General features: G+C 62.6%; 51 protein-coding genes and 2 pseudogenes (2 of these 53 only partly in view). 15 read left to right on the forward strand and 38 right to left on the reverse strand.

Translation table 11 applies throughout. The features are described from left to right. Window positions 1-135: the start of a phosphotransferase system, HPr-related protein gene (locus CXQ80_RS11330; protein WP_101319431.1), read on the reverse strand. Its footprint begins 348 nt before the window's first position; the window shows 135 of its 483 coding nt (coding positions 1-135); the start codon lies at window positions 133-135; its stop codon lies off the left edge, out of view. Window positions 136-322: 187 nt separating this feature from the next. Between CXQ80_RS11330 and ligD the strand changes: the two genes are divergently transcribed. Together ligD and CXQ80_RS11340 are read left to right on the forward strand one after the other, a co-directional pair. Then, the gene (ligD, locus tag CXQ80_RS11335; RefSeq protein WP_101319433.1) at window positions 323-2,836 is read left to right on the forward strand and encodes a DNA ligase D; all 2,514 of its coding nucleotides are present in this window, start codon (window positions 323-325) and stop codon (window positions 2,834-2,836) included. Beyond that, the gene (locus CXQ80_RS11340) at window positions 2,836-3,084 is read left to right on the forward strand and encodes a hypothetical protein (RefSeq protein ID WP_101319435.1); all 249 of its coding nucleotides are present in this window, start codon (window positions 2,836-2,838) and stop codon (window positions 3,082-3,084) included. Before ligD ends, CXQ80_RS11340 begins: the two co-directional genes overlap by 1 nt. Window positions 3,085-3,106: 22 nt before the next feature. On the opposite strand, the gene CXQ80_RS11345 is transcribed toward CXQ80_RS11340, so the two are convergent. Together CXQ80_RS11345 and CXQ80_RS25140 are read right to left on the reverse strand one after the other, a co-directional pair. Continuing rightward, window positions 3,107-3,979 carry a Ku protein gene (locus tag CXQ80_RS11345; RefSeq protein WP_101319437.1) on the reverse strand — a complete coding sequence of 291 codons (873 nt, stop codon included), beginning with the start codon at window positions 3,977-3,979 and terminating at the stop codon, window positions 3,107-3,109. An 18-nt stretch (window positions 3,980-3,997) separates the two neighbouring features. Continuing rightward, window positions 3,998-4,126, reverse strand: coding sequence for a PSPA7_2676 family Cys-rich small protein (locus CXQ80_RS25140; RefSeq protein WP_305886561.1), 129 nt, complete (start codon window positions 4,124-4,126; stop codon window positions 3,998-4,000). Window positions 4,127-4,285: 159 nt separating this feature from the next. Here CXQ80_RS25140 and CXQ80_RS11350 point away from each other — a divergent pair, with 159 nt between their 5' ends. Then, window positions 4,286-4,789 (forward strand): CinA family protein, encoded by a 504-nt coding sequence (locus tag CXQ80_RS11350; RefSeq protein ID WP_101319439.1) that lies wholly within the window; start codon window positions 4,286-4,288, stop codon window positions 4,787-4,789. A gap of 11 nt (window positions 4,790-4,800) precedes the next feature. On the opposite strand, the gene CXQ80_RS11355 is transcribed toward CXQ80_RS11350, so the two are convergent. The 8 genes and pseudogenes from CXQ80_RS11355 to CXQ80_RS11390 all read right to left on the reverse strand — a co-directional run bounded on the left by CXQ80_RS11355 (window position 4,801) and on the right by CXQ80_RS11390 (window position 12,011). After that, window positions 4,801-5,952 carry a carboxylate-amine ligase gene (locus CXQ80_RS11355; RefSeq protein ID WP_101319441.1) on the reverse strand — a complete coding sequence of 384 codons (1,152 nt, stop codon included), beginning with the start codon at window positions 5,950-5,952 and terminating at the stop codon, window positions 4,801-4,803. A 4-nt stretch (window positions 5,953-5,956) separates the two neighbouring features. Further along, window positions 5,957-6,910 (reverse strand): class I SAM-dependent methyltransferase, encoded by a 954-nt coding sequence (locus CXQ80_RS11360; RefSeq protein ID WP_101323022.1) that lies wholly within the window; start codon window positions 6,908-6,910, stop codon window positions 5,957-5,959. Then, the gene (locus CXQ80_RS11365; RefSeq protein ID WP_101319443.1) at window positions 6,910-8,250 is read right to left on the reverse strand and encodes an iron-containing redox enzyme family protein; all 1,341 of its coding nucleotides are present in this window, start codon (window positions 8,248-8,250) and stop codon (window positions 6,910-6,912) included. Before CXQ80_RS11365 ends, CXQ80_RS11360 begins: the two co-directional genes overlap by 1 nt. Window positions 8,251-8,268: 18 nt before the next feature. Beyond that, window positions 8,269-8,472 (reverse strand): hypothetical protein, encoded by a 204-nt coding sequence (locus tag CXQ80_RS11370; RefSeq protein ID WP_101319445.1) that lies wholly within the window; start codon window positions 8,470-8,472, stop codon window positions 8,269-8,271. A 55-nt stretch (window positions 8,473-8,527) separates the two neighbouring features. After that, window positions 8,528-8,647 (reverse strand): annotated as a pseudogene (locus tag CXQ80_RS11375) (KGG domain-containing protein); the annotation flags it as partial. A gap of 176 nt (window positions 8,648-8,823) precedes the next feature. Next, a complete protein-coding gene (locus CXQ80_RS11380; protein ID WP_101319449.1) occupies window positions 8,824-10,119 on the reverse strand; it encodes an NTP/NDP exchange transporter in 1,296 nt (431 codons plus the stop codon). Window positions 10,120-10,123: 4 nt separating this feature from the next. Further along, a complete protein-coding gene (locus CXQ80_RS11385; RefSeq protein WP_101319451.1) occupies window positions 10,124-11,032 on the reverse strand; it encodes an aldo/keto reductase in 909 nt (302 codons plus the stop codon). A 100-nt stretch (window positions 11,033-11,132) separates the two neighbouring features. Further along, window positions 11,133-12,011, reverse strand: coding sequence for a Dyp-type peroxidase (locus CXQ80_RS11390; RefSeq protein WP_101319453.1), 879 nt, complete (start codon window positions 12,009-12,011; stop codon window positions 11,133-11,135). A 193-nt stretch (window positions 12,012-12,204) separates the two neighbouring features. On the opposite strand from CXQ80_RS11390, the gene CXQ80_RS11395 reads away from it, so the two are divergent. After that, window positions 12,205-13,110: a bile acid:sodium symporter family protein gene (locus CXQ80_RS11395; protein WP_101319455.1), complete on the forward strand. Its 906-nt coding sequence runs from the start codon at window positions 12,205-12,207 to the stop codon at window positions 13,108-13,110. A 5-nt stretch (window positions 13,111-13,115) separates the two neighbouring features. Here the strand turns inward: CXQ80_RS11395 and CXQ80_RS11400 are convergent, their stop codons facing one another. Further along, window positions 13,116-13,589 (reverse strand): sterol desaturase family protein, encoded by a 474-nt coding sequence (locus CXQ80_RS11400; protein ID WP_101319457.1) that lies wholly within the window; start codon window positions 13,587-13,589, stop codon window positions 13,116-13,118. Between the two features lie 427 nt (window positions 13,590-14,016). Between CXQ80_RS11400 and CXQ80_RS11405 the strand changes: the two genes are divergently transcribed. Continuing rightward, complete coding sequence (locus CXQ80_RS11405; protein WP_101319459.1) at window positions 14,017-14,724, forward strand: MgtC/SapB family protein; 708 nt, start codon at window positions 14,017-14,019, stop codon at window positions 14,722-14,724. Window positions 14,725-14,731: 7 nt separating this feature from the next. On the opposite strand, the gene CXQ80_RS11410 is transcribed toward CXQ80_RS11405, so the two are convergent. From CXQ80_RS11410 to CXQ80_RS11420, 3 genes are read right to left on the reverse strand one after another with little or no spacing between them, the layout of a single operon-like run. Continuing rightward, window positions 14,732-16,285, reverse strand: coding sequence for a sensor domain-containing diguanylate cyclase (locus tag CXQ80_RS11410; RefSeq protein WP_101319461.1), 1,554 nt, complete (start codon window positions 16,283-16,285; stop codon window positions 14,732-14,734). Window positions 16,286-16,322: 37 nt separating this feature from the next. Next, window positions 16,323-17,117: an exodeoxyribonuclease III gene (xth, locus tag CXQ80_RS11415; RefSeq protein ID WP_101319464.1), complete on the reverse strand. Its 795-nt coding sequence runs from the start codon at window positions 17,115-17,117 to the stop codon at window positions 16,323-16,325. Next, window positions 17,114-17,356, reverse strand: coding sequence for a hypothetical protein (locus tag CXQ80_RS11420; RefSeq protein ID WP_101319466.1), 243 nt, complete (start codon window positions 17,354-17,356; stop codon window positions 17,114-17,116). Before CXQ80_RS11420 ends, xth begins: the two co-directional genes overlap by 4 nt. Before the next feature lie 166 nt (window positions 17,357-17,522). Between CXQ80_RS11420 and CXQ80_RS11425 the strand changes: the two genes are divergently transcribed. Together CXQ80_RS11425 and CXQ80_RS11430 are read left to right on the forward strand one after the other, a co-directional pair. Next, a complete protein-coding gene (locus CXQ80_RS11425) occupies window positions 17,523-18,023 on the forward strand; it encodes a DUF4142 domain-containing protein (RefSeq protein WP_101319468.1) in 501 nt (166 codons plus the stop codon). 25 nt (window positions 18,024-18,048) lie between these two features. Then, complete coding sequence (locus CXQ80_RS11430) at window positions 18,049-18,300, forward strand: hypothetical protein (RefSeq protein WP_101319470.1); 252 nt, start codon at window positions 18,049-18,051, stop codon at window positions 18,298-18,300. 79 nt (window positions 18,301-18,379) lie between these two features. Here CXQ80_RS11430 and CXQ80_RS24805 read toward each other — a convergent pair whose 3' ends face one another. Both CXQ80_RS24805 and CXQ80_RS11435 read right to left on the reverse strand, forming a co-directional pair. Continuing rightward, window positions 18,380-18,556 (reverse strand): DUF6021 family protein, encoded by a 177-nt coding sequence (locus tag CXQ80_RS24805; protein WP_178080766.1) that lies wholly within the window; start codon window positions 18,554-18,556, stop codon window positions 18,380-18,382. Between the two features lie 64 nt (window positions 18,557-18,620). Further along, the gene (locus tag CXQ80_RS11435) at window positions 18,621-19,607 is read right to left on the reverse strand and encodes a DNA-binding protein (RefSeq protein WP_101319472.1); all 987 of its coding nucleotides are present in this window, start codon (window positions 19,605-19,607) and stop codon (window positions 18,621-18,623) included. Window positions 19,608-19,900: 293 nt separating this feature from the next. Between CXQ80_RS11435 and CXQ80_RS11440 the strand changes: the two genes are divergently transcribed. After that, window positions 19,901-22,225, forward strand: a complete 2,325-nt coding sequence (locus CXQ80_RS11440; protein ID WP_101319474.1) for a bifunctional diguanylate cyclase/phosphodiesterase — start codon at window positions 19,901-19,903, stop codon at window positions 22,223-22,225. A gap of 91 nt (window positions 22,226-22,316) precedes the next feature. After that, window positions 22,317-23,267, forward strand: a complete 951-nt coding sequence (locus CXQ80_RS11445; protein WP_157831744.1) for a site-specific integrase — start codon at window positions 22,317-22,319, stop codon at window positions 23,265-23,267. Here the strand turns inward: CXQ80_RS11445 and CXQ80_RS25020 are convergent. Beyond that, complete coding sequence (locus tag CXQ80_RS25020) at window positions 23,257-24,309, reverse strand: SMP-30/gluconolactonase/LRE family protein (protein WP_256585772.1); 1,053 nt, start codon at window positions 24,307-24,309, stop codon at window positions 23,257-23,259. The two genes, CXQ80_RS11445 and CXQ80_RS25020, sit on opposite strands and share 11 nt — an antisense overlap. A gap of 57 nt (window positions 24,310-24,366) precedes the next feature. After that, window positions 24,367-24,969 (reverse strand): annotated as a pseudogene (locus CXQ80_RS25025) (SDR family NAD(P)-dependent oxidoreductase); the annotation flags it as partial. 267 nt (window positions 24,970-25,236) lie between these two features. Between CXQ80_RS25025 and CXQ80_RS11455 the strand changes: the two are divergent. Further along, complete coding sequence (locus CXQ80_RS11455) at window positions 25,237-26,208, forward strand: LysR substrate-binding domain-containing protein (protein ID WP_101319480.1); 972 nt, start codon at window positions 25,237-25,239, stop codon at window positions 26,206-26,208. Here CXQ80_RS11455 and asnB read toward each other — a convergent pair. The 7 genes from asnB to CXQ80_RS11490 are packed head-to-tail and all read right to left on the reverse strand — an operon-like array spanning window position 26,197 to window position 34,077. Beyond that, a complete protein-coding gene (gene asnB / locus CXQ80_RS11460) occupies window positions 26,197-28,032 on the reverse strand; it encodes an asparagine synthase (glutamine-hydrolyzing) (protein WP_101319482.1) in 1,836 nt (611 codons plus the stop codon). The genes CXQ80_RS11455 and asnB overlap by 12 nt on opposite strands. A gap of 12 nt (window positions 28,033-28,044) precedes the next feature. Continuing rightward, the gene (locus CXQ80_RS11465; RefSeq protein ID WP_101319484.1) at window positions 28,045-29,427 is read right to left on the reverse strand and encodes an amidase; all 1,383 of its coding nucleotides are present in this window, start codon (window positions 29,425-29,427) and stop codon (window positions 28,045-28,047) included. Further along, window positions 29,414-30,409: an AMP-binding protein gene (locus CXQ80_RS11470; protein ID WP_101319486.1), complete on the reverse strand. Its 996-nt coding sequence runs from the start codon at window positions 30,407-30,409 to the stop codon at window positions 29,414-29,416. Before CXQ80_RS11470 ends, CXQ80_RS11465 begins: the two co-directional genes overlap by 14 nt. Beyond that, entirely contained in the window at window positions 30,406-30,690 is a 285-nt protein-coding gene (locus tag CXQ80_RS11475; protein ID WP_101319488.1) for an acyl carrier protein, read from the reverse strand. Before CXQ80_RS11475 ends, CXQ80_RS11470 begins: the two co-directional genes overlap by 4 nt. Next, window positions 30,687-31,094 carry a hypothetical protein gene (locus CXQ80_RS11480; protein WP_101319490.1) on the reverse strand — a complete coding sequence of 136 codons (408 nt, stop codon included), beginning with the start codon at window positions 31,092-31,094 and terminating at the stop codon, window positions 30,687-30,689. The genes CXQ80_RS11475 and CXQ80_RS11480 overlap by 4 nt, the downstream gene beginning before the upstream one ends. An 11-nt stretch (window positions 31,095-31,105) precedes the next feature. Beyond that, window positions 31,106-32,839, reverse strand: a complete 1,734-nt coding sequence (locus CXQ80_RS11485; RefSeq protein ID WP_256585745.1) for a prenyltransferase/squalene oxidase repeat-containing protein — start codon at window positions 32,837-32,839, stop codon at window positions 31,106-31,108. Next, window positions 32,836-34,077 carry a phenylacetate--CoA ligase family protein gene (locus CXQ80_RS11490; protein WP_256585746.1) on the reverse strand — a complete coding sequence of 414 codons (1,242 nt, stop codon included), beginning with the start codon at window positions 34,075-34,077 and terminating at the stop codon, window positions 32,836-32,838. Before CXQ80_RS11490 ends, CXQ80_RS11485 begins: the two co-directional genes overlap by 4 nt. A gap of 371 nt (window positions 34,078-34,448) precedes the next feature. On the opposite strand from CXQ80_RS11490, the gene CXQ80_RS11495 reads away from it, so the two are divergent. After that, complete coding sequence (locus CXQ80_RS11495) at window positions 34,449-35,684, forward strand: 3-deoxy-7-phosphoheptulonate synthase (protein ID WP_101319494.1); 1,236 nt, start codon at window positions 34,449-34,451, stop codon at window positions 35,682-35,684. Beyond that, on the forward strand, window positions 35,675-36,859 hold the full coding sequence (locus tag CXQ80_RS11500; protein ID WP_101319496.1) for an MFS transporter: 1,185 nt from the start codon (window positions 35,675-35,677) through the stop codon (window positions 36,857-36,859). Before CXQ80_RS11495 ends, CXQ80_RS11500 begins: the two co-directional genes overlap by 10 nt. Here CXQ80_RS11500 and CXQ80_RS11505 read toward each other — a convergent pair. Both CXQ80_RS11505 and CXQ80_RS11510 read right to left on the reverse strand, forming a co-directional pair. Continuing rightward, on the reverse strand, window positions 36,850-37,992 hold the full coding sequence (locus CXQ80_RS11505) for a glycerate kinase (protein WP_101319498.1): 1,143 nt from the start codon (window positions 37,990-37,992) through the stop codon (window positions 36,850-36,852). The two genes, CXQ80_RS11500 and CXQ80_RS11505, sit on opposite strands and share 10 nt — an antisense overlap. Before the next feature lie 114 nt (window positions 37,993-38,106). Continuing rightward, window positions 38,107-39,204: a sugar diacid recognition domain-containing protein gene (locus tag CXQ80_RS11510; RefSeq protein WP_101319501.1), complete on the reverse strand. Its 1,098-nt coding sequence runs from the start codon at window positions 39,202-39,204 to the stop codon at window positions 38,107-38,109. Between the two features lie 161 nt (window positions 39,205-39,365). Here CXQ80_RS11510 and CXQ80_RS11515 point away from each other — a divergent pair, with 161 nt between their 5' ends. After that, a complete protein-coding gene (locus CXQ80_RS11515) occupies window positions 39,366-40,694 on the forward strand; it encodes an MFS transporter (RefSeq protein WP_101319503.1) in 1,329 nt (442 codons plus the stop codon). A gap of 39 nt (window positions 40,695-40,733) precedes the next feature. Here CXQ80_RS11515 and CXQ80_RS11520 read toward each other — a convergent pair whose 3' ends face one another. Beyond that, window positions 40,734-41,267: a cupin domain-containing protein gene (locus CXQ80_RS11520; protein ID WP_101323024.1), complete on the reverse strand. Its 534-nt coding sequence runs from the start codon at window positions 41,265-41,267 to the stop codon at window positions 40,734-40,736. Window positions 41,268-41,425: 158 nt separating this feature from the next. Here CXQ80_RS11520 and CXQ80_RS11525 point away from each other — a divergent pair, with 158 nt between their 5' ends. Continuing rightward, window positions 41,426-43,354: a sigma-54-dependent Fis family transcriptional regulator gene (locus CXQ80_RS11525; RefSeq protein ID WP_101319505.1), complete on the forward strand. Its 1,929-nt coding sequence runs from the start codon at window positions 41,426-41,428 to the stop codon at window positions 43,352-43,354. Between the two features lie 56 nt (window positions 43,355-43,410). Here the strand turns inward: CXQ80_RS11525 and aldA are convergent, their stop codons facing one another. The 3 genes from aldA to CXQ80_RS11540 all read right to left on the reverse strand — a co-directional run bounded on the left by aldA (window position 43,411) and on the right by CXQ80_RS11540 (window position 47,812). After that, a complete protein-coding gene (gene aldA / locus CXQ80_RS11530) occupies window positions 43,411-44,844 on the reverse strand; it encodes an aldehyde dehydrogenase (RefSeq protein WP_101323025.1) in 1,434 nt (477 codons plus the stop codon). Between the two features lie 7 nt (window positions 44,845-44,851). Further along, window positions 44,852-47,044 carry a PQQ-dependent dehydrogenase, methanol/ethanol family gene (locus CXQ80_RS11535; RefSeq protein ID WP_101319507.1) on the reverse strand — a complete coding sequence of 731 codons (2,193 nt, stop codon included), beginning with the start codon at window positions 47,042-47,044 and terminating at the stop codon, window positions 44,852-44,854. Window positions 47,045-47,239: 195 nt separating this feature from the next. Further along, the gene (locus tag CXQ80_RS11540) at window positions 47,240-47,812 is read right to left on the reverse strand and encodes an MFS transporter (RefSeq protein WP_256585749.1); all 573 of its coding nucleotides are present in this window, start codon (window positions 47,810-47,812) and stop codon (window positions 47,240-47,242) included. 222 nt (window positions 47,813-48,034) lie between these two features. On the opposite strand from CXQ80_RS11540, the gene CXQ80_RS11545 reads away from it, so the two are divergent. Then, window positions 48,035-49,042, forward strand: coding sequence for an aldo/keto reductase (locus CXQ80_RS11545; RefSeq protein ID WP_101319511.1), 1,008 nt, complete (start codon window positions 48,035-48,037; stop codon window positions 49,040-49,042). 136 nt (window positions 49,043-49,178) lie between these two features. On the opposite strand, the gene CXQ80_RS11550 is transcribed toward CXQ80_RS11545, so the two are convergent. From CXQ80_RS11550 to CXQ80_RS11575, 6 genes are all read right to left on the reverse strand, one after another. After that, window positions 49,179-51,422, reverse strand: coding sequence for a NahK/ErcS family hybrid sensor histidine kinase/response regulator (locus CXQ80_RS11550; RefSeq protein WP_101319513.1), 2,244 nt, complete (start codon window positions 51,420-51,422; stop codon window positions 49,179-49,181). Beyond that, window positions 51,352-52,506, reverse strand: a complete 1,155-nt coding sequence (gene nosP / locus CXQ80_RS11555) for a nitric oxide-sensing protein NosP (RefSeq protein WP_101319515.1) — start codon at window positions 52,504-52,506, stop codon at window positions 51,352-51,354. Before nosP ends, CXQ80_RS11550 begins: the two co-directional genes overlap by 71 nt. A gap of 115 nt (window positions 52,507-52,621) precedes the next feature. Beyond that, window positions 52,622-53,392 carry a TraX family protein gene (locus CXQ80_RS11560; RefSeq protein ID WP_256585750.1) on the reverse strand — a complete coding sequence of 257 codons (771 nt, stop codon included), beginning with the start codon at window positions 53,390-53,392 and terminating at the stop codon, window positions 52,622-52,624. Continuing rightward, the gene (locus CXQ80_RS11565) at window positions 53,341-54,432 is read right to left on the reverse strand and encodes a metal-dependent hydrolase (protein ID WP_101319519.1); all 1,092 of its coding nucleotides are present in this window, start codon (window positions 54,430-54,432) and stop codon (window positions 53,341-53,343) included. The genes CXQ80_RS11560 and CXQ80_RS11565 overlap by 52 nt, the downstream gene beginning before the upstream one ends. Window positions 54,433-54,559: 127 nt before the next feature. Continuing rightward, entirely contained in the window at window positions 54,560-55,810 is a 1,251-nt protein-coding gene (locus CXQ80_RS11570; RefSeq protein WP_101319521.1) for an OprD family porin, read from the reverse strand. Between the two features lie 64 nt (window positions 55,811-55,874). Next, window positions 55,875-56,451 carry the final stretch of a benzoate/H(+) symporter BenE family transporter gene (locus tag CXQ80_RS11575; protein ID WP_101319523.1) on the reverse strand. It continues 623 nt past the right edge of the window, so 577 of the gene's 1,200 nt are visible here — the last part of the coding sequence; the start codon falls outside the window, past its right edge; the stop codon is at window positions 55,875-55,877.

Consider the following 56,451-nt stretch of genomic DNA (forward strand, 5'->3'; position numbering starts at 1 on the left):
GCGCTCGTCGCCGGCCCTGCCCTGGCGCTCATCGTCGCGGTCGCTGAAGTCCAGCTCGTGCACACTGCCCATCCGATCCTGAATATCGTCGATCTCGGCAGGCGTGCGGGTTTTCGGGTCGTTAGGCTGAGCCATGTGCGCTCTCCATCAGGTGGGTTCATAAAGTCGACCACCCCGGTTCGCAGATGACTCAAATTTGTTTATCAGGTGCAGACCAAATCCTCGCAGCCGTTGATATCCCCCCGCCCGTCACAGATGGAACTCCCTGCGCCGCCCTCGCCTCCCAGCTTCAGAGAGCCTGGGATTTGAACAGGAGCCGGAGATGAGCGAACCCCTTCAGGAATATCAACGCAAACGTGATTTCAACGCCACCCCCGAACCCGCCGGCAAGCCACGCCGAAGCAAAAAGCCACAGGCATTGCAGTACTGCATCCAGAAACACGATGCCAGCCACCTGCACTACGATTTCCGCCTGGAACTGGACGGCACCCTGAAGAGCTGGGCAATTCCCAAAGGCCCTTCATTGGACCCCAAAGTGCGCCGGCTCGCTGTGCATGTCGAAGACCATCCGCTGGACTACGCCGAATTCGAAGGCAATATCCCCGACGGCCACTATGGCGCCGGCGACGTGATTGTCTGGGACCTTGGTGTGTGGGAGCCCGAAGGTGACGCACACGCTGCCTACGCCAAGGGCAAGCTGCGCTTCCGCCTGCAGGGCGAAAAACTCTCAGGCGTGTGGAATCTGTTTCGTACTCGTCTGGTAGGCAAGAAAGAACAATGGATGCTGGTCAAATCGCATGACGGCGATGCCCGTAGTGAAGACGAATACAGCATCGTCGAGGCTCTGCCTGACAGCGTGATCAGTGACCGCACACTGGTGCCGCGCAAAGCAGCAAAGTCTCCCGCCAAAACGGCCAGGAAAGCACCGCCTGCTGCCAAGCGCAGCGTCAGCAAAGCCAAAGCCGAGCTACCTGAAAAACTGCAGCCTCAGCTGGCCACTCTTGTCGATGCCGCGCCTGCCGGCGATTGGCGCTATGAGGTCAAGTTCGACGGCTATCGCATCCTCGCCCGGATCGACGGCGATGATGTCCGCCTGTTTACTCGCAATGGCCACGACTGGAGCGCGAAAATGCCCCACCAGGTCGAGGCGCTGCGCACGCTCAAGCTGAAGCAAGCCTGGCTCGATGGTGAAATGGTGGTGGCCAACGAACAGGGCGCTGCAGACTTTCAGGCATTGCAGAATGCCTTCGATACGCAGAACGACGAGCAGATTACCTATTACCTGTTCGACCTGCTGTTCCTGGGTGGCGAAGACCTGCGTCAGGTGCCGTTGCAAGATCGCCGTGAGGCGTTGCGCCAGCTGCTTGAGCACAATGAGCGGGACTGTCTCAAGTACTCAGCCGACTTCGACGAGCCGGTCGAATCGCTGCTGCAGAGTGCCTGCAAGCTGGAACTTGAAGGGCTGATCGGCAAGCGAGCCGACAGCGTCTACTCAGGCCGACGCAGCAATGACTGGATCAAGCTCAAGTGCCAGCTGCGCCAGGAGTTCGTGATCGTCGGCTATACCGATCCCAAAGGCAGCCGCAGCGGGTTTGGCGCCTTGCTGCTGGCCCTGCACGACAAGCCCAGCGGTGAGCTGCGCTATGCCGGCAAGGTGGGCACCGGCTTTACTGCAACGACGTTGGCCAGCATCCATGCACGCCTGAAACCTCTCGAAGTCGCCAAGCCGGCGCTCGCCAAACCTCCAACAGGCGCAGATGCGCGTGGCGTGCATTGGCTCAAACCGAAACTGCTGGCCGAAATCGCCTACGCACAGATCACCCGCGACGGCAGTGTGCGCCATGCGGTTTTCCACGGTCTGCGTGACGACAAACCGGCCAAGGCCATCGACCTGGAGCGTGCAATGCCAAAAGCCGCCGTTGCTGAGAAATCCCCTAACAAATCCAGCGATGAAGAAAACCTCGCTGAACTGCGCCTGACTCACCCCGACCGGGTGATCGACACCAGCAGCGGCGCCACCAAGCGGCAAGTCGCCGAGTACTACGCCGCCGTCGCCGACTGGCTCATGCCGCAACTCAAGGACCGCCCAGTGGCACTGGTACGCGCACCGGATGGGCTGGAAGGCGAACTGTTCTTCCAGAAAAACGCCGGCCAGTTGCACCTGCCCGGCGTGCTTGGCTATGACAAGGCCGAGGCTGGCCAGGCGGCCATGGTCATCAACAGGCCTGAGACCTTGCTTGGCGCGGTACAGATGAACACGCTCGAGCTGCACACCTGGAACGCCACCGACAAGGATTTCGACAAGCCAGACCGCTTCGTGCTCGACCTCGATCCTGATCCTGCGCTGCCTTGGAAAGCCATGTTGGAAGCCACCCAGCTGACCTTGACCCTGCTTGATGAGCTGGGTCTCAAAGTATTTCTCAAGACCAGCGGCGGCAAGGGCATCCACGTGGTGGTGCCGCTGACCCGCCGCGCCGGATGGGACGAGGTCAAAGACTTCAGCCATGCCCTGGTCAACTACCTGGCCAAGCTGTTCCCCGAGCGCCTGAGCGCCGTGTCCGGGCCAAAGAACCGCGTCGGGCGGATCTTTATCGACTACCTGCGCAATGGCAAAGGCGCCACCACTGCCTGCGCCTACAGCCTGCGCGCACGCGAAGGCCTGCCGGTGTCGGTACCGATCTGGCGTGAGGAGCTGACCGAGCTCAAAGGTGCCAACCAATGGACGATCAATAACCTGCACGAGCGTTTGGCTGAGGTTGAAGATCCATGGGCCGATATGGCCAAGACGCGCCAGTCAATTACCGCTGGCATGCGCAAAAAGATGGGGCTCGAGTGATGGTGGACTGGATCGACCTTCTGCAGTGGCCGGCCATGCTGCTTACCGTAATTGCCGCCTGGTGCATCGGTTCACGCCGACCCCATCGGCGGCGGATGGGTTTCTGCTGCTTTATCAGCAGTAATCTGTTGTGGGTGATCTGGGGCTGGTCGATCGAGGCCTGGGCGTTGATTGCACTGCAGTTCTGCCTGGGCGCGATGAACCTGCGCGGCTGGAAGAAAAACCTGCAGGCCGAAATGAGTCACTGACCGTACCCCTCGCCCATGCCCCTCAGGAGGCTTTGCGTGTGCGCTTGGCGGGTTTCTTTTCCGTAGTCTTGGCAGGCTCGGGCGCTTTCTTCTTGGCTGCACCGGGCTTGCCCCCGAGGCTGCGTTTGAGCAACTCGGTAAGGTCGATGATATCTGCGCTTTTCTCGCCCTTGCCGCCCTCGGCCTTCTCTACCACGGCGATCTTGCCCTTGCTCGCCTTCTCTTCGACCAGATCCATGATCGTCTGCCGGAACACATCATGATATTCGTCCGGCGTCCACGGCCCGCTCATGTCTTCGACCAGGCGCTTGGCCATGTCCAGTTCACGCTTGTCGACCTTGATATCGGTTACGCTCTTGTCCAGCTCCAGCGTATCGAGGCCGCGCACTTCCTCTGGCCAGCGCAGAGTGATCATCACCAGTGCATCATCCAGCGGGCGCAACAGCGCCAGGTGCTGGCGGGTATGCAAGACCACCGTGGCCAACGCCACCTTGCCGGTGCTTTCCAGGGTTTCACGCAGCAGCGCATAAACCTTGCCACCGCGCTTGTCCGGGCTCAGGTAGTACGGCGTATCAAAGTGCTGCAGGGGAATATCGCCGGCCTCGACAAACGAGAAGATATCGATGGTCTGGGTGGCCTCAGGGCGCGCCTTGCGGATCTCGTCTTCACTGATCACTACATATTGGCCTTTCTGGTACTCCACGCCTTTGACGATGTTGTCCTTGTCGATTTCCTTGCCGGTGACCTTGTTGATGCGCTTGTAGCCCACCGGCTCCATGCTGCGTTTGTCGAGCCAGTCGAAATCGACCCGCTCGGTACGCACGGCGGTATTGAGTGAAACGGGGATGTGCACGAGGCCAAAACTGATCGCGCCTTTCCAGATTGCCCGGGCCATGGTCAGCTCCTGAAATTGCTAGGGTTGCCCAGGCTGAAATGAGCGCAGCGCACCGCAGCGCCCGCAACATTGACATTCCAGCCCGGCTTGTCGGTGATTGATCAGGGGCCGCCATTGGCAACCCCGCAGCAGGCAGTAAAACTTCATCAGCCACCTCCACGGCCTGAACCACTTCAGGCCCTTAATATGAATGACTGCATGGCGAGATGAAGGTTTGATCGAGATGCCGCACGGCCTGGCCCAAGCGCGCTGAACCAATCATCAGGACCAAGCGTCAATCGCAAAAGACACTCAAGGTGCCCCGTCATGCCGCAAGCTCAAGTCCAGGCTGTACTCGATTATCTGAAGCAGCAACACCTGCTGCTGACCACTGCCGAGTCGTGCACCGCAGGGCGCATGGTTGCACTACTGGCCGAAAGCCCAGGCACCGGCGAGGTGCTCGAGAGCGGCTATGTGGTGTATTCGCCTGAAGCGAAAAAACGCCTGCTGGGGGTGAGCGATATCACCATCGAGCGCTATGGATTGACCAGTGAGGCGGTAGCTTGGGAAATGGCGATGGGCGCCCTGCGCGACAGCACCGCTACCGTTGCAATCGCCACCACCGGAGTTGCCGGGCCAGAGAGTGCCGACGGTATAGCGCCGGGAACATTGTGTTTTGCCTGGGCCTTCGCCGGCGAGCCGCTGGCGGTTTTCACCCGAACCCAGCGCTTTTTCGGAATTCGCACCGAGGTACTGCAACAGGGTGCGCTGTATGGATTGACACGCTTGAGCCATTACCACCAACGCTGGTTGCGCGGCGAACGAGCTTGATCCAGATCCGCTCAGGGCTGAGTAAGGTTGAGGTTGCTGACCGGCCAGACGCCTTGACCTTCTGCAACGACCATTTCAACCACCTCGCGCAGCCCCTGGCGTTTATCTCGCCCGGCCAATCTCGCATGTTCGAGGCATTCCAGCTGCCGATCAGCACTGGTGCCTTCAGTCAAAATGCGCTGCGCCTGCATGAATGCGCGTTCGGCATCGACCGAGTCAGGCGGGTGCTGCCCGCGTAGCTGCGCCAGCCAAACCAAGGCGGATACCGCCTGATGCTGTTCAAGCCCGATGAACTGGCCATGGCGACCATAACGCATGGCCCGCCAGTAGTTCTCTTGGGCAATCCAGTGAGTTTCGCGACTGGCCGGCGCCGGAGCGTAATGAGGCATGACGCAACACTCCACCAGATGGCGAAACAAACCCGCAATGCACAGCGCATCTTCCAGCCGCGGGCAACCATCACTGATACGCAGTTCAACGGTGGCAAAGCGCTGGGATGGCCGCAGCGCCCACCAGAATGCGCCATCGATAGCCAGCGAGCCGGTGCGCTGCAGCAACCCGCGATAGCGTTGATACGCAGTCCAGTCTGCCAGCGGCTCTGGCAGGCCCATATGTGGCCACTCGCCGCAAATCGCCCTGCGGTAGCTCATGTAGCCGGTGTTCTCCCCGCTCCATAGCGGTGAAGAACTGCTCAGCAGCAGGAACAGCGGCAACCAGTACACCACTTGGTTGATCAGCTGAATGCGATCGCAGCCAGGTGCCACCCCGACATGCACATGCAGTCCCGAGAGCACGCTACGCCGCGCCACGTGCTGGTAATCATCGAATAATTGCCAGTATCGCGGGGTGGTCCTCGGACGCTGGCGTTGCCACTGCGCGCTGGGGTGAGTGCCGGCACAATAGAGGGCAGCGCCCTCCTCGGCTAACGCCTCGTTCAGGCGCTGGCGGCTATCATCGAAAAACTGCTGGGCCTGGCGCACGTGATCGAATATCGGCGAGGCGACTTCGATCTGGCAGCGGAACATTTCTTCGGCAAAATACTGCCCCATGACTTCGCGGCAGAGATTACCCACCACTGGCGAAGGTGCAGCCAGCACTTTGCCGGTGACTGCTTCTACCAGCAGGTATTCTTCTTCGATGCCGAAGGTACAATGCTTGAACATACGTTCATCCGATTCGGGTAACACTTAACGCAACTGCTGCAATCCGCTCGACCTGCTCATAACCTGGCTCACTCAACTGTTCGCCGAACACATCCGGATCAAGCTCGCGGTAGACCCAACTCCAGCGTGGCCCGGCCAAAAGCGCGCGTGCCGCTTCAAGCAATGGGTCACGGCCCTCGATCATGGCCACTCCGGTATACAGCAGCAGCGCGCCACCGGGGCTGAGGCGCTCACAGCCTTGTTCGATGATCCGTAATGACAGCTGCGCACCGAGTGAGCCGCCGCCGTGGCGATACTGGCGCTGCTGGGTGTCGAGCATGTAAGGGGGATTGGCGACGATCAGGTCGAACGTGCCAGTGACACCGTCGAGAATATTGCTGCGCTGGACTGAAACATTGGTCAAACCTGCCAGGGCGGCATTAACCGTGGTGTAACGCAGCGCCAGCGGGTTGATGTCCACCGCACTGACCTGAGCATACTGGGCCGCCCTGGCAATCAGTAGCGCGCCAACTCCGCTGCCGCAGCCAATATCTATTGCATGCTGCACGGGCGTTGTGCAGCGCTGCAGATGCTCGTGAATGACCTGGGCAAATCGGTAACTGTCCGGGCCAAAGAATACTGCATCGCTGGCCTCGGTCGGATAGGCAGAATGCACCAGGAGCAGATCTTCCAGAGTCGACCAGCGCACCTTGCTGCGCAGCGACTCGCCGTGCTCGTCCAATACCTGGGCTTCGGCCAGCTGCTGCAGTTGGTCCGCCGACAAAAGCCCCGCAGCAAATGGCCTGCTCCAGCCAAAAATGTCGCGCAGTGTGCAAGCGCGCTGGGCCTCAGGTCGCGCATTGTTACGCGCATGAGTCGCTGGGCTGACGCAGGTAAACCGATAGCCGTCAGCACGCAGGTTCTTGCCTAATTGCAACAAGGCCTCGTCAGCCTGAGTCTGTTCTTCGCTGGCTGCAATCAATGAGCGTTCTCCTGGGTAAGACCGGTAGCGCGAATGTACGCGCGGGTAGCTTCCAACCCCGCCGGCAAGGCATGCCGGTTACCTGCCATACGGGCGATGAGCGTTTCCAACGGTGCGGTCGAAGGCTTCTGCATACTGCTTGGTGCGTCGAGCTGCAGCCCAGTCTCCCAGCTTCCGGGGGCAACGCGGCGGATTCTCGGGCCTTGCCAATCAGCGCTGATCCAGTCGTACCACAGCTGCTTTTCATAGGCACTGAACACGCCGAACATAGGTGCAGTGGGGCCGTCCATGACGCGCCAGAAGCGGCTCTCGGCCGGGTCCTGTCCGCGCACAACCCATTTTTGCGCTTGCAGCGCATCGAGGAAGCCGGCCATGCCGTCTGGTTCAGCCAGCCATTGATTGATGGTGCGGCCCTGCAGGCGACAATGGTCGGAATGCATGAACTGGCCGAACAGGCGCTTGCGTTCCAGCGAGCTGATCAGTTCCTGTTCAAGATCGAAACTGGCGATAAGCGCGGTGGCAGATTCACCGAGCTCGTTCAGCCGATAACCCTGACGAACCCGTTGGTAGTAGGCTCCGGCGTCGCTTTCCGGCAGCAATTGCAGCAGTGCCTGAATCGATTTGTGCGCGTGGCCGGTTGCAGCATTGTCGATGGTGACGTGCAGCTGGAAGTAGTGGCCGTCGATGCCCAGTTCTGCCAGTTCATAGGTGGTGATCAACAGATGCAGCGGTGGTTGCTCATAGCCCAAGTTGTAGCCAATAGCCTCGGCCTCGAAGGCATCGCCGTGCGCGCCCAGGGCCAGTTGAACGGTACCTTGCAGATAACGCTCATCGACAAGTGGCAGCAACTCCAGGCAGCCAAGGCGGCTGAGCAGGCGCTGATAGATCAGGACGTGGTTGCAACGCGGATCACCATCACCCAACTCTTCTAAAAAGGTACGGATAAGGCCGTGATAGCGTGGGTCCTGCCAGTGCTGCAAAAAGCCATGCAGCCAGGCACCATCGACCGCTTTGGTCGGAGCCACTTGCTGGATGTACCACAGTGCCTGGGCGCGGTTGGCAAAATAACGGCGTGACCCGCCTTCGCGGCGCTGGGTCAGGTATGTCGCGAACTCCGCAGCCACCTGAGCACTGTGGCGCACCGCCCAGTCGCTGAGCTGAGCCGGCGAAGCTGGCAGATCATCCTCCAGTTGCTCGGCGCGTTTGAGCTGCCGGGCAAGCCATTGCGCGCTGTCGACGCTGTGGCCGTGCAGGAGTGCCTGGTAGCGCTGTTCGAAGCTGTCTTCTGTGGTCAAGGCCGGAACCATGGGGGCGGCCTTGCGGGTCATCACCGTCATGACTCATTCCTCGTGCACTTATTGGTTTTTGTTGTCCTGCGGCATGGGCTCTGGCCCCGGCGCGGGTTGTGGAGCGGGTGTCTGGTGCTGCTGCATCTGCAGTGAGGGCTTGCTTTCATCGGCATCTTTGGCTGGGTGGCTGTCGTCGCGGTCGAAACAGCCGGTCAGGACTGCCAGGCTGCCGAGCAGGCAAACGGTAGGTGCTATAGACCGTGGGCGCATGATCTGTCTCCTTCAGCAACGCCGCGCCGGCGGGACCGGCGCTGCGTCATTTCACTTACGAACGTCCGCCCTTGCGGCCGGAATCACTGGACTCACCACCACCTGACTTCTGTCCGCCCTTACGGCCGGCTTCAGAAGCCTTTTCGCGATCATTAGCGAAGTTGCCCGGGTTTTTCGTTCCACCCTGGCTGCCGGTCTTGTTGGTGTCTTTCTTGTCCATGGTGCGTAACCTCTCGTAGCTACTGGGATGCACGGTGATGAGCCGCACATAGCTGGGAGTGCAGCGATAACAGCGGATTCGCTTTATTTCCGAAAGGTTCGGACCAATGGCATTAAAAGCCCGATGAGGCGTTATTTAGCGCGCAACGCTTGAGCAGGTTGCTCGAGCTGGCGTTGCCGACGCCCCAGCCAGCCGCCGACCCCGGCCCAGCTCAAGGCAAGAGCTGCGCCGATCAGCATCGCCAGCTGCGGATGCTCGCCGAGGAGGTCCAGGCCGCGCTTGAGCCAACCACTCAAGGCGTCGCCACCGCGATAGACCACCGTGTCAATAAAGCTCTTGGCCTTGTACTTGGCTTCGGCCGGCAGCACCGTAAAAAGCATCTCGCGACCGGGCCGCACCATTGCGTACTCGCCAGCACGGCGTACCACCATCACCCCCACAAACACGGCAAAGGTCGGCGCGAGGGCCAGCCAGACAAAGCCCAGGGCCATCAGCAGCGGTACGCCAACCAGCAGCACGCCGACACCCAACCGCCGCGCGAGCCTGCCAGTGATAAACAGCTGGGTGAGAATCGCCAGCGCCTGCACCACGCTGTCGATCAGACCGAACACCTGCGTCTGCTGAGTCCGATCAGTGAAGGTTTCACTAACAATGCGGGCCTGTTCGAAGTACAAAAAGGTGCTGACACTGGCAAGCAGCACCACGAACAGGGCAATGCCCAGCAGATAAGGCGAACGCAAGACTGCCGTCGCCCCGGCAAACGGATTGCCACCCAGCGGCTTGTGTGACGGCAGTTCAGCAGTCAGCTCCAGAGGATGCTGCGAACGCCAGTGCTGCAGGTAAGCGCTCGCGGCAATGCTGCCAAGCAGCAGCAGGCTGGCCAATAACAGCAATCCGCTGTGGCCCAAGGGTGCGACCAGCAAGGTTCCCAGCACTGGCCCAGCCAAACCCCCTGCGCTGGCTCCGGCAGCAAGCAAACCGAACAGGCGCTTGCCCTGCTCTGTGGAAAACAGGTCCGCCAGCACGCTCCAGGCCAGGGAAATCGCCAGCAGATTGAACACAGACAACCAGATGTAGAACGCACGGGCCGTCCACAGCGCCTGTTGGTCAACGGCAAACAGCCCCGCAAACAACACCAGGTTGCTGACAAAGAAGCCGTAGGTCCACGGCAGAATGCGCTTGCGTTTGACTCGCGATGCCAGCCAGCCGAACAGCGGCAGGCAGACCAGCGTGGCGATGAAGGTGCCGGTGAACAGCCACTGCAGATTGTCGATGCCGCCGGCGATGCCCATGGTTTCGCGCACCGGGCGCAGCATGAAATAGCCGGTAAACAGCAGAAAGAACATCACCAGGCCGGCGGCCACTGCCGGCCCTTCGCCAGGTTGCAGGTTCAGGCTGTTGCCCAGCCGCTCACGCCAACGGCTCATGAGCCTAGCCAAACAGTTCTATCAGCGCGCGCTGTTGCGCCTCGCTCAGCAACTGACCATGACCGGCTTTGAGCTGGTCGATCTGGCGATCGGGGCGGCCGGTGGCGGGGATCACCGCCGTCACGGCCGGGTGGCTGATGGCGAACTTCAGAAACAGCTGCGCCCAACTGCTTGCGCCTACCTGGGCCGCCCAGTCTGGCAAGGCCATGTCCTTGACCCGGGCAAACAGGCGGCCATCGTCAAAGGCACGATTGATCAGCACCGCAACGCCCTTGTCCTGGCACAACGGCAACAATGCGCGAGCGGCCTCGGGCGCATTTACCGAGTAATTGATCTGGACAAAATCCAGCGGCTCCTTGCGCACGATCTGCGCGACCTGTTCATGGCTGCTGGACAGGTAATGGGTGATGCCGACATAGCGGGTCTTGCCCTGCGCCTTCAGTTCACGGGCATAAGGCAGCTGTCGCTGCCAGTCGCGCAGGTTATGGATCTGCAGCAGGTCGACCCGATCGGTGCGCAGGCTGCGCAAGGTGCCCGCCCACTGCGCCTCGGCAGCGGCCTTGCTGTCAGCGGCAATTTTGGTGGCAAGGAAGCACTGGCGATGCCAGCCGCCCTCCTCCAGTAACTGGCCAAGAATGGCATCGGCACCGCCGTAATTAGGCGACGTATCGATGATGCGCCCGCCGCCAGCAAAGAACGCCTGCAGAACCTGCTGGAGCCGCTGATACTCGGCACTCCCTGTTTCCACTTCGAAGCTGCCAGAGGTGCCGGCGCCAATCACCGGCAGCGCCTCGCCAGTGCCGGGCACCTTGCGGGTCAGCAAGCTGTCGGCGGGAGCAGCCAGCAACCAGGGGCTGCTGGCCAGCAAGCCCAATGCTGCACCAGTGCGTAGGACATCACGACGCGCATACATGGAAAAGCCCCTGTCATAAGCCGGAAACTTTCAAGGCTAGCCGTGATGGCGCGAGCTGTCGGTGCATTCTGTATCTGGATGTTTGGCCGCATGGCCAGGGTCAGCCGAGCAGCAGACGCAGGTCCAGCCCCTGTTCAGTAATCGGCGGGCACCAGTAATAACCACCAGTCAACGGCCGGCTGAAGCGATAGAGGGCATCCACCACGCCGTCTTCCAGGCCGCTCATGCGCCGCAGCTGGACATCGAAAGCGTCGAACGAACGGCCAAGTGCGACAAACGCCAGGCCTGCACCGCGGTCGTCAGCCCACGACACCGAACGACGCACCATGAACGCTTCCGGCGCGTAGCTTTCCTGGGCGGTACGTTTGACGTGAGCCGATTCCGGCGCATCGTCGAGCTCTTCGTTGTCTTCTAGACGGCGGCCAATGATGTCGTCCTGTTCGGTCTGAGGCAGCGACTTGAAGTAGCTCAGGTCATGCTTCCACAACTGGAACGCTGCGTAGCTCGAACCCGCCAGGCCGGGCTCAGCGTCGGCGACGATGGCAGCTTCGACCGCAGCGTCGTCACTTGGATTTTCAGTGCCGTCTTCGTAACCGGTAAGGTCTCGACCGCCCTGGTGCAGGAAGCCGTCGATGCTGTCGACCAGTTGCAGCGCCGGCGCCAGCTGCGCGATCAGTGCCTGGCTACGCAGATACAGGTCACCACGTTCTTCGCCACGCAGCCACAGCCACAGCGCGTGCTGGGTGCTTGGGTTGTGTACCACCGCATCGAGCTCAGGGAACGCCTGCAAACCCGGAATTGCCCGGCCCAGCGCAGTCGCCATTGGCAGGCCGACGCCAGCAATCAGGCTGCGCCCGTCGACTTCGGCGAGCAGCGCATCCAGTACGCCAGGCAGGGCTTGTGCGCTGTGCAGGGTAAAAAACAGGTGACGGGCATGAACCGGCACCGGGGTGGCAAGCAGACCTTGCTGGAACGGCATGACGGGCGAATCCTCGGCAAAAGCGCGAATCCTACTGCGCTGATGGCTCGACCGCAACGCGGCCAGATCGCACAGCGCAGGCTGATTGCCATGGATCCGTTAACAAAACTTTACCAAGGCATGGCGTATTGCGATTACCTCTCATCAAAAGCCCACCTACACTGCTCGCAATCCATTGTTCGAGACTGCCGCCATGACCGCCTCACCCTTGCTCACCGCCATGCTGCCGATCGCCTTGGGGATCATCATGCTCGGCCTTGGCCTGTCGCTGACCCTCGCTGACTTTGCTCGGGTAGCTAAGTACCCGAAACCGGTGGTCATCGGCCTGGCGTGCCAGATCCTGCTGCTGCCTTTAGTGTGCTTCATGATTGCCAATGGCTTTGGCCTGGAGTCGGCACTGGCGGTGGGCTTGATGCTGCTGGCAGCCTCGCCGGGCGGTACTACCGCCAACCTGTTCAGCCACCTGGCACACGGTGATGTCGCGCTGAATATCACCCTCACCGCGGTCAACTCACTCATCGCAATCCTGACCATGCCGCTGCTGGTCAACTTGTCGCTGAGCTGGTTCATGGCCTCCGATCAGGTCATTCCGCTGCAATTTGCCAAGGTCATGCAGGTGTTTGCCATCGTCCTGCTGCCGGTGGCGCTGGGGATGATGATCCGGCGCTGGGCGCCAACCTTTGCCGGGCGCATGGAGAAGCCGATGAAATTGGTGGCGGCGTTGTTCCTGGCCTTCACCATCGTTCTCGCGCTGACCAAGGATTGGCAGACGGTGCTCGAGTACGCGCCGGTAGTGGGTGCGGCGGCGTTGCTGTTCAACCTGCTGAGCCTGGGTGTCGGCTACTACCTGCCGCGCTTGCTGAACATCCCCAAGCGCCAGGCGATAGCGATCGGCATGGAAATCGGCATCCACAACGGCACCCTGGCGATTGCCTTGGCGCTGAGCCCGTCACTGCTGAACAACCCCACCATGGCGGTGCCGGCGGCAATCTACAGCCTGATCATGTTCTTTACCGCCGCGGGCTTTGGCTGGTGGGTCAGCCGTGGTCACCAGGCTGAAGGGATTAGCGAAGGACGGCGCGAAACGGTCGGTGATTGAAACGGTTATTTGAGCGCAGTTTTGCTGCGCTCACGCAATTGACGCCTGAGCACGCGCAGGGGCGGCGCATAAAAGAAGCCAAACGACACGCAGCCCTCGCGCCCCTTGACTGCGTGATGCAACCGATGCGCGCGGTGCAGCCGTTTCAGGTAGCGGTTGACCGGCCGCAGCCGGCGCGGCCAGTGCCGGTGAAACAGCCCGTCATGGACCACTACATACAGCAGGCCGTAACCTGCCACACCCGCGCCAACCCACTGCAGCGGCGCATGCCCGGCCTTGCCCAGCGCTACCAGTGCTGCGGCAATCAACGCAAGGGCCGCAAGGTAGACATCATTGGTTTCCAGCACGCCCAACTGCGGCTGATGGTGCGAGCGGTGCAACCACCAGCCCCAGCCATGCATGATGTATTTATGCGCGAGCGTGCCGACGCCCTCCATGGTCACCAGGGTGCCGAGCAGGACGGCCAGATTGAACAGCATGGGAGAATCCGCAGTGAGTGGGCAAAGCAGCAAGGTTACCATTGCCCGCTGTAGGCTTCAGCCCGCCAGACGCAGAGAAACGTCGTTATGAAGCCATTGTCATGTTTCTGCCATTGACCCTCGCCGAGGTGTGGCGTAAGGTCCGCAGCGCAATTTCGCACCCTTACAGGAGTCCTGCATTGGACAGTAGCCCCAGTCGATTGCGACAGGTCCACACGGCGAGCTAGTCCGGCAGTGCTTTTGCCACTGTCTCGCCGTTAACGCCAGACGGTGGTTCATCGGTCCCGCTCGGGACGATGTTCTCCCTTTTGCTTTTTCCGCCCTCGCCCACGGCGAAGGTCCGGTGGCCCTGCGCATTCTGTTTTTCGTTCGCGTCGTCAAGGTACGACGCTGATACGGGCATGCTGCCCGTAGAAAGAGGTTTGCTATGGATTGGAAAATATTCTTGCTGCGCGTCAGCGTGGCACTGGTACTCGGTGCACTGATCGGTGCAGAACGCCAACTGCGCCAACGTCTAACCGGCCTGCGCACCAACGCGCTGGTCAGTACTGGCGCCTGTCTTTTTGTCCTTATGACCCAGGCAGTACCCGGTATGGCCGCCACCGATGCCTCGCGGATTGCGGCCTATGTGGTGTCCGGGATCGGCTTTCTCGGCGGCGGTGTGATCATGCGCGACGGCTTCAACGTGCGCGGGCTCAATACCGCAGCAACGCTATGGTGCACGGCAGCAATCGGCGTGCTGTGCAGCGTTGGTCTGTTGCTCGAGGCGACGCTGGGCAGCCTGGTGGTGCTGTGCGCCAACATCCTTCTGCGCGATATCGCCCAGCGCCTGGACCATCAGGAAGTACTGCCGGCCAGTGAGGTAGAGCAACGCTTCGAGGTGCGCATCGTCTGCCGCGGAGAAGATGAGATACAGGTGCGCAGCCTGATGCTGCACAGCCTGAGCGACCCAGGGCTGCGCCTGCAGTCGCTGCACAGTGAAGACCTGCCCGACTCGGTACGCCTGGAAGTACGCGCGCAGTTACTGGGCAACGCTCAGGCCGCTGCCCAGCTGGAACGTCTGGTCAGCCGGGTGAGTCTGGAAAAAGGCGTGAGCGCGGTGCGCTGGCAAGTTCGCGAGTCGGCAGCTGACTGAACGCTGATCAGCCCTGCGCCTGGGCCATGCAATAGCGGTCCCGGCCCTGGCGCTTGGCTTCGTAAAGCGCGGCGTCGGCTTCAGCTACAAGCGCTCGTGAACTGATCGGTTGCTGCGCCGGATGAGCCACCGCGATACCGGCGCTGGCCGACACTCCGCCAAACGGGCTGCCGGCGTGCTCGATAGCCAACCGGCGCAACTGCTGCAATGTCTCCTGTACGATCAGGCCGGCCCCGTGGCCATCGGTGTCAGGCAGCAGCAGGGTGAACTCTTCACCGCCATAACGCACAGCGAGATCAGCCGGACGCTTCAGCGCCTGCCCCAGTACTTCCGCGACCCGCCGCAAACATTGGTCACCTGCCAGGTGGCCATATCGGTCGTTATAAGCCTTGAAGAAGTCCAGATCCATCATCACCAGCGCCACCGGGTAGCCTTGCCGCCGCGCCCTGGCGATCTCGACATCCAATACGGCATCGAGCCGGCGCCGGTTGCCCAGCCCGGTCAGACTGTCGGTCAGCGCCAGGTCCTTGAGCGTCTGGTGCGCCTGGTGCAAGGCGCGCTCGATGACAATACGCTCACGGAGCTGACGCAGCACCACCCAACCGAACAGCGAAAGCCCGAGCAGCAACACCAACAAGACGCCGATCGACTTGATCACATCCTGGCGCCATGCCGCCAGGATCGCATCGCGCGACAGGCCGGCCTGCACCACCAACGGGTAACTGGTCAGCGCACGGTAGGCATACAGCCTGGGTGTGCCGTCAACCACCGCTACAGTCTCGACCACGCCCTCGTTGGCATACGGCAGGTAGTCGCGAAACACTTCGCTGTCCGCCAGGCTGCTGCCCAGCACCTGCTCGACAAACGGCCTGCGCACCAGGATCGTACCGTCGCGCTTGGCCAGCACCAGCGCGCCGCTCTGGTCGATTTGGAAGTCGCCGTAGTAACGTACGAACCAGTCGACCTTGATCGTGCCCAACAGCACGCCGGCAAAGCTGCCATCGGGAAAATTCAGTCGGCGCGAAATGGGGATGATCAACTCTTCGGTAGAGCGGCTCTTGACCACCGAGCCGATCCTGATCTGCCGGCCCGTATGCTCACGGTGATAGATGAAGTAGTCGCGGTCGGCATTGTTGGCCTTCGGCGCTGTGACGGTGTGATCGGTTGCCAGCCAGGTGCCATCCGCGCCGTACACGAACAGGCCATGCAACTGCGGCATTATCTGAACTTGTTGGCGCAAGAGCGCGTGCAGCCGCGGCCGATCGAGGTTGGCGAAGCCATCGCCCTCGAGGCGTTCAGCCAATGCCGCAGTAATCGCATCGACCTGCCGGATCGAGTCCTCGGCGTGCTGGGCACTGGCTCTGGCGAGGTTGACCACCGAGTTTTCAGCAACGGTGAAGGCTGCGCGATAGTCCCGCCAGAACCGCCAGGCCTCGGTCGCGACGAATACCAGCATGACCACGGCCATGAACGCCAGCACCAGGCGAAACATCGCAGCGGCGCGGCCTTCACCGTTGGCCGCGAAAAGGCCGTGCTCATCAGGCTTATGGGTAAAAGGCATGCAAATCCCTTTCGCTCGCTTGGCCTTTGACTATAGATCAGCGATGTTTGCGCGTACTCAGTTCGATCCAGGTCGGCGCATGGTCACTGGCCTTGGGCTCATTACGGACCCAGGCATCGACGCCCGCGTTTTTCAGGTACGGTGCCAGCTCGGCATTGAGCAACAGGTGGTCGATGCGCAGCCCGGCATTGCGTTCCCAATGCTTGCGGAAGTAATCCCAGAAGGTAAACACCTGCTCATCGGGGTATAGATGCCGCAGCGCATCTGTCCAGCCTTGGTTCAGCAGGCGTTGGTAGCAGGCCCGCGATTCGGGCTGGAGCAAGGCATCCTTGCGCCATGAGCGCGGGTCGTAAATGTCCTGGTCGGTGGGCGCCACGTTGAAGTCGCCGGCGAGCACAGTCGGGTGGCCGCTGTCGAACAGCCCCTGGGCATGTTCGATCAGACGCTCGAACCACTCCAGTTTGTAATCGAACTTCGGCCCCGGCTGCGGATTGCCATTGGGCAGATACAGGCACGCCACCAGCACGCCGTGAACAGCGGCCTCGAGGTATCGGCTCTGCGGATCATGCTCCATGCCTGGCAAGCCGCGGCGCACCTCCAGCGGCTCGGCGCCGCGGGCCAGAATCGCCACGCCGTTCCACGACGGCTGGCCCTGAAACAGGCAGCTGTAGCCTGCAGCTTCAATGGCCTGCAACGGAAACGTCTGATCTGGCGCCTTCAGCTCTTGCAAGCAGGCAATGTCCGGCTGCTCCCGCTCAAGCCAGGCGAGCAATGCCGGCAAACGGCTGCGGATGCCGTTGATATTGAAGGTGGCGATCTTCAGCGCTTTCATGTGTCAGGGTCGTTGACGTGGGCCTGCACAGCTTCCTGCAGGGCGTTGACATGGGCTTCGTCGGCCAGTTGTTTCAGCGCCAACCAGTCGTCCCAGTCCAGCCCGCCGTCATCGCGCAAGGCTTCAGCCGTGCGGATCAACTCGTGGTGGTAAGCGTCGGGCGACTCGCGCCGGTAGCTGACGTCATCATATTGCGCGTACCAGGCCGCCAGTTCGGGAATGCTGCGTTCAATGCTCATGCGTTTACTCCTGCCTGAACCTTTGAATGTCTGAACCCTGCTCGCCGCGCATCGTTCCCATTAGTGCGCCAGCGGCACAACGACAACAAAAAAATTAAACCTTTGCTGCATGCCAATGCTCAACCTTAGGCGACATTGACGTCGCGCCAACGCAAAGGTGTGAGAAATGAACAATCTGTTCCTGAAGCGAATCGGACTGTCCGTCGCCCTGGGCATGGCCTCTTTGCATGCAATGGCGGCAAGCTCCGACGACTTCGTTGACGCAGCTGCCGAGTCTGGCATCGCTGAAGTCGTGACCAGCAATCTGGCCTTGGAAAAAACCCAGAGCGCCGACATCAAGACCTTTGCCCAGCAGATGGTCGCAGACCATACCAAGGCTAATCAGAAGCTCGGCGACATCGCCAAAAAGCATGACATCAGCGTGCCTGACGAGGCCGCGATGACCGACAAGGTCAAGAAAGTCATCCTTGAATGGCGTGACGAGTCGTTCGACAAGTCGTATGTGAACAACCAGGTCGCTGCGCACGAAAAAGCCGTCGAACTGTTCAAGAAAGAGGCTGCTTCAGGCGACAAGCCAGACCTGAAAGCCTTCGCTGGCGAGACCCTGCCGGCACTGGAGAAGCACCTGGAGCATGCCAAGCAGCTGCAGGCTAAATACGACAAGTAACCCGAATTGGCGAGGCTAAGTATTTATGAGTAATGACCCACTTCGTGACGAAGTTCTGACCCGTCTTTTGCACGCGCACCCGCAAGGCCTGGGCAAGGAAGTGCTGGATAACTATCGCGGCGAAAAAGTCGTGGCCGGCATGCTCAAGACGCTGCAGGACGACGGCTTGATCCATGATGGTAGCGTTGAGGTTGATGCCGAGCATCAGATCAGCGTGCAGTATCCGATCAAACTGTCCAGCGCCGGCGTCGAAGCCGCCAAACGGGTCGAAGCCTAATCGACTCTTCTGCTCCTGCACTTGGTGCAGGAGCAGCTCGCGCCGCCAAGGCGCGAGCTTCCCTTCTCGAATTCCTGCCTTAGTGCTTCTTCTCGATATCGCGCGGCGGAACTGCTGGGCCCTGTGGGTCTACCTGCGGATCGTCCAGGTCCGGCGAGTCCGGATCAAAACCCAGGTCGTTATTTTCAGTGGCCTCATCTGAAGAGTGCGGACCCTTATTCGGTTGCTCGTGCTCGTGGCTTTTCTCGTTGGACATGCGCAGATCTCCCATGAATGTCTATGGAAGAACCCTGCACAGCGGTAAAGTTTGATTTATTACTTTAATCCGCGCCCACGTCACCGCGCTGCAAACTGGCCAGAGCATCGCTGCGGCTGACCAGCTCTGCCTTTAGGAAATCGAGCTGGCGGGCCTGCTCGGCGCAAAGTTCGCGCTTCTGCTCCAGTTGCTGCGTCTGCCCTTCCAGCTGGCGACGCACTTCGTCACTGGCCCCCTGCGCCTGTGCCAGAATCGTGCGCAAACCCTGCACCTGGGCGTCGCGCTGCTCCAACTGATCATTGATGACCTTGAGTTCAGCGGCGGCCTGGCGAGCCTCGGCCTGCAGCCGCTCGTTGTCGCGATGCAGGCGAGTGGCCTCTTCCTGCCTGACGATCAAGCTCTGCTGCAACTGGCGCAGCTCTACCTGCAACTGCTGTACCTGCCCCTCGTGCCGGCGCTGCTCCTGCTCACGCTGCTCGCGGCTGGCGGTGCGGTAGTGCTCAAGTGCGTCGCGGGCGTGACGATGCTTGTCCTCGAGCGAAGTGATCTGTTCATCCTTGTCGGCCAGGCGTAACTGCTGCTCGCCGAGCGCCTGATTGAGGCTGGCGCTGCGCAACTGTTCGGTTTGCAACGTGCTCTGGGTGGACGCGAGCTTTTCCGACTCGGCCTGCAGGGCATTGGCCTGAATCTGGATTTGCTGCTGCGCCGCAGCGAGTGCCTGCTGGGCGATGCTCAGCTGAGCCTGGAGCTGATCACGCTGCTCGGTAAACTCGCTTTCAGCTGCTTTGATGCGCGCATCGCCCTCCTGTCGCAACTGATCCGCCAGTTGTTCGACCAGCCGCGCCAAAGGCTCACTCAGGTTACCGGCCGCCAATTGGGTGGCCGCAGGATGCTGGCTCTCAAGTTCCTTCAAATAACGGTGAATGGTGGTCTTGGAGCCGGTATTACCCATTTCGATACGTACCGCATCAATGCTCGGGCGCTCGCCTCGGGCAATCAAGGCCTGCCGCGCCTGCTGCACTACCGCCTTGTTTATTCCGCCCCGGGCCATGTCTGCTCCTACGATTTCGTAATGTGGTACGTACTATGTAATTACGTACCGATTATCTGCCTAGCGACGGGCTTTAACAAGCCGTTGCTAACATTCAATAATCACGGCTTATCGCATGTGAGGACCTTTAACCTGCGCTGGTCAGTGAGTGGACGCAGCCGAGCTGTACAAGCAGTCGAAATCGCAGTTTCGCAGGGCGTACAGCCGTGAATAGCAAAACGCCACCAGTCATACGGCTGTCATTCAACTGTCGTATTTTCAGGGGACTACTCAAGGCCGGGAAACGAACAGCAGTGATCCGCCTAACCCCCTCCTCCGCAAAGCTCCTGCCGCTGCTTCTACTGATGCTGTGCGCGGTCACTCTCGCCTTTCTCTGGGGGCTGCATGCAACCCAGAAGAATGCTGCGCGCCAACAGGCGCTTGCGGCCAAGGCCGCCGAACATCTGAACCTGGCCAGCGTCGTCGCACAGAGCCTGCGCCAGTTGGTTGATCGTGCCCAGGCGGTGGGTCGCAGCACGCTGCAAGACGTGACGAAGCCGGCTCAGGATCGCCTCAGCCTGGTGAGGATCCTGGCCGCAGACCCGCTGCTCAAACGCATGAGCCTTTACGACAGCAACGGCGCACGGGTCTTTTCCAGTGATGCTGACGAACCGCAACGCCTGCCCAGTGAGTGGCTCGACCAACTGAAAACCCATGTCGCGCGCTACGGCTTCAAACCCTTTCTGGCGCATGCGCTGCCCAATGCCAGCGACACGTCGGAGCGACGCGTGCCGTTTCTAGTGCCCCTGTCCAACCTGCCTGGCCGCCAGATCGACAGCGTACTGTTGGTGCAACTGGACATCGGCTACCTCGCCCTGCTGTTCCAGCACATCGATCTTGGCGCCAGTGGCTTCATGCGCTTGCTTCAGGATGACGGCCAGGAGCGCCTGCGTATCGATGGCAGCGGCGTGGTGGTGACCGGTGAGGCGCTGCTACCGGTGCCGCCAGCCAGTGGCGCAGACGCCGGCAGCCTCACTCAATTCGCCGCGGATGGCACCTATCAGAGCTTGTATCGGCGAGCCGCAGATCGTGGTTTCAGCGTTGTCGTCAGTCAACGCCACGAAGAAATCCTCAAACCGAGCACAGCCAACTTCGCCCGCCAGTTCTGGCTGAACCTGTGCATGACCATCATGATCCTCGCCAGCCTGGCCTGGAGCCTGCGTTTACTGAGCAAGCGCCAGGAGGCGTTCAGCGCCCTGGAGCAGGCGCAGCAGGTCAACCAGGAACTGATCGAGCGCCTCGAAGAGGCCCATCGGCGCAGCAGCCACGCAGCAGCAACCGATCACCTCAGCGGCCTGCATAACCGTCGCCAGTTCGTCGAAGTCGCCAGCAAGACGCTGACCCGCCAGCGCGGCAAGCGCCGCTTGATGGCGATCCTGTTCATTGACATGGACCGCTTCAAGTCGATCAACGACTCGCTTGGCCACCGCATCGGCGACCTGCTGTTGCAGGCCGTCGCCGGGCGCATTCAGCGCATGCTGGAAGACGGCGATGAGGCTTCGCGCTTCGGCGGTGACGAGTTCGTTGTGCTGCTCGCTGGCGAGCGCAGTGAAGACCAGCTCGACAACTGGGTGCGCGCTCTGGTCGAAAAGCTCTCGGCCACCTACGCGCTGGATGGCCAGGAGGTCAATACCAGCCCCAGCGTCGGCGTCAGCATCTGCCCGCGCGACGGCCAGGACATCGACGCGCTGATCCGCAACGCCGACGCCGCCATGTACTCGGCCAAGCAGGCCGGGCGGGCGCAATATCGCTTTTTCGACCCGTCGCTGAATGTCAGCGACCTTCATGCGTTCAACCTTGAGCAGGCGTTTGGCAGTGCCCTGGCCGAGCGTCAGTTCGTTTTGCATTTCCAGCCGCAGATCCGGCTCGACAACCTGCAGGTGGTGGGTTACGAGGCCCTGGTGCGCTGGGATCACCCAGAATTCGGCCTGCTCTACCCTGACCGCTTCATTGGCCTCGCCGAGCGCAGCGGCTTCATCGTCGCGCTGGGTTGGGAGGTGCTGCGCATGGCCTGTGAGGAACTGGCCAGCTGGACCGCACGCGATCCGCACACACGGATCGCCGTCAACGTCTCGGCGCTGCAGCTGCGCCAGGCCGATTTCAGCGAACGATTGTTGAATGAGCTGGACCAGCTCGGCATCGCTGCGCAGCGCCTGGAACTGGAGATTACCGAGACCACCGTGCTCGATCCGGAAGGCACTGCGGTCGATCACTTGCAGCGCCTGCGCGCTGCGGGTATCGGCATCAGCCTGGACGACTTTGGCAGTGGTTACGCCGGCTTCGCCCACCTGCACGCGCTGCCCCTGAGCAAGTTGAAGATTGACCGGGCACTGATCGCGCCGCTGTGCAACAGCTACGATGACAGTCCGATCGTATCCTCGACCATCATCCTGGCCAAACGCCTGGGCCTGGAGGTGGTTGCCGAGGGCGTCGAAACCCGCGAACAGGTGGTCTGCCTGAAGCTCGCCGGCTGCGACATCGCCCAGGGCTACCACTTCAGTCGGCCGTTATCGCCTACGCAACTTCACGAGTATGCGCCCTTCAAGGCCATCGAAGAGCAGCTCTGCCTGGAGCACTGAGGCTGTACTGCCGCTTGACCAGCCCCCACGTTGGTCAGCAGCCTGCGGCTGGTTTATTGTGTGGGCTTCAGTTCACCACAATCCTGCCCCCATGACCGACATCGAGCGCTACGTCCGCGCCGCCACGCGTGACAATACCCGGCGCAGTTACCAGGCCGCCGTCGAGCATTTCGAGGTGCGCTGGGGCGGTTTTCTGCCGGCCACCGCCGACAGTATCGCCCGCTACCTGGTCGAGCACGCTGAACAGCACGCGGTCAGTACGCTGCGCCAACGCCTGGCGGCCCTGAGCCAATGGCATATCAGCCAGGGCTTTCCCGATCCAACCAAGGCACCCTTGGTGCGGCAGGTCCTGCGCGGCATACGCACCTTGCACCCGGCGCCGGCCAAACAGGCCGCGCCGCTGTTGCTGCAACATCTGCAGACCGCCGTCGCACGCTTTGAACAAGAAGCGCAGCTGGCGCGTGAACGAAACGACATGCCCGGCTTGTTACGTGCGCGCCGGGATGCGGCCTTGCTACTGCTCGGTTTTTGGCGTGGCTTGCGCGGCGATGAGCTGGCACGCCTGCGCGTCGAGCATATTCAGGCCCAGGCCGGTGTCGGCCTTACCCTGTACCTGCCGCGCAGCAAAGGCGACCGCGAGGCACTTGGCGTACAGCACCGCACCCCGGCGCTGAAAGCGTTGTGCCCGGTGACGGCTTACCTGCAATGGCTGGAAGTGGCGGGCATTGCCCATGGCCCGGTGTTTCGCAAGCTCGATCGCTGGGGCAACCTGGGCCAGGCGCCACTCAACAGCAACAGCCTGATTGCCGTGCTGCGTGGCATGCTCGAACGCGCCGGGGTGCCCGCCTCACTGTATAGCGGCCACTCACTGCGACGCGGTTTCGCCACCTGGGCCACAGCCAATGGCTGGGAGTTGAAGTCGTTGATGAGCTATATCGGCTGGAAGGACGCCAAATCCGCGCTGCGCTACATCGATGCAGCGCAGCGCTTTGGCGATCTGGCGGTGTTGCCCGCGGCGCAGGAGCGCTTGCTCATTCCTTGAACGGATGGCGGGCAATCCCCGCCACTTCCGGGCGGATCATGTACAGGTCACCTGCATCCGGATAGTCGAGCAGCTGCGCCGGGGTCATGCCAAAGCGGGCGGTGGTGATGTACAGCGTGTCCAGCTCCGGGCCGCCAAAGCAGCAACTGGTCGGCCGCGGCACCGGCATTACCACCTGGTCGCTGAGGTGACCGTGGCGGTCGTAGCGCAGCAGGCAACTGCCGTTGAACTGGCACACCCAGATGCCGCCTTCCTTATCTAGCGCAATGCCATCCGGACGACCCAGCTCGGCCGGGGTTTCGGCAAACAGGCTGATCTCGCCCAACACGCCACCGGCGAGATAATCAGCACGGTAGATCGAGCGCGCCACCGAATCGACGAAGAATAGCGTCTGGCCGTCTTGCGACCACGCCAAACCGTTGGGCAAGGACATCTCACGATGGATCACTTCGGCATGCATTTCGTGATCGAAGCGGTACAGTGCGCCGGTCTTGCCGCTGGGGCCTTCATCCATCAGGCCGGTGACAAAGTGGCCCTGCGGATCACAGGCGCCGTCGTTGAAGCGGTAACTGGAGCGGTGATGCACGGGCGCCGAATACTGACGCACCTTGCCTTCGCCAAGGTCCAGCAGCGCAGCACTGGCATCCTCGGTGAAGATCAGATTGCCTTGGTCGGTCAGGGCCAGAGCGCCAATTTTCGCAGCGGATTCGTAAACCCGTTCGACATCGCCCTGCGGCGTCAAGCGGTTGATGCGTCCGCCGGAGATATCGACGAAATAGAGGACGCCGCTGTGCGCATCCCAGACCGGGCTTTCACCAAGATCGGCACGGGTACGGGCGACTTTGACTGGCGCGTAATGGCATTCCTTGATGCTACTCCAGCGCTCGGCGACTTCGCTGAGGCTGGCGGCTTCTACCCGGGCCAGATCGCGAGGATAGCTGACGCCGCTGTTCTCGCAGAAGCGTGTAGCGGTGAACTGGCCGTTGCTGGCGCGCAGGATGTAGCCGGTGTCGCGGCACAGTTCACTGGCCAGGTAGAGCAGGCCTGGGGTCACCCATTCAGGCTTGAGGTCCTCACTGGGCTGGCTCACCCCCCACATGCGGGTCTTGGCCACAGGCGAAATCGCATTGACCAGGATGCCGTGGGCCAGGCCTTCCATGCTCAGCGCATTCATGATCCCGACCTGGGCCATCTTGCCTGCGGCATAAGCTACCAGCCCTGGCTGGGCATAGCGCTGGTACATGGCGCGGTCAGAGGTGGTCAGTACGACTCGCGGCGCCGCCGAGCGCTTGAGGTGCTTCCAGGCATGCTTGGCCAACCACACCGGCGCATGCACGCTGATGCCCAGAGCGCGTTCGAGAAATGCCTCCTGCTGGTCTTCGATGTCCTGATAGCCGACCCAGCCGGCATTGTGAATGAGGATGTCGAGCTGGCCGAACTGCTCGATGGCAAGCTCGATCAATTGCTGGCAACCCGCCTCATCGTCCAGCCGACCAATGTGGGCAACCACCTCGCCACTCTGGGCCTTGAGAGCCTGCAACGCTTCAGTTACCAGTGCCTGATCTTCGCCTTCGCCGGCGCGATCGGTGCCCAGGTCACTGATCACTACCCGTGCGCCCTGAGCCAGCAGTGCCTTGGCGTAATCCAGGCCAAGCCCCTGGCCTGCACCGGTAATAATCGCGACTTTATTTGTGAATGGCATCGACGAATCCCCCCGATTCTCATTCACAGACAATAACAATAAAAAAATCAATGACTTAATACTAAAAGCATGCAAACTTGATATCTAATAGATATCACCGAAACCCCGCAAGCGGATGACCGAGCCCCACCCGGTTACTCATATAGATAGCAACAGCCCGGGCGAGCAGGCTTCTGCGCCGCCCAAGCACACATTATGATGGCGCGCCTGCAGAAGTCCTGTGAGCACACGCCCCTGCACCAGTTCGCCTCGATGAAGGAAAGTAGAATGATCGAGACCCGTTTGCTCAGGCAGTTCATCGCCGTGGCCGAGGAGTTGCACTTTCACAAGGCAGCTATTCGTCTGCACATGGCGCAGCCGCCTTTGAGCCAAGCGATCAACCGCCTCGAGGACAAACTCGGCTTCAGCCTGTTTCTGCGCAACAAGCGCGGGGTCAAGCTGACCGCCGCTGGCATGGCATTTCTGGAAACCGCTTATCGCACCCTCAAGGAACTCGAGCAAGGCATCGAGTACGCCCGCAATGTCTCCGAGGGCGTGTGCGGCAAGCTGACCATCACGGCCATTTCGATTGCCTACTACGAGTCGCTGCTGAACTCGCTGCGGCGCTTTCGCGAAAGCTACCCGAACGTGCGCCTGACCATCCGTGAAATGCCGTCGGCGGCCCAGGCCGCCGCCTTGTTGGCCGGCGAAGCCGACATCGCCTTCATGCGCAAGCTGCCACTGCCGCCGGATATCATCGAATCACGCCTGATTCTCAATGAACAGATCGTGATGGCCTTGCCGGCCCATCACGAAAAGGCCCGCCACGCCAACGTCGACCTGCGCGAATTCGCCGAAGAAGACTTCGTGTTCACCCCGCAGGCATTGGGTAATGGCTACTACAGCCAGCTGATGGCGCTGTGCGAGTCGGCAGGCTTTTATCCCAAGGTGGTGCAGGAAGCGTCGCAGATTCATACCTTGATCGGTTTGGTCGCCTGTGGCTTCGGTGTAGCCCTGGTGCCGGAATCGATCGCCAACTCGACGCTGCGCGATCGGGTCCTGTTCCGCCCGATCAAGCCCGTTGGTGATCAGCCCAACGCCAGCATGGGCCTGTACATGAACTGGAACAACCAGAACGCTTCGCCGGCGCTGGGCAGTTTCATCTCGATGCTGGACCTTGGCGCACCGAAGTGTTTCAGCGACACCCTCCTCGACCTCGCGGCCCAGGAGAGCATCCTCAAGCGCGATCTACACCGATAGCTGGTTAGGGCGCAGCCAGGCATCCAGTGCCAGTGCTGTTTCCAAGTTGTTACGGCGCAGCTGCGAGTTGAAATAGCCCTCGGCGTGATCCAGTTGCGTGATTAGCTGAGCTCGATCGATGACCGCGAACGCCGGGCTGTCAGCCGTTGCCAGCAGCTGCCGGGTGCGCTCGCGCAAAAAGCGCTCGTAGGCCAGGTTTGCCGAAGTCGGATAAGGGCTTTTCTTGCGCGCCAGCACGGCCGGTGGCAGTAGATCAGCCGTCGCCTGTTTGAGCAGCCACTTTTCCTCGCCTCCTCGACCTTTTATCGACCACGGCACGTTGTGCACGTACTCGACCAGCTCATGATCGGTATACGGCACACGCACCTCAAGGCTGGCGGCCATGCTCAGGCGGTCCTTGCGGTCGAGCAGGATCGGCAGCCAGTGGTGCAGGTGCAGGTGGCTGATCTCGCGCATGCGCCGCTCGACAGCGTCGTCGCCCGGCAGATGCTGCACTTGATCCAGTGCCTGGTGATAGGCGCTGTCCTGATAGCCGGCAAAATCGCAGTGGCGGTTGAAGTCCGGGTTGATCAGCTCTGCCTGCAGCAGTTGCATTCGTGACAGCCACGGCATCCGCGCCGCAGCGATGGCCTGCGGATCGCGACACCAGGCATAACCGCCAAATACCTCGTCCGCGGCCTCGCCTGAGATCGCCACCGTCGAGTGGCCACGGATGGCTTTGAACAGCAGATACAGAGAGGTATCGACATCGCCAAAGGTCGCCGCTGAATCATTGGCCAGGTACACCGCCTGCCTGGCCTGATCGGCAACCAGCTCGCGGTTATCGATCAGGATGGTCTGGTGCTGGCTGCCGATATGGGCGGCGGCGGCCAAGGCATACGGCTCGTCGCGCTCCGGGCGGAAGGCATCGGCCTGGAACTGCTCGGCCTGGCCGACAAAATCCACCGAGAACGAATTGACCGTACCGCCCTGTTCGGCCTGCAACTTGCGCTGGGCCATCGCTGTGAGAATGGTCGAGTCAAGCCCGCCGGACAGCAACGAGCATACCGGTACGTCGGCATAGAGCTGCTCGCCCAGCGCTTTACCCAACAGTTCGCGGGTGCGCTCAATGGTGCTTTGCAGGTCGTCCTGATGCTCACGTCGTTGTAACTGCCAATAGCGCTTGAGCTTGATCTGGCCGTTCGGCCGCCACGATAGCCGATGCCCCGGTGGCAGCTCGCGAATGCCGCGCAGCGCCGTGCGCGAGGTGCCCCGCGACAAGCTCAGGGCATCGACCAGCCCCACCACGTCGAGCTGTTTGCTGAAATCCGGATGGGCCAGAATCGCCTTGATCTCCGAGCCGAACAGCAGGCCCTGGCCATGTTCGGCGTAGTACAGCGGCTTGACCCCGAGGCGATCGCGTACCAGCAGGAAGTGCCCGTCCCGCTCGTCGAACACGGCAAAGGCGAACATTCCCGACAGCTGCTCGCTGCAATGCTCGCCCCACTCCAGGTACGCATGCAGCACCACTTCGGTGTCGCTGCGGGTCTGGAACTGATGCCCGGCCAGACGCAGCCGCTCGCGCAATTCGTTGTGGTTGTAGACCTCGCCGGTATACACCAGCGCCACTTGCTGGCCATTGCCGAAGCGGTAAGTCATCGGTTGTACGCCGCCAGCAAGGTCGATGATCGCCAACCGCCGGTGGCCGAGCAAGGCATGCCGGTGGCGCCAGCTGCCGCTGGCGTCCGGGCCGCGCAGGGCCAGGGTGTCGGTCATGGCCGCCAGCAGCGGCGCGTGTTGCTCCAGGTCGCGACTGAAGTCGACCCAGCCTGTAATTCCACACATGGTTGCCGCTCCTTATTGACCAGCCTCAGCGGCCGGCACCCGCCCGACCAGCGCTTGCAGGCGCTTGGCGATGTCCAGCAACTGCCGCTCGCTGTCGCGTCGGCCCATGATCTGCACCGACAGCGCTGCTTTGCCATCCGGGCTCAGGCAGATCGGCACGGTGATAGCCGGCAGGCCGCTAAAGCTGGCCAGCGGGGTGAAGCTGATTTTCTGTGAGTAGTCGGCGTCGGCAGGCGATGGGATGGTCGAGTCGCCGGGCTGCGGATCACGCCGATCGAACGGCCGGTTGGGGTCCATCGGGAATACCACGAAGTCCACCTGGGCGTTGTCGAACCAGCTGTCGATGCCTGCGCGAACGCTGTCCATACGTTGCTGGATGGCGTTGTACTCTTCCTCGCTGACCCCGGCTCCGACGGCCAGTGCGCTCTGCGTCGACCAGTGCAGCTCGCAGTCGAACACCTGCTGCCACGCCGCAGAGGCCAGCCACGCATCACGGGCACAGAGTTGCCAGGCGTCGCCGCGGCACGCCCACAGTTCAGGCATGTCGACATCACTGTCGGCCATTTCAAGCTGCACCACGGCGCTGCGCGCCTGAGCCAGCATGGCGAGCATCTGCGCGCTGGTCAGGCCCGGCTCATGCACATGGCTGAGGAAACCGACCCGGTACTGCTGCTTGAGCGGCAGTTGCTCGCCGAGCAGACCATCGATGCCAAGCATCGGTAGCAGCAGGTCGAGGTCATCGGCGCTGCGCGCGACCCAGCCAAGGGCGTCCATGCGCGGAGACAGGGGGAATACGCCGGCCAGATTCCCGGCCTTGTGCGTCATGCGCAAGCCGACCATGCCGCAGTGCGACGCAGGCCAGCGGACCGAGCCGAGCACATCGGTGCCCAGCGAGATATCGCACAGCCCCGCCGCCACCGACACCGCGGAACCTGTACTCGAGCCCGAAGGGTCGATGCTCGGGTAAAGCGGGTTGCGGCAACCGCCACCAAAGGCGATGTTCAGCTCGGTGGTGGTCACCTTGCAGGTCAAGACCACCCGTGGGTCCAGCCCGGTCAGTGCTTCGGCGCTGCGCGCTGGATAGTGACGGTAGCTGCGCAGGCCCAGTCGGGTCGGCAAACCCGCAACGTCAACGGTGTCCTTGACGCCCAGGCGGAACCACGGCGACTCGGCCGGGCGGGTGCTGACCAGGCAACGGTAGTGGCCGTCGGCATGCACCGCCCATTGCTCATACTGCGCTGCCCAATCGGCGGCCAGTGCTGGATTGGCCTGCAGTTGCGCATAGCGCTCACGCAGGGTCAGGGCCAGGTAATTGGGCACCTGTTGGCCAACTGCTGCGGGACCGCAGTTGGCCAGGTAGGCGTCGATAGCATTGTCGGTTTTAACGTATGGCATCGGTGTATTCCTTGACAGTTGATGCCGCCGCCCAGGCTTGTGGCTTGCCTGTGGCAGACAGCGGTAAGTGATCGACGTGATGGATATGCAGCGGCCGCGGCGTGCCGGGCGTGAGCTGAGAAAACGCAGCCAGCACAGCCCCGCTGCTGACTGACGAATCGTCCAACACTATGGTGTAGGCCTCGCCACGCAAACCTTCGCGTAGCGGCACACAGGCCAGGCGTGCGCAGCCGAGCAGCGTGCCCAGTTCGGCGCCTAGCCGGGCCAGGTCGAGGCGAACGCCATTGACCTTGATCAGGCTGCTGACCCGGCCCAGCCACTGCACCCGGCGCGGGTCGAGGATCTGCACCAGGTCGTCACAACGGTGGCTTGGCGCTGCGCAGGCCTGGCCCTGCTCACGGGCAATGCGTGGGCTGGCGATTTCCAGGGGCGCGGGCTGGCCAGCGGGCGTCAGTAGCTGAACGTCGTCAAGCAAGGTCCACGGCTGCTCCGGCGTGCTACTGGCATCCAGTTCGCGGACGGCAATCGCGCCGGTTTCGGTCGAGCCGAGCACCTCGATGAAACGCACCTGCGCACCGGCGAATTGCTGGATCACAGCCAGTGCACCGGGTGGCAACATCGATGCACTGTGCACGATCAACAGCGGGCGCTTGCCAGCCAGGCGCTTGAGCAGTGCTGGCAGGAGCTTCCAGGTACTGGCGATGGCCAGAATCACGCATTGGCCGTGGCCAGCCAGCGTTGGCAGTTGCTGTTGTTCGAACGAGCACAGCTGTAGCGCCGCGCCACTTACGCGCGCACCGGTTTCGCCGAGGATCTGCCCGTAGCTGTGACTGACCGGCGCAAAGCTGATGATCTCGCTGACCTCGGCTGCCCAGCGCTGATAGATCAGCCGCGCCTCCTGCTCCATTTGCGCGCGGCTGCGCAGCCACTGGCGCGGCGCGGCGCTGGAGCCGGAAGTGTGGAACACCTGCTCGGCGCTCACTCGGCGGCCTGCAGGGTGAGCTGGTCTTCGACCTTCTGCGCAACGAAGCGCTGCATCTTGTCCAGAGTCTCGAACCAGAAGCGCACATCGTCGCTGAGGTAGTCCACCTCGATGCTGAAACGGTCCTCGACGGCAGTGATCACCTCGACTGCCATCAGGCTGTCGAAGCGCTCACCGAGAAAATCGCGAAAGCTGGCCTGGCTGTCGATGTCGAGCACCTCAGGGCCGAGCAATTGGGCGAGGGTCTGGCGGATATGTTGTTCGATGGAGGGGGTGTTCACGAGCCGGTGCTTCCTTGTTGAGTGCTTGCGTTGATCAATGCCGCGCCCGCGCTGTAGAACACCTGTTCAGGCGCGATCGGGTCGAATTGCAGATAGATGAAAGCTGTGCTGTAGCGGCTGCGCAGCCCCGCATACAGGCCGTCGGCCAGGGCCTGCTGCGCGAGCATGTCGCGCTCGCTGGAGAGTGTGATGCGCACATGAAACTGCGCCGGCTGGCCGTCACGGTCCTGGCTGGGCAACGGCATACCGGCGCTGAACACGCAGTCCAGCGGCAGCGGCGCGAAGAACACCATGCAGTGCGCGGGGTCCGCGCCCAGGCTCTTCAGAACGCGGGTAAAACCCAGCGCAATGCGCTTGCGCTCGATCAGCGGCAGCGGCGCGCAAGCGACGGTAATGGTCGGCATGCTTGGTGTCCTTATGACAGTTGCAGGTTGGGCAAATGGCGGCGGCTGCCGTCGACGAATGCCTGCAGCAGACGGCCCAGGCAGGTTGACAGCGCATCACTGCCCTCCAGATACAGCGGCGACCAGGCAAAGCCTTGCGCAGTGCTCACCTTGTCGAGGAAGAAGCGCAGGTGAGCGATGTCCACCGGCAGCTCGAATGCCAGCGCCATGGCCACCGCCTGATAGGTGCTGAGCAGGTCGGGGATACGTTGACCGTGATTGGCGAAGCCACCCTGACGAACCTTGTGCGCTGCCAGCAGCACTGCCGCAGCCTGCTGCACGGGGTGGCCGAGGTAGGCAAGGCAACTGAGCGCCTGCAAACCGGCGCGCAGCGATGACGCGCCCCGCGGATAGGCGCTGTAGGTCAGCCGCCCGCTGTCTTCATGCTGACAGGTGCCGACAAACCGCTGCAGGCCATCCAGCGCCACACCGCTGTTGTCTCCCAGCCACTGCAGGATGGCCACCGCAGCTGCGCTCGAGACCATGTCCGAGCCGCGGCCTTCCCAGAAGCCAAAGCCGCCGTCCGGATTTTGCAGCGAGGCCAGCCATTGGCCGATTGCCTGACGGGCCTGCGGCTGTCCGGAAAACGCCCCGGCTGCCAGTCCCCAGGCCGTGCAGCGCACCTCGGCACCGCGCCCGGGCATGTACATGATCCCGGCCTCGTTGGGCATCTGGCAGCCTTCGATCCAGCGCAACGCCGCAGCACGCTGGCCGCTGTCGAGGCTGCCGCCGAGGATCCCGGCGGCGCTGGTCAGAACATCCGCCGCCGTGCTCGCTTCGCGGTAGGTATAGCCGCCACCCGGTGTGGCCAGGCTGGCGATATAGTCAGCGACTTCATCGGCCAGCCAGGCAACTGGCTGCCCGAGTGCCTTGAGTGAGCCCACCGCGCAGAACACCGCCCAGACATCCTCGCCGTCATATCCCTGCCAGCGGACAAAACCGCCTGCGCTGCTGCGGCGGGCAACGATCCAGTCGCTGCAACGCTGTGCGTCCAAAGGTAGTGCGTGCAACTCTGCCAGGCTTGCAGTGGCCCGGTAGGTTGCCCACAGGCACGCCGACTCGGCCGACTCGCTGAAGCGAAAGCCGCCGTCAGCCAGCTGCTGCGCCTGCAACCAGGCGATCAAACGCGTGCGGTCCCACGCAGGCGCCGGCAGCCCGGCTCGTTGCAGTGCGCGGGCGGCCATCACGCCATAGAAGCAGGCGCGGGTATCGGCGACATCGCGCTCGGCAAACTCAGCCGACCAGCTCAGGCCACCATTGGCGCATTGCAGACCCTCAAGCCAGCGGTACAGCGGTTCACGCTGCTGGACCTCGCCGTGGCAGACTTCGAGCAAGGTGCGCAATGTGTAATGCGTGGCCCAGGCATCTGCCGTCTGGCCCGGGCACATGGCGTAGGCGTCGCCATCGAACAAGGTGTGCAGCCATGCGGCAGTGGCGTCTGTGTCGCTGACTGGCGCCGCCAGATCCTTGAGAGTTTCGGTGCAATAGAACGTGGCCCAGGCATCGGACGGCATACCCTTGCTCCAGGCATAGCCGCCATCACGGTTGCGCCGTGACTGGATATACGCCTGCAGCTGCGGCACATCGGCACTGCCCAGGCGCTCGACCCAGGCCAGGCTGCGGATCGCAGCGTAGGTGCACCAGAGGTCAGCCTGATGATTGGCCAGGCCCTGCCCTTGCGGAAATTTCGGCAACACCACGCTCATTGCGCACCGCCAACAAAGCGCAGGTTGGTCTTTTTCCAGCTCTTTTGCGAAGCGCCGCTCTTGCTCAACACCGACAGGTTGTTGATGAACAGGATGCGGCTCCAGCGCAGGCGCATGTGAGCTTGCGAATGGGCCTGCAAGCGCGCCTCGATCGCCGCCTCCTGACCAGTGTCCCAGAGCACATCGCGCTCCAGGATCAGCGCGGCGCTGTCCTTGTCGCGGTCGACTTCGATCATGTAGCCCGTGGCGTCGCAGTTGCCGTAAACGACTTCCTCGACGGCGCGAATATCCAACGCCACGCCGCCGACTACCACGGCATCGTTGTCGCGGCCATTGATCAGCAGGCTCGGGCTGAGCTGGCCGGCCTCGCAGGCGCCGCTGATGGTCACGCTGTCACCGGTATCCAGGCGCAGCAAGGGCCGCGCATACAGGTTCAGCGGCGTTACCACCAGACGCCCGCTGAGACCTTGCGCCAGCGGCACCAGTTGGCCGTCCTCCAGCAGCAGTTCGAAGTAGTTGGTGGTGCAGGCCAGACGCATCTGTTGATCTTCGCCAACTGTCGCCAGGGTGCCGGTCTCGGTACTGCCGTAACTGGCATCGAATACCTCGCACTGCCACCAGCGCGCCAGGCGCTGGCGGAATGGCTGGGTGTTGACCTCGCCCAGCAGCATGATCGTCTGCACCGACAGGGCGAAGCCGTCGAGCATCTCCCGCTGTTTAAGGTAGCGAGTCAGCTGGACCAGCACGCCAGGGGCAATGAACAGCACGCTCGGCTGGTAGGTGGCGAAGGTCTTGCACACCCGCTCCCAGTCGGTGATACCGGTGGTAAACGGGTACAGGCGCACGTGGGAGACGTCCAGGTAGTCGCAGACGTTGGCAATCAGATCGCCGACCGGGACGATATCCGACGGCATAAGGTTGGCGACCCTGGAGCCTGGTCTGAGCACCGCGCGCCATTGGCTGGCGACGCTGATGGCATTCCAGATGATGTCTTGCTTCAGGCGCGGGGTTGGCGTCGGTTCGCCGGTGGTGCCAGTGGTGGCGTAATAGCGCGCCGCGTCACCCAGGCCGACTGTGCAAAAATCCAGCGGAGTGGCCTTGAGGGTGGCCTTGGGCGTGACCGGCAACTGGGCTAAGGCTGCGCCGCTGAACGGGCCGATATCCGCGTAATAGCGGCTGTTGCGAGCTCGTTCCCAGGCGGCCTGCAATTTGCCGGTGTAAAAATTCTGACAAGGCATATTTCTGCCGAATTGGCGAAGTTCGCCCTCGGCTGCCGCTACGACTGAATGGTCGTTTTCCTTGTGAACCAACATCGCCCCGCCCCTCTCGAATAAGTTGCGCCGAGAATTGGCGAGTGCAGACCTTGAGTAAAATACTTTTGGCGAACCGGCGGTGATAGGTCGCAAGTATTAATAGCCTTGGAAATACAACGATTTAGCCCATATCAGCGGCTGCCGCCTGCTCCCCGTCCCCGTACGCTCTGGGGCAACTTCGCATATCAGATTGAGACCTTTATTGTATTTCCCTCGAGCTGTCGTCGCTGCGCACTATCGCCGCTCCTTGCAGCAGGTGCAGGGCGAACGACGACACTCAGGGAGCGACACCGATCATGCTGACTCAAGCCGCCAACGTGCTCGACGGCCCACTGGCCTGGAGCCTCAATTCCTGGCGCGACCGCAGCGCTGCGCAGCAACCGCTGTATCACGACCAACCTGCCCTTGAGCAGGCGCTGGCGAGCTTGCGCCAGGCCCCCGCGCTGGTCAGTCGGCAGTCGATCAGCCTGCTTACGGGCTTGCTGGCCCAGGCCCAGCAGGGCCGTGCGTTTGTCTTGCAAAGCGGTGATTGCGCCGAAGACTTCACCCAGACCGATCAGGCCGCGCTGAATCGCTTTCTGCAGCTGATGCAGCAGATGGGCCAGCTGCTGACGCGGGGTGTACAGCGGCCAGTGATCAAGATCGGCCGCCTGGCCGGGCAATACGCCAAGCCACGTTCCAGTGATATCGAAACCCGCGATGGCCTGAGTCTGCCGGTGTATCGCGGCGATATCGTCAACCAGGCCGAGTTCAGCGCAGCAGCGCGGCGGGCAGATCCGCAGCGCTTGCTTGCAGCCTATGCTCACTCGGCCGCGACCTTGCGCGACATCCGCACCCTGCAGGGTTTCATGGACAGCGATGGCCTTTGCGATCAGGCGCTGTTCATCTCCCACGAAGCCTTGCTGCTGGAATACGAGCAGGCGTTGACCCGGCAACAGGACGATGGCTGCTGGTTCAACCAGTCCACCCACCTGCCGTGGATTGGCCTGCGCACCGCCCAGCCCGACGGCGCCCATGTCGAATACCTGCGTGGGGTGAGCAACCCGGTGGCGGTCAAGGTCGGCGCCGAAACCTCGGCCAGCGCACTGCTGCAGCTGATCGAACAGCTTAACCCGCACAACCAGCCGGGCCGGCTGACGCTGATCCACCGCATGGGTGCGGCGCTGCTGGAACAGCACCTCGGGCCGCTGATCGACGCAGTAGAGCGCGCTGGCGCACGGGTGTTGTGGCTGTGCGACCCCATGCACGGCAATACCCGCACCCTGCCCTGCGGCACCAAGACCCGCGCCTTCGATGACATCCTGGCGGAAATAGAGACGGCCTTCGCCGTGCATGCCTGGCATGGCTCGGTCCTCGGCGGGCTGCACCTGGAACTGACCGCTGAACCCGTGACCGAGTGCCTCGGCGGCCCAGGCAACCTGCAGCCGGAGGATCTGCACCGCTGCTATCTGAGCAAGGTGGATCCACGCCTGAATGGCGAACAGGCGTTGGCCTTGGCCCAGCACTTGAGCCGGATGCCGCCATGCCGTTAGCCATATACGTGTTTTCGCTGTGCACCTTTGCCTTCGGCTTGTCTGAGTTCGTGGTCGCCGGTCTGGTTTCGGCAATGGCGGGCGATCTGAGCAGTTCAGTCGCTGCGGTGGGCGCGGCGATTGCGGCGTACGCTTTGGGCGCCGCCATCGGCGCACCGTTGCTGACTGCGGCGCTGGCGAGCTGGCGTGACCGCTCGCTGATGCTGCTGACGGTAGCAGTGCTGGGGGTGGGAAGCCTGCTGCTGGCAAGCGTCGAGCAGGTGTTGACCTTGCACCTGGTACGCTTTGGGATTGGCCTGGCCCACGGCGTGTTCATGGCGCTAGCGGCCAGTGTCGCAGTCAAGCTGGTAGCACCCGCACAGGCTGGGCGGGCATTGTCGGTGGTATGGATGGGCTTGACGGTGTCGTTGGCACTCGGGGTACCGCTGGGCACGCTGCTCGGCAGCTTCTGGTCGTGGCGGGTGATATTTGTCGCGCTGGCGCTGCTCGGTTGTTTGAGCTTGATCGGCTTGCTGCGCTGGATGCCGGTTCAGGCCGGTGCGGCGGATGCTCAGCCTGGCGCGGGGCTGAGCGGCCTGCGCGCCGTGCTACTGCGGCCGTTGTTGTCCGTTGCCGCGGTGTCCATGCTGGTCAGCGTCGCGGTGTTCAGCTTTTTCAGTTACGTGTCGCCGTACCTGCTGGAGGTGAGCCAGGCCGGGCCACGCTTGTTGAGTGCGGGCATGCTGCTGTTTGGCGCCTGCACGATTGCTGGCAATCTGGTTGGCGGATATGCCGGCGACCGCTTTGCGATAAACCGCTGCCTGTTGCTGGCCCTGCTCATGCTGGTGGTCACACTGATGCTGCTGTATGTATTCAGGCCGTCGCCATGGGCCGTGCTCGGCCTGGTCGGGGTGCTGGGGGCGCTGTTCTTCGCCATCGTCACGCTGTCCACGTTGCGCCTGCTCAATCTGGCCAAAAGCGTGGCCCCGCACGCCAGCGGCGTGGCCTCGGGGTTGAACATTGCTGCGTTCAACCTCGGCACAGCGCTCGGCGGCGGGCTTGGTGGCCTTTTGATCGGTCAGCTCGGCCTGGCGTGGTTGCCGCTGGCAGGCGTTGGCGCCGGGCTGTTGGCAATTGCTGTGCTACTCAGCCAGACGCCTGCCGATGTGCCCTATGAAGCTGAAGCTCAGCGCTGAGCCTTGGCGCACTGCCACAGCCGGGCAACATCGCTGGCGCGCGCCTGCAGCAGTGCCGGCGCCTCGCTGCACGCCTGAGCCAAGGTCATCGGCCCACTGGCCAGCGCAAACGCGGCATCGATGCCATGGGCGTACAGTTGCTGGTAACCCTCGCCCAGGGTGCCGGCCAGCACCACCACCGGCACACCATGACGTTTGGCAACCCTGGCCACGCCCATGGGCGTTTTGCCGCGCAAGGTCTGCGCGTCAAAGCGGCCTTCGCCAGTGATGACCAGATCGGCGCCCTGCACCAGTGCATCCAGCCCGGCCAGCTCGGCGACCACCTCCACTCCCGCGCGGAAACGCGCGTCCATGAATGCCTTGGCCGCAAAGCCCATGCCGCCGGCAGCGCCGCTACCGGGCGACTCCCTGAGGTCATTACCCAGCAGTTGCGCGCAATGGTCGGCAAAATGGCCAAGGGCGAGATCCAGCGCTGTCACCTGCTCAGGGCTGGCGCCTTTTTGCGGACCAAAAATCGCCGAGGCGCCATTCGGACCACACAGTGGGTTGTCGACGTCTGCAGCGACTTCGACCTGCACCTCAGCCAGGCGCGGATCAAGCTCACTGGCGTCGATCCGGGCCAGTTGCGCCAAGGCCAGGCCGCCTTCGGCCAGCGCCTGGCCATCGGCGTCGAGCAAACGCAAGCCAAGGGCGCGGAGCATGCCGCTGCCGCCGTCGTTGGTGGCACTGCCGCCAATCGCCAGGACGATGCGTTGGGCCCCCGCGGTCAATGCCGCGCCGATCAATTCGCCGGTGCCCCAGGTGCTGCTGCGACAAGCGTCGCGTTGCTCGCCGGCGACCAACTGCAAGCCGCTGGCTTCGGCCATTTCGATGATTGCCGTGCGGCTCTCGGCGAGCCAACCCCAACTGGCCTCGACCGTCTGCCCCAGCGGTCCGCGCACCGCTTGCCGGCGCAGCTCACCGTGGCTGGCCGCGACAATCGCCTGCAGCGTGCCTTCGCCGCCATCGGCCATCGGACACTCAACCAGTTCGGCCTCCGTCCACACCTCGGCCAGGCCGCGCGCAATGGCCTGGGCGACGGCAGCAGCGTCGAGGCTGTCCTTGAACGAATCGGGGGCGATGACAATTTTCATGGGGATTCTCCTGATCCTGTTGCAGCGATGCTGACAGTTGCGTCATCCGCAGGCCTCGGTCAGATGCACAAAAGCCCAGCGCCGTTGTTTGGGCAAACGCCTTTGCCACTCAGCTCAGTCGGCGCGCAACAGCTGCAAGCCCAGATACAGGGTCAACATGCCGTCCAGCCGCTGTGGGTCGACTTCGCCCAGCTCGGCGATACGTTCCAGGCGATAGCGCAGGCTGTTGCGGTGGATGCCCAAGGCATCGGCACAGGCCTGGCTCTGGCCATCATGGGTGCACCAGGCGCGCAAGGTATTGAGCAACTGGCCGCTGGCGTCCTTGCTACGAATGCGCAGCAATGGCTCGAGCAATTCATCCAGCGCGTCGTCGTTGCGGTGACGCCACAGCAGTGCTGGCAAGCGGTAGCGGGTCAGGTTCAGCAAGCGCTCGGCAGGCAGCACTTCGCGCCCATAGGCAAGCAAATCACGCACCCGCCGGTAGCCGCGTCGCAATTGCTCAAGGCTTTGCGCTGCCGGGCCCACGGCCAGGCGCTGGACGTGCCAGCCATGGCGCTGCAGCCGTTCGAGCAGACGCTGTTCATCCAGCGCGACCGCTGCCGGCCGACACCACAACAGCGACTGACGGGCCGGGCTGACGCACCAGCCATCCGGGTAACGGCTCATCAGCCAGGTGGCCAAGGCTTCTGCGGGCGGTCCGGACTCCAGCTCGAACAGGCACGGCACCCGTGCCAATTGAGGCTTGAGGCCAAGTTGCTGGGCCTCGTCGAGCAAACGCGTCGAATCACCACTACTGCCCAGCAACAATGCCAGCAAGTCATCACAGCGCTGGCGTCGCCATTGTTGCTCGACTTGCAGGTGACGCTGGGCCAGGAGCATTTCGGCGGTCATCCGCACCAGCTCGCCGTAGGTGCGCAATTGCTGCGGATCACCGGTCAGGCCGAGCACGCCGATCAAGCGGCCATCGAGCATCAGCGGCAGGTTGACGCCGGGCTGCACACCCTTGAGGCACTTGGCCGCGTCATTATCGAGCTCGACAATCCGGCCATTGGCCAATACCAACTGGGCACCTTCATGGCGGGTGTTGATGCGCTCTGCTTCACCGCTGCCGAGGATCAGGCCCTGGCTGTCCATGACGTTGACATTGCACGGCAGGATGGCCATCGCCCGGTCGACGATATCCTGCGCCAGGTCATGGTCCAGTTCGAACATTCAACGGTCCTTGCAGTGATAGGATTTGGGCCGCAGCACAGCGGCCAGCGCTGACACCTGTGCATAAGCACAAAGACAGCCGCGCTGCGCTCGCCGAGACTCGTCAGGCGAGCGCCGAAACAGGCGACGCGGTAACAATCATAACAACAGAGATCCCGATCATGGCACACAGCTCTGCCCCTGACCAAGGCCACGATAGCACCCGCAATGCGCTGTACCGGCGCATCACACTGCGGCTGATTCCATTCATTTTCATCTGCTACCTGTTCAACTACCTCGACCGCGTCAACGTTGGTTTTGCCAAGCTGCAGATGCTCGATGCACTGAAGTTCAGCGAAACCGTCTATGGCCTCGGCGCCGGTATTTTCTTCATCGGCTACGTGCTCTGCGGCCTGCCCAGCAACCTGGCGCTGAACCGCTTCGGGCCACGGCGCTGGATCGCCTTGATGATGATCGCCTGGGGCAGCCTGTCGACCTGCTTGATGTTCGTCACCACGCCGACCGAGTTCTACGCCCTGCGCCTGCTCACCGGCGCCGCCGAAGCCGGCTTCTTCCCGGGCGTGGTGCTGTACCTCTCGCGCTGGTTCCCCGCGGATCGACGCGGGCGGATCATGGCCCTGTTCATGTCGGCGATTCCGGTCTCGGGGCTGCTTGGCGGGCCATTTTCGGGCTGGATTCTGCAGCACTTTGCCGCTGGCCAGCACGGTTTGGCCGGCTGGCAGTGGATGTTCCTGATCCAAGGCCTGCCGACGGTGGTGCTGGGCGTACTGGCGATCAAACTGCTCAGCGACGGTTACCAGAAAGCGCCGTGGCTCAGCCCGGCCGAGCGGCAGATCATCGAAACCGACCTTACCGCCGATGCAGCACGCAAGCCGGTCACCAGCGGTGACAGCGTGCTGTCGGTGCTGACCAATCCGCTGATCTGGACCTTTGGCTTCATCTACTTCTGCATCCAGAGCGGCGTGTACGCGATCAACTTCTGGCTGCCGTCGATCATCAAGAGCATGGGCTTTGACAACCCACTGCTGATTGGCTGGTTGAGCGCGATCCCGTACCTGTTGGCCGGCGTGTTCATGATTCTGGTAGGCCGTTCGGCTGACCTGCGCAACGAGCGCCGCTGGCACCTTGTGGTGCCGATGCTGATGGGCGCGATCGGCCTGCTGATCGCGGTCAACTTTGCCGGCCATCCGCCGATTGCCATTCTTGGTCTGTCGATCGCGACCATGGGCGCCCTCACTGGTTTGCCGATGTTCTGGCCGATGCCGACTGCGTTGCTCAGTGCTGCCACTGCGGTGGCTGGCCTGGCGATCATCAACTCGGTCGGACAGATGGCGGGCTTCCTCAGCCCGTATCTGGTGGGCTTCATCAAGGATCAGACTGGTTCCACCGATGCTGCACTGTACTCGCTGGCCGGGCTGATCGTGATCGGCAGCCTGGTGGCCCTGCGCGTCACCCGTGCAGGCGCCTTGAGCAGCGCCCGCGCCGATTGAAACGGCTGACCGTTGCCGGGCCCGGCGCCCGGCAACACCTCACCGCCACAACTTTACTACCCCGCCCTCCTTGCCCAGCACCGGGTCCAGCTTCGGCAACGCCACCTTGGCAATCCGCGCCACCGCCTGCGCGTGGCCACGGGAACTGGGCCGTTCGACCTCGTAATCTTCCTGCCCCCGCGGGTAACCGCCAACTACCAGGAAGTCATCGCTGCAGGTGACGCAGCGGTGGCCAGTTCCGGCGGGCAGCACCAGCACGTCGCCCGCCTTGACGCTCAAGGTCTGCCCGGCGGTCCCACCCAGGGTCAGCCGCGCTTCACCCTGCGCTACGCCAAGCACCTCGTGGGCGTTGGGATGGAAGTGGTGATAGGGAAACACCCCATCTCGCCATAGCGCAGGCCACCCGTGCACCTCGAACAGCGCCTCAAAGGCCGCCGCTCGGTCCGTGCCGTGCGGCCACTGCATCGCATAAAGCAACACCGGCAACACGCTGTTCGGCGTCGAGCCGTCGTCGGCGAAACGTAGCTGGCGCGGCTCAACCGGCCGCGGCGCGATAGATTGCTGCTGGTCCATGATCTGCCCCTCACAGGCTTGTATTCTGTTGAGAAGCTTGAATGCCGTCAGGCGTTCCATTTCAAGCAGGCGCTCACTGCCTCAGGCTTTTGCGCTATGGTTGCAGTCTGACCGGCACTTCGAACCGGCCCACGACAATAACAGCACGGGGAGCGCCCATGACCGCGCCTGCCACCGACACCCGCGCCAGGGAACTGGCTGCGTTTATCGACTGCCACTTCGCCGAGCGCGGCCTCGCGCCGGAAGCGGTGATCGCCGAATCGTGGTTTCGCAGCATCAACCAGCACCACCTCGACCCAGGCCTGCGCCATGTCGACAATATCCTCAGCGCCGCCGAGATTCGCCAGCATCAGGCTCAGCACGAGGCCTACCTGAGCATCGCCGGGCAAGGCGTCAACGGCCTGGCCCGAAGGGTGGTCGATGCTGGCTTCGCCGTGCTGCTCAGCGATGCCGACGGCATTACTCTGGATGCGCGCCTGCCAGCCGATCACGACCGTTATTCACGCGCTGGGCTGATTGTCGGCGCGCGCTGGGACGAATCGATCGCTGGCACCAATGGCATTGGCACAGCGCTGGCGTCGGGGCAGGCGCTGACCATCCACCGCCAGGAGCATTTTCTTGCCGCCAACGCCCGCCTGAGCTGCTCGGTGTCACCGATCTTCGATGCGCAGAATCAGTTGCTTGGCTGCCTCAACGCAACCTGCCTGTTCAACGATGGGCCAAAACAGGCGCAGCACCTGACCCTGCACCTGGTTACGCTGTACGCGCGGCTGATCGAGAACACCCATTTCCGCCAACGTTACCGCGACCGTCTCACCCTGGCCCTCAAGCCTCGCGACGACATCACCGATCTGGCCAATGAGCAGCTATTGGCGCTGGATGAAGGCGGCCGGGTGATCGGCGCCAACCGGGCTGCATTCATGGCCCAGCCTGGCGCCCTGCTGGGCTTGCGCATCGAGCAGTTGCTGCCTGCCACTATCGATGAGCTGCTGATGCTCACCCGTGGCGGCGCTTGCGGCACCCAACTGCGCGAGCCTGGCAGCGAGCTGATCATCGAAGTCGGTTTGCGTGTGCCGGCCGGTTACGGGCTGCGCGCCAAGCCTGTGGCGCCGGCCCCAACTACAGCCCGCCACCCGACACTTGAGCAACTTGCCGGCGGCGACAGCCAGTTGCAGCAAAGCGTGCAGCGTCTGCGCAAGGTGCTGGACAAGGACATCTGTATCCTCATCACCGGTGAAACCGGCACCGGTAAAGAGGCCTTTGCCCGCGCCGTGCACCAGGCCAGTCGCCGTCAGGCCGGGCCGTTCGTTGCACTCAATTGCGCGGCGATCCCCGAGTCGTTGATTGAAAGCGAGCTGTTTGGCTACCGCAGCGGCAGCTTCACCGGCGCCAACCGTAAAGGCATGAAGGGCAAGCTGGAACTGGCCAATGGCGGCACGCTGTTCCTCGATGAGATCGGCGACATGCCTGCACACCTGCAAACCCGCTTGCTGCGGGTGCTGGCCGAGCGTGAGCTGCAACCCCTGGGGGCCGAGGCGCCAGTGGCGTTGGATATTCAGGTGGTGTCGGCGACCCACCAGGATCTGGCCAGCATGATTGCTGACAAACGCTTCCGTGAAGACCTCTTTTACCGTTTGTGCGGCATGCGCATGAGCCTGCCGGCGCTACGCCAGCGCAGCGATCGCGCCGAGTTGACCGAGCACCTGCTGCGACGGCTGCCCGAAGCGCAAGGGCTGCAGCTGGACGCCGAGGCTCACCGCTGCCTGCTGGGCCACCCTTGGCCTGGCAACGTGCGCCAATTGCTGAACGCGCTGCGCTACGCAGCCGCGCTGGCGGAGAATGGGGTGATAAGCCTGAATTGTCTGCCGGAGGAGCTGCTGGCGAGTGCGCCGCGGACGCCGGTCCTTGCACAGCCACTGCGCCTGGAGGCGCAGGTCGAGGATGCCGAAGCCCGGCATTTGCTCGATGTACTGCGGCGCGAGCGGTGGAATATCAGCGCGGCAGCAGACGCGGCGGGAATCTCCCGATCGACTCTGTACCGCAAGATGAAACGACACGCAATCGTGCCGCCGAATCAGGCTGACTGAGCGCAGCACTGGCCGCTGCACGAGCGTGCCGGCCAGTGCTGCCCCCCCCATGTTACTTAGCCCTGGATATACACCACTTGCGTGCGCGTGTACTCATACAGCCCATGCTTGCCATCCGCCCCGCCCACCCCAGACTTGCGTGCTCCGGCGTGGAAACCCTGCATGGCCTCGAAGTTCTCGCGGTTGATGTAGGTCTCGCCAAAATCGATTTCGCGGCTGGCTTTAAGTGCGGCGTTCAGGTCGCGGGTATATAGCGACGAGGTCAGGCCGTATTCGCTGTCGTTGGCCAAGGCAATCGCTTCATCCAGGTCGTCAATGATCTGGATCGGCAGGACCGGGCCGAAGATCTCCTTGCGCATGATCTCCATCTCCGCCGAACAGCCGGCCAGCACCGTCGGTTGATAGTGGAAGCCCGCACCAAGATCAGCCACCTGCCCGCCGGTAATCACCTGAGCGCCTTGCCCGACTGCCGTGCGCACCATCTGCGCGACCTTGTCCAGCCCGGCCTGATTGATCAATGGGCCCATGTCCAGGTCAGCCTGCAGCGACGGGTCGCCATAGCGCGTGGCGGCCATCGTCTGCGCGACCTTGTCGATGAAGGCATCCGCCACCGCGCGCTGCACATACACTCGCTCGGCGCAGTTGCACACCTGCCCGGTGTTGATCACCCGCGAGGCAACGATCGCGCGCACGGCCAGGTCCAGGTCGGCGTCGGCCAGCACGATAGCGGGCGCCTTGCCGCCCAGTTCGAGGTTGAGCTTGGTGATGTTTGGCGCTGCCGCAGCCATGATCCGCGCCCCGGTGGCGACACTGCCAGTGAAGCTGACCAGGTCAATGCCGGCATGGCTGGTGAGGCTGTGGCCGACACTCGCACCTTTGCCGCCGACCACGTTGAACACCCCTGGCGGTAGATCGGTTTCGGCCACCAGCCGGGCAAACTCGTAGCAGTTGATCGGTGTCTCTTCGCTGGGTTTGATCACGATGGTGTTGCCGGTCAGCAGCGCCGGCGCCATCTTGCGCGCAATCAGGAAGAACGGGAAATTCCACGGCAGCACCCCCGCCACCACGCCCAGGGGTTTGCGCAGCAGGAAGATGTGCTCGTTGGCGCGATCACTGCTCAGCACCTCGCCCTCCAGGCGGCGCGCCCATTCGGCCATGTAGTCGAGGTAATCGGCAGTGAAGTTGACCTCCACCAGGGCCAACGCCGGCACCTTGCCCTGCTCCTGGGTGATGATGCGCGCCAGGCGCTCGGCATTGGCCCGCACCTTGCTGGCAATCTGGCGCAAGTAACCGGCGCGCTCGATGGCAGGTTTTGCCGCCCAGCCTTTCTGCGCACGGCGCGCTGCGTCAATCGCGCGTTCGACCTGCGCAACGGGTGACTCCGGCACCGCCCCCAACAGCTCGCCGTTGGCCGGGTTGAACACCTCGATCAGTTGTTCGCTGGCTACAAAAGCGTTGTCGATATAGTTCTGGTACAGATTATCGGGCATCGTCATGTCACTCCTTGGAGGTATTGTCGGCAAGCGGCGTGGCGGCTGCGGGCTTGGCGCTGAAACGCTGCCAGACACTGCCTTCGCTTTGCAGGTCGTGGGCGCGCTTGATCAGGTATTGGTGCACCTGTTCGACCTGCTCAGGCTTGAGCGCTTCGGCGAACGAAGGCATACCGTCAGGGATGCGCCCGCCATAGAGAATGCCGAGGAACATCTGGTGTTTTTCCGCGGTGAGCTTGCGCAGGTCCGGCAGCACGCCGCCGCTGACGGCATGGATGCCATGGCACTGCGAGCAGTTGCCGTCGTAAAGCGCAGCACCGGCGGCTACGGTTTTTTCGTCAGCAGTGAGCGCTGGCGGTTTCGGCGTGTCGGCCGGCGGTGGGGGCTCACGCAGGGTGGCGTTGCCGCCGATCTTGTAAGTCAGCACCTGGGCGAACGGCTGCACGCCGGCGCGCAGCGACAAGGCCCCGGCAAAGGTCGAGAACGCCCCGCCCCAGCCGGCCATGAAGGTCACGTATTGCTCGCCATCTACCGAATACGTGATCGGCGCAGCCATCACGCCGCTGGCAGCCGGTGATTCCCAGAGCTTTTTGCCATCGTCGGCGGCGTAGGCGATCACCCGGCCATCGGCACTGCCCTCGAACACCAGGTTGCCCGCCGTGCTCAGGGTGCCGCCGTTGAAGATGGTGATATACGGCACTTCCCAGGCAGGTGCCTGCTTGACCGGGTCCCAGGCGATCAACTTGCCTGACCAGGTTTTGGCCATTTCCAGCAGGCCTTCCGGGCCTTCGGGCATCATCCCGGTGCGCAGGCCGAGCTGGTACACGCTCTTGAACGGGTGACGCTTGGGCGCTTCCGGGATGTGCTCGTAGTAGGCCGACATGATGTGCGCCGGGATGTACACCAGCCCGGTGTTGGGGTTGTAGGACATCGGGTGCCAGTCATGTGCGCCCCAAAATGCCGGGGTCACCAGCTTGCGCTTGCCGTCCTTCCAGTAGGCAGCTGCCTCATCATCGACGATTGGCCGGCCAGTCTTCATGTCGATGCCCTTGGCCCAGTTGACCGGCACAATGTTCTTCGCCGAGAGCAACTCGCCGGTGGCGCGGTCGAGTACATAGAAGAAGCCATTTTTCGGCGCCTGCATCAATACCTTGCGCTGTTTGCCGTTGATCGGCAGTTCGGCGAGGATCATGTGCTGGGTGGCCGTGAAGTCCCAGGCATCGCCCGGCGTGGTCTGGTAGTGCCAGGCGTACTCGCCGGTATCGGCATTGACCGCCACGATAGACGACAGGAACAGGTTGTCGCCCTTGGCCTGGCTGCGCCATTTCGGATCCCACAGCGAGCCGTTGCCGACGCCGATATAGAGCAGGTTCAGTTCTGGGTCATAGGCGAACGAATCCCACGCCGTGCCACCGCCGCCCTGCTCGACAAAGGCATCGCCGTGCCAGGTCTTGCTGGCGATTTCCATCGCCTTGTCTTCAGGCGGCAGCTTGGGGTCGCCAGGCACGGTGAAGAAGCGCCAGGCCTGCTTGCTGGTTTCGGCATCATAGGCGGTGACGTAGCCACGCACGCCAAACTCGGCGCCGCCGTTGCCGATCACCACCTTGCCATTGACCACACGCGGCGCGCCGGTAATGGTGTAGCTGCGTTTGTCGTCGCTGCGGGTGTCGACCGACCATACGCGCTTGCCGGTCTTGGCATCGATGGCTTCCAGGCGGCCATCGAGCACGCCGACATAGACCTTGCCCTGCCACACGGCTACGCCACGGTTGACCGCATCGCAGCAGGCTTCACCGGCCCGATGGCGATCGGACTGCGGATCGTACTTCCACAGCAGCTTGCCGTTGCGTGCGTCCAGGGCATACACAACCGAAAATGGCCCGGTGGTGTACATCACGCCGTCGACCACGATAGGCGTGGCCTCGACGCCGCGGTCCAGATCAAGCTTGTAGCTCCAGGCCAGGCCCAGTTGATTGACGTTGCTGTCATTGATGGTGTTCAGCGGGCTGTAGCGCTGTTCATCGTAGGTACGGCCATGGCTCATCCAGTTGCCGGGCTCTTTGTCGGCGTCGATGATGCGCTTGCCATCGACCTCGGCGGCAAACGCCGGGGCCAGGCAAGCCAACGCCAGGACGGCGCAACCTGCGCTTCTCATCAAGGCACCCGGCATGGGCCGGCGGTGCGGACCTGATTGGGTCATCGGGGAATCTCCGTTCTTGTTATTGGCGACACCCAGGGAACGTGTCGTAAAGAACAGGAGCAACGGCTGTGCCAGCGCCAGATGTACCACTGAAAGCCCCGTCCTAGAGAGCTTTGTCCACCGTCGAACGTAAGCCGGCGAGCCTACGGGTCGCCGCAGTTTCGGCACACGTGGCGCAGGAATGGAACAGGTGTGTCAGTCCGAGAGAAGCTTCGATGGTAGGCTGCGAAGACGTCTCAGCAACAGACTCCCGATCAGCGCTGCAAGGACGAATGCCAGCCCTAATGCCCGCAGCAAGTCCCCTTCTGCCAGCGCGACCCCTGCGCTGCACAAGCCGCCAACGGTAAATACCAGCGTGTTATTCAGAGCGGCTGCCGTCCCTGCAATCTCAGGGTGTAGGCTCAACGCCCAGGTAGTCGCGGCCGGTCGCACAACCGTTGTACCGGCACTGCAGACCACCATCGACAGCATGATTGCGGTGACGGTCGGATTCAGCACGTACAGCCAGAGAAACAGCGACAACCCGGCGAGGCCGATCAAAAGCAGCCCCAGTCTGATCTGTGCACTTACCTCGATGCGTTTGTTCAAGGCACTGGCGACCACGCCGCCAATGATATAAGCCGCACCGTGAGCAATGAATATCAGTGAAAAGGCGTAGTCGGTCATCCCCAGCAGATCCATGAACAGCAAGGGTGACGTGACAATGAAAGAGAAGTGGCAGGCAAATGCCATTGCGGACAGTCTCGTTATGCGCGTGGCAATAAGCACAGGCAGGAAGAAAATCCCATAGCGTTGTGAGGGATTTCGCTAACTATCAGCTGCGTATAAACATCATGTTGAGTATTTGAAAATGCTGTTGGCGCTGCGCGACACAATGCCGCGCACATTTACAGGCAGGATCAGGCAACAACCCCGCTGTTTTGCCCTTTCAAACCTCACCGCTTGCCTGTAAAAAAGGTCATCCCCCCTCCCCACTCAAGGACCTTCCCCATGCTCTACCGCCCTCTTGGCCAAAGCGGCCTGCAGGTTTCAGCCCTGACCCTGGGCAGCATGATGTTCGGCGAGCAGACCAGCGCCGAGGATTCGCTGCGGATCATCGACAAGGCCTGGGACCAGGGCGTCAACTTTGTCGACACCGCCGACGTCTACAACGGCGGGCGCTCGGAGCAAATCGTTGGCGAGGCGGTGGCGCGCAACCGGCAGGACTGGGTGGTTGCCTCCAAAGCGGGATTCGGTGCAGTAGACGGCTTGCCCAACCGCAGCGGGCTGTCGCGCAAGCATCTGTTCAATGCCATCGAAGCCAGCCTGACGCGCATGGGTACCGATTACCTGGATATCTACTACCTGCACCGCGAAGACCACAGCGTGCCGCTGGAAGAAACCGTGCGGGCCATCGGTGATCTGCTGCAACAGGGCAAGATCCGTTACTGGGGCGTGTCCAATTTCCGCGGCTGGCGCATCGCCGAGATCTGCAACGTGGCCGAGCGCCTGGGTGTGGCCAAGCCGGTTGTGAGCCAACCGCTGTACAACATCGTCAACCGCCAGGCCGAACCTGAGCAGTTGACTGCTGCGGGTTATCACGGGCTCGGCGTGGTGCCGTTCAGCCCATTGGCGCGGGGCGTGCTCAGCGGCAAGTACGCACCGGGTTCGGAGCCAGACGCCGGTAGCCGTGCCGGGCGCCAGGACAAGCGCATCATGGAAGTGGAATGGCGTCAGGAGTCACTGACCATCGCGCGCAAGATCCAGGCCTACTGCGAGGGCAAAGGCGTCGGTATCGTCGAGTTCGCGATTGCCTGGGTGCTGAACAATCGGCTGGTCAGCTCGGCCATCGTCGGGCCGCGCACCGAAGCGCAGTGGGACGCCTATGCCGGGGCACTGCAGGTGAAGATCACCGCCGAAGATGAAGCCTTCATCGATGCGCTGGTGACCCCAGGCCACGCCTCGACTCCAGGCTTCAACGATGTAGCCCACTTTGTCAGCGGCCGCCTGGCACGCTAACAAAGCCGCTAACTGGCCGCTGTCCCCCGTAGAAGCGGCCTTGTGTCGCGAAAGGGCTGCGTAGCGGCCCCATGATTATGCAGCACCGCAAATAGCCGGGCCCGCTGCGCGCGCCTTTCGCGACACAAGGCCGCTCCTACATGCCGCTTGACGACCCAAGCAGGTGGCTGATCGCGGTCTTGAGCTTCATCGGCCGCACCGGTTTGTGCATCAGGGTGTGGCCAAGCAGGCGCACCTGCTGCTTGAGCTCGTTGCTGTAATTGGCGGTGATCATCAGCACCGGTATGGCCCGGTCGCGGCAGGCGTTGATCGCCGCTACCGCCTCGATGCCGGTGCGGTCATGGTCCAGGTGATAATCGGCGATCAACAGGTCGACCCGCGCCCGTGGCAGGGCGACCTGACGCTGCAGGTCCGCTTCACTGGCCGCCGTGGTGACCTTGCAGCCCCACTGTTCGAGCAAGCTGCGCATGCCGGCGCAGATCGCCCCGTCGTTATCCAGCACCCAGATCCGCGCATCCTGCAGCGATTGCAGCTGCGACATGTCCTGCTGCAACGCTGAGCCTTTGCTCACAGGGCGCTGGCAGCACGGGACTTCGACCGAGAATACCGAACCTTTGCCGGGCACCGAGCGCAGCTGGATGGGATGCCCGAGGATGCCGGCGATCTTGTCGACAATCGCCAGGCCCAGCCCCAGGCCGCGATCCTGGTCCGGCCGCTGCGCCTCGCCGCGCTTGAACTCGTGGAACACTTCGCGGCACTTGTCCGCTGCGATGCCGATGCCGGTATCCCACACCTCGATCAACACCTTGTCGCCGCGCCGCCTGCAACCGAGCACGATCCGCCCGCTGGGGGTGTAGCGCACGGCGTTGCTGAGCAGGTTGCGCAGGATCCGCGCCAATAGCTGCATATCACTGCGCACGCGCAAGCGGCTCGGCACGTAGTCAAGGCGCAGGCCTTCGCTGGCGGCGACAGTAGCGTGCTCGGCCGCGAGGTTGTCGAGCAGGTCGCTCAGGGCAAAACTGGCGACATCGGCGCGGATCACCCCGGCGTCGAGCTTGGAAATATCCACCAGCGTGCCGAGCAGGCTCTCGACGCCATCCAGGGCGTTGCTGACGTTGTGGATCAACGGGCCTGCGCCAGGCTGTTCGAGCAAGGCACTGGTAAACAGCCGGGCGGCATTCAGCGGCTGCAACAGGTCATGGCTGACTGCGGCGAGAAATTTGGTTTTCGACAGCGTGGCCTGCTCGGCATCGGCCTTGGCATCGCGCAGGCTGGCTTCCATACGGCGGCGCTGGTCAATCTCGCCCAGCAGTTGGCGATTGAGGCTGGTCAGTTCGGCGGTGCGCTCGTGCACGCGCAGTTCCAGGTGCTGATAGGCCTGATGCAGCGCTTCGGCATGGGCGTAGCGCTCGGTGATATCGGTGAAGGTGTTGACGAAACCGCCTGTGGGCAATGGATGCGTACGAATTTCCAGCATGCGCCCGTCGAACAGACGCTGCTCCAACTCCGGCAGCGGCTGGTCGTGGTCGTCGCGGCTGGCGGGCGTCAGCAAGGCCAGCTCGCTGTCGGCAATCACGTCGGCAAACTGCCGATGGCTGGCAATCGGTGCCAGGCCGCTGACCTCGAGAAAGCGTCGGTTCCACAGCTCCAGCACGCCCTCGGCGTTGACCATGGCCAGGCCCTGCGACAGGTTGTCGACCGCCCGCTGCAGCAGGTACGACTTATGCGCCAGGGCCTGCTCGCGGCGGTGGTTCTCACGCAGCTTGACCCGGGTGACGTCGGTGAAAAGCATCACCCGGCCGCCATCGCGGGTCGGCCGTTCGCTGACCTGCAACCAGCGCTCGTTGCGCAGCCGATACAACGGTTGCTCGTCGCTGCTGGCACGGGGTTCTTCGCGCAGCAGGTTGTGCATCAGGCGTTTTACCTCGACCAGCTGCATACCGCTGGCCACGCGCAACCGGCTGTTGGCCCAGAGCGCCTTGAAGCGCCGGTTGAACAGCACCACGCGCAGGTCGGCATCGAACAGCACGAACGCATCGGAAATACTCTCGATGGCATCCACCAGCCGCTGGTGGGCAGTTTCGGCGCGCTGATGCGCGTCGCTGAGCAACAGGTGACTGGCCTTGAGTTCGACCAATACCTGGTTCAAGGCATCGGTGCGCTCGCGCACCTGCTCGGCCAACACCACCGAATGCTGGAACGCGGCAAAGGCATCGTCCGGCCGCGCCGCACCCGACTCCAGCCGCTCGATCAACGCTGCATTGATGCGCTTGAGCTTGTGGTTGTCGCGTTGCAGCTGGCTGATCTGCTCAGCTGGCGATGCGCTCGCGGGGCCGTCCGATGGCAACGCCGGTGAAGGTCTGGTTGATATGCATGCCATTGAACTGCTCCCCATAGGTGTTGAAGCCCAGCACCTGCTGGCTGCGCAACAACGCGCTGACTTCGGCCACAGCAGCGCCCTCGCTCTCCAGCTCGAGGCGGCGCAGTACGCAGTCGCAGCCGATGGTCAGCAGCAGCGGCCCGAGGCGCTGGCGCAGGCCCTCGAACAACGATTGCAGGTTGGCCAGCAGCGGACCGGGGCGCATTGCGGTGAGGACGATGCCATTCTCCACCGCGCAGTAGAAGCTCAGGCTGCCATCCTCATGTACCTGCTGAATGGCCCGCACGTAGTGGTTTTGGTTGATCCGCAGCGCCAGTGGGTGCGCCGCAAACAGCCGATGATCGAGCGCACCCACGGGTACACCGATCAACTGGGCGTACTCAGCGGCTGCCGGCTCGGCGTTCAGCTCATAGACCCGGCGCAGCTGACGGTCGGCGCGAGTCACCACCAGTTTCTCGCTGCGCGGCTGAATGTGATCGGCGCTGAACACCTCGAACTCCAGCCAGGTATTGACCAGCAACAAAACCGCCGCACCGCTGTGGAAGGCACCGTTGTAATACACATGAGTGCGGCTGAGGTGATTGTCATCACCTGCCGAGCCGCCGAACTGCGGGATATCGCCCAGCGCCGCTGCCAAGGCAGCCAGCACCACCTCTTCCCGGCTGGACAGGCCGTCGAACAAGGTCAAGGCAAAGCTGTGCGCCTTGATCGGTGCCAGGCTGTTGCGTCGGCAGTCTTCGACCAGCTGGGCAACCAGCGCCTGCGCGTCGAGCAGGCTGAAACCGGGTACCGCTTCCACCAGGCCAGCGGCGATAGAGAAGTAGCGCCGGTCGAAACCGACCGCGGTGATACAACCGCGCGCATAGCCCTCCGGGGTCAGTTCGCCGGCGCTGGTGCAGCCGGCCAGCCCCACCGCCGGAAATTGCCCCTGTAGCGCAGCCGCCAATGCCGGCAGATCGTATTCGGCAGAGCAGAAAAACAGCACAAAGCCTAGCTCGGCATGCCGCAGTTGATCAGCCAGCTCACCGGCTGCCTGAGTAGCACAGGTAGCCCGCGACAGTGCGCTGAAGACGCCTTCGCTCATAAGTCGAATTCCGAGAGAGATACAGCCATGGCCGCAGGATAGGCAAGCCTGCGGCTCAGCCGAATGCTACTTGGGTAGGGGGTCGGGGTGGCATTGGTTGTACGCGGCCCTCGCGCTAAATACCAAGGGCTGCGGCCAGACGTTGCAGGCCGGCGATAAGCGCCAGATGCAGCGGATAGAACGCATAACCCCAGCGCCCGACCCGCGGTACCTGCCAGCGTTCCTGACGCGCCAGCCACAGGCCTATTGGCAACGACATTGCTGCGGTGCTCAGGATGACCAGAGCGATGGGTTGCAACGGATGCGCACGTAACCAACTGTTGGTCACGTTGCCCGCCACCGCCAACGCACACGGCAGCAGCCAGCCGGCGCCGCCGTAGCGCCTGGCGATCAGTATCGCGGCGGGGAGCAGGACGCCAGGCAAGCCGTACATCAGGTGATCACTGAACAGCGCTGCAGTCAGCGCAGCGCTCAAGCCGAGCAGGCAGGCCAGCGCCTGTCGATGGTGTATTGCCCAAGCCAGCAACAACCCGAGCGTCAGGGTCGGGATCACGTTTAGCGTCTGCGAACCGGTGTCCAGCCAGCGGTACGGGCCTTCGGACAGCACGCCAAATACCAGCAGCCAACCGAGATAGCGCGCCGCGCTGCGGCTGGGCCACATAGCCGGGTCGCTGCGCCCGACGTTGATTGCCAACGCCAGGCAGAACAACGGAAATGCCAGCCGGCCGATGACGAACAAGCCGTCGGCAGCTGGCCATAGGTAACGCAGGTGGTCGGCGACCATGGTCACGATCGCCGTCCACTTGACCAAATCCAGCCCGGCCGAGCGCACGGTTACTGCCCGGACTCGCTGCTCACCATTGGCTGCAGGTACTTGGCGGTCCATGCCGCCAACGGCAGCGGCGGTTGTTGATGAATGATGCGGCGCCAGATCAGACCAAGGTCTTCCAGGTTGAACATCGAGTTGGCCGATGTGCCCGACCAGGCTGTTGGCGTGCCGACGCTCCACTGGCCAGTGCTGTCGCGGCTGGCCATCTGGAAGCGGAACGTGTAGTTGCCGGGAATGCCCATGCGCAGGTCGGTCACCACCAAGGCATCACCGACCTCGTCGTAACGCAGCCAGTCTCCCGTGAACCAGCGCAGACGCGCGTGCAGTGGGTCATCACCAAGGCGCTTGGCTGCCTCGAGGTTGCGCGAATGGCGCAGCATTTCCGGCGGCTCGCGATCGAATACGCTGCTGACGCCCTCGAAGTAATGGCCGTCCGCGGTTTTCGCCATCACCCGCCAGACCAGGCTGTTAAAGGCGATAGGCACGGCACGCACTTCGGTCACTGCTACGCCTTGCTGATCCAGAGCAGCTGCAAAGCGCTGCTCGGCATGCATGCGCGCGCCCAGGCCAAAGCCGAGGTAGGCGGTACTGAACAGCAATGCGCAGGTCATCAACGCAATCGCCCTGCCCTGCATGCCGCGAATCGCCGCGAACAGCACAGTAAACAACAGCGGCAAGGTGTACACCGGATCAACGATGAACACCGCCGCCCAACTTTCCGGGATCAGTTGCAACGGCCAGAACAACTGGGTGCCATACACGGTAAAGGCATCGAGTACCGGATGCGTGATCAGCACCAGCCAGAACGCGGCGAACAGCCTTGGCCAGCGATAGCCTCGCTCCGGCCAGTACTTATGGCCAAGCCAGGTCACCAACCAGGCCAACAACAAGGCCAGGCCGGTGAGCACGAACAGTGAATGCGAGAAACCACGGTGGAAGGTCATCTGCGACACCGGATCGGCATAGCGGATGATCACATCGAGGTCTGGCAAGGTGCCCAGGGCGGCGCCGTAGAGCAATGCCCGGCGGCCTTGAATACGGCCTAGCACCGTGCCTTGCAGCGCTGCGCCGAGCACCGCTTGAGTGAGTGAGTCCAAAGGTCAGGTTTCCACAAAAAGTCTGTTGGCAACCTACCTGCATCGCCGGTCACTGTGCAAACGCTATCGCCGCAGCGCAGCGTTTGCAGCGGGCTGGCAACTCAGCCATCTGTGAGCGGCGCGGGGCTCACAGCAACTGCCAGGTGTAGGCCAGAATCAGCCGGTTTTCGTCGATATCACTGCGATAATTCGAGCGCGCCACCGCGTTTCTGACACGAATACCCAAACCCTTGAACACCCCGCTTTGCACCGCATAACCAATATCCAGATCGCGCTCGCGGTCCTTGCCCTCGAAGCCGCGGCCGGTATCGACATTGTTGCCGGTTATGTAGCGCACCGTCGCGGTCAGGCCAGGGATGCCCATGGCGGCAAAGTTGTAGTCATAGCGCGCTTGATAGGAGCGCTCATCGGTGTAGGCAAACTCATAGGTGGGTACCTCATTGCCCAGCGGAGTGATATTGGCGAATACCCGTGGAAACGGGCTTTCGCCATAGATGCCCTGATAGCCGACGTGAAAGCTATGTCCGCCATGCCGGGCTGTCAGCAACGTGAAGAACGCCTGGTTGTCGATCTGGCCAAGCACGGCATCGCCGTCCTCGCGGGCAGTGAAATAACCCAGGTTGGCGCTGAGCACCCAGTCGCCGAACGGCTTGCTGTGCTTGAGGCCGACAAAGCCCTGCTGGTAGATGTCCTCGAGCTGGCCATACCACAGGCTGGCACTGGTCTGCTTGTCGTTGAAGACATAGTCACCGCCCAGGTAATTGAACGCGTCACTCGCGACCTGGCGCATCGGCACATGGCCAAGCATGGCGTTGAGCTTGTCATCCCCGCCTTCGTTGCGCAGGTGCGTCGAAGACAAATGCCCAGCCTGCACGGTCAGCCCGTTGATCTCGGCGGAGTTGAGGCTGACGCCCTGATAGGTGGGTGGCAGCAGGCGAATGTCGCTGAAGGTCAGCACCGGCAGATTCGGCTGCAGCTCGCCAACGCGCAGCTCGGTTTGCGATACGCGGGCTTTGAAGGTGCCAGCCAGGCGACTGTAATCGCTTGCCGCACGCCCGTCGCCATGCACTGGCAACAGTCCGCTGTTGACCCGGTCCGGGCTGCTATCGAGGCGAATCCCGAGCAAGCCCAGTGCATCGACGCCGAAACCGATCGGGCCAGGGGTGTAGCCGGACTTGAAATCGAGGATGAAGCCCTGGGCCCACTCCTCGGCCTTGGACTGCTGGTTGGCGCCGACGATGTCAGAGAAATCCCGGCTGAAATAGTAGTTGCGAGCACTGAGGCTGGCTTTGGCGTCTTCGAAAAAGCCGCTTTCAGCAGCCAGCAGGGGTTGGCTGAGCAAGGTTATGCCCAGGGCGACACAGGCGTTAGGTTTCATCGCGAAGCTCTCTTGATCTTGTTTTTATGGATGGATCGCTACTACGGTTTTGCACTACGGATTTTCACGAGTTACGGCGCAAGGCATCCCCCGCCTGCGGCCGCCGCAAACGCAGCAAGGCATGCGCGCAGAGGCCGAACAACAAGCCCCAGAACGCTGCCGACAAGCCCAGAAAGGCAACACCGGAGGCCGTCACCAGAAAGGTGAACAACCCGGCATCACGCTCGCTCGGTTCGGCCAGGCTGCGGGCCAGTGCCTCGCTGATCGCGCCATACAAGGCGAGTCCCGCCAGGGCGGCAATCAATGCAGCAGGAAAAGCGGCAAACAACGACATCAGGGTCGCGCCGGCGATGCCCAGCAGCAGATACAAGCCACTGCCGGCCAATGCCGCGATGTAGCGTCGACGCGGGTCTTCGTGAGCTTCGCGGCCGGTGCACAGGCTGGCGGTGACGGCGGCGAGGTTGAGTCCGTGGCAGCCGAACGGCGCCAACAGCATGCCGCCCAGGGCACTGGCACTGATCAACGGGCTTGCCGGCGTCTGGTAACCCGCATTGCGCAGCACGGCCATGCCCGGCATGAACTGCCCGGTCAGGGCCACCAGCACCAGCGGCAAGGCCAGGCTGAACACTGCCGACAGGCTG

Source organism: Pseudomonas sp. 02C 26 (genome assembly GCF_002843585.1).
Taxonomy (GTDB): domain Bacteria; phylum Pseudomonadota; class Gammaproteobacteria; order Pseudomonadales; family Pseudomonadaceae; genus Aquipseudomonas; species Aquipseudomonas shirazensis.

Coding starts and splice junctions, on each gene's coding strand:
- ligD (WP_101319433.1), top strand. CDS start 323: ATGAGCGAACCCCTTCAGGAATATCAACGCAAACGTGATTTCAACGCC.
- CXQ80_RS11340 (WP_101319435.1), top strand. CDS start 2,836: ATGGTGGACTGGATCGACCTTCTGCAGTGGCCGGCCATGCTGCTTACC.
- CXQ80_RS11345 (WP_101319437.1), bottom strand. CDS start 3,979: ATGGCCCGGGCAATCTGGAAAGGCGCGATCAGTTTTGGCCTCGTGCAC.
- CXQ80_RS25140 (WP_305886561.1), bottom strand. CDS start 4,126: ATGAAGTTTTACTGCCTGCTGCGGGGTTGCCAATGGCGGCCCCTGATC.
- CXQ80_RS11350 (WP_101319439.1), top strand. CDS start 4,286: ATGCCGCAAGCTCAAGTCCAGGCTGTACTCGATTATCTGAAGCAGCAA.
- CXQ80_RS11355 (WP_101319441.1), bottom strand. CDS start 5,952: ATGTTCAAGCATTGTACCTTCGGCATCGAAGAAGAATACCTGCTGGTA.
- CXQ80_RS11365 (WP_101319443.1), bottom strand. CDS start 8,250: ATGACGGTGATGACCCGCAAGGCCGCCCCCATGGTTCCGGCCTTGACC.
- CXQ80_RS11370 (WP_101319445.1), bottom strand. CDS start 8,472: ATGCGCCCACGGTCTATAGCACCTACCGTTTGCCTGCTCGGCAGCCTG.
- CXQ80_RS11380 (WP_101319449.1), bottom strand. CDS start 10,119: ATGAGCCGTTGGCGTGAGCGGCTGGGCAACAGCCTGAACCTGCAACCT.
- CXQ80_RS11385 (WP_101319451.1), bottom strand. CDS start 11,032: ATGTATGCGCGTCGTGATGTCCTACGCACTGGTGCAGCATTGGGCTTG.
- CXQ80_RS11390 (WP_101319453.1), bottom strand. CDS start 12,011: ATGCCGTTCCAGCAAGGTCTGCTTGCCACCCCGGTGCCGGTTCATGCC.
- CXQ80_RS11395 (WP_101319455.1), top strand. CDS start 12,205: ATGACCGCCTCACCCTTGCTCACCGCCATGCTGCCGATCGCCTTGGGG.
- CXQ80_RS11400 (WP_101319457.1), bottom strand. CDS start 13,589: ATGCTGTTCAATCTGGCCGTCCTGCTCGGCACCCTGGTGACCATGGAG.
- CXQ80_RS11405 (WP_101319459.1), top strand. CDS start 14,017: ATGGATTGGAAAATATTCTTGCTGCGCGTCAGCGTGGCACTGGTACTC.
- CXQ80_RS11410 (WP_101319461.1), bottom strand. CDS start 16,285: ATGCCTTTTACCCATAAGCCTGATGAGCACGGCCTTTTCGCGGCCAAC.
- xth (WP_101319464.1), bottom strand. CDS start 17,117: ATGAAAGCGCTGAAGATCGCCACCTTCAATATCAACGGCATCCGCAGC.
- CXQ80_RS11420 (WP_101319466.1), bottom strand. CDS start 17,356: ATGAGCATTGAACGCAGCATTCCCGAACTGGCGGCCTGGTACGCGCAA.
- CXQ80_RS11425 (WP_101319468.1), top strand. CDS start 17,523: ATGAACAATCTGTTCCTGAAGCGAATCGGACTGTCCGTCGCCCTGGGC.
- CXQ80_RS11430 (WP_101319470.1), top strand. CDS start 18,049: ATGAGTAATGACCCACTTCGTGACGAAGTTCTGACCCGTCTTTTGCAC.
- CXQ80_RS24805 (WP_178080766.1), bottom strand. CDS start 18,556: ATGTCCAACGAGAAAAGCCACGAGCACGAGCAACCGAATAAGGGTCCG.
- CXQ80_RS11435 (WP_101319472.1), bottom strand. CDS start 19,607: ATGGCCCGGGGCGGAATAAACAAGGCGGTAGTGCAGCAGGCGCGGCAG.
- CXQ80_RS11445 (WP_157831744.1), top strand. CDS start 22,317: ATGACCGACATCGAGCGCTACGTCCGCGCCGCCACGCGTGACAATACC.
- CXQ80_RS11455 (WP_101319480.1), top strand. CDS start 25,237: ATGATCGAGACCCGTTTGCTCAGGCAGTTCATCGCCGTGGCCGAGGAG.
- asnB (WP_101319482.1), bottom strand. CDS start 28,032: ATGTGTGGAATTACAGGCTGGGTCGACTTCAGTCGCGACCTGGAGCAA.
- CXQ80_RS11465 (WP_101319484.1), bottom strand. CDS start 29,427: ATGCCATACGTTAAAACCGACAATGCTATCGACGCCTACCTGGCCAAC.
- CXQ80_RS11480 (WP_101319490.1), bottom strand. CDS start 31,094: ATGCCGACCATTACCGTCGCTTGCGCGCCGCTGCCGCTGATCGAGCGC.
- CXQ80_RS11485 (WP_256585745.1), bottom strand. CDS start 32,839: ATGAGCGTGGTGTTGCCGAAATTTCCGCAAGGGCAGGGCCTGGCCAAT.
- CXQ80_RS11490 (WP_256585746.1), bottom strand. CDS start 34,077: ATGCCTTGTCAGAATTTTTACACCGGCAAATTGCAGGCCGCCTGGGAA.
- CXQ80_RS11495 (WP_101319494.1), top strand. CDS start 34,449: ATGCTGACTCAAGCCGCCAACGTGCTCGACGGCCCACTGGCCTGGAGC.
- CXQ80_RS11500 (WP_101319496.1), top strand. CDS start 35,675: ATGCCGTTAGCCATATACGTGTTTTCGCTGTGCACCTTTGCCTTCGGC.
- CXQ80_RS11505 (WP_101319498.1), bottom strand. CDS start 37,992: ATGAAAATTGTCATCGCCCCCGATTCGTTCAAGGACAGCCTCGACGCT.
- CXQ80_RS11510 (WP_101319501.1), bottom strand. CDS start 39,204: ATGTTCGAACTGGACCATGACCTGGCGCAGGATATCGTCGACCGGGCG.
- CXQ80_RS11515 (WP_101319503.1), top strand. CDS start 39,366: ATGGCACACAGCTCTGCCCCTGACCAAGGCCACGATAGCACCCGCAAT.
- CXQ80_RS11520 (WP_101323024.1), bottom strand. CDS start 41,267: ATGGACCAGCAGCAATCTATCGCGCCGCGGCCGGTTGAGCCGCGCCAG.
- CXQ80_RS11525 (WP_101319505.1), top strand. CDS start 41,426: ATGACCGCGCCTGCCACCGACACCCGCGCCAGGGAACTGGCTGCGTTT.
- aldA (WP_101323025.1), bottom strand. CDS start 44,844: ATGCCCGATAATCTGTACCAGAACTATATCGACAACGCTTTTGTAGCC.
- CXQ80_RS11535 (WP_101319507.1), bottom strand. CDS start 47,044: ATGACCCAATCAGGTCCGCACCGCCGGCCCATGCCGGGTGCCTTGATG.
- CXQ80_RS11545 (WP_101319511.1), top strand. CDS start 48,035: ATGCTCTACCGCCCTCTTGGCCAAAGCGGCCTGCAGGTTTCAGCCCTG.
- CXQ80_RS11550 (WP_101319513.1), bottom strand. CDS start 51,422: ATGGCATGCATATCAACCAGACCTTCACCGGCGTTGCCATCGGACGGC.
- nosP (WP_101319515.1), bottom strand. CDS start 52,506: ATGAGCGAAGGCGTCTTCAGCGCACTGTCGCGGGCTACCTGTGCTACT.
- CXQ80_RS11560 (WP_256585750.1), bottom strand. CDS start 53,392: ATGGACCGCCAAGTACCTGCAGCCAATGGTGAGCAGCGAGTCCGGGCA.
- CXQ80_RS11570 (WP_101319521.1), bottom strand. CDS start 55,810: ATGAAACCTAACGCCTGTGTCGCCCTGGGCATAACCTTGCTCAGCCAA.